Raw genomic sequence first — 56898 nt, 5'->3', positions numbered from 1 at the left:
GAGCATCGGCAGCGGAGTCGCGCCATCGCCGTACGTCGGCCACGGGGGAAGCGCCGACTGCTGCACGGGCGGGGAGACCGGTCGCGGAGCCTTCGGCGCGAAGAGCGCGTTCATCAGCGGGATCAGTGCCGTACCGACAGCGGCGAGGATGGTGATCGCCACCACGATCCGCCAGTACAGATCGCGGAAGTCGATGAACTCGTGGAAGGTCAGCGGCAGGATCAGCATGACGGTGAGGACGATCACGAGCCCGACGGTGATACCGGCGAGCGTGCGCGTGAAAGCGGTCAGGTGACGGCTGAGTGACTTCAGGTAGAGGCGCACGTGCAGCAGCGCCAGCTGCAGGATGAGCACGACGAGCAAGAACGACACGAAGCGCGTGAAGCCCTCGAAGCCGTATTCCTCCGTCGGCATCCAAATGAGCAACGCTCCCACCAGGAGCGCCACCACCCACGTGATCATGCTGGTCAGCTGGAACCACGGCGGCCGACGCGCGGAGAGGTGCACGTCGAGGATCGCGGCGCCGGCGAAGGCGGCCAGCAGCAGGATCGTCAGGAACGCGCGTCCGATGATGTCGTTCTCCGGGCCGATCAGCACCCAGACGACGCAGACGATGGCAGCAGCGATGAGCGCGCCGATGGCGACCCAGATGGCCAGACGCAGAAGATTGCGACCGGCCTGAGCCGGTGCCTGCTGGGGCGGATGCTGGGGGGTGGTCATGGTGGTACCTCTCCTCGGGAGTCGCTCCATCCTGGCACGCGGTCTCTCAGGGTCGCGGCGCGCCCGCCGTACTGGGGATGATCCGGTCCATCCCCCGCACGGTTATCGCCCACCCCCGGATGCTGCCGGCACCGGGTAGCGACGGGGGGTGCCGAAGCGGTGCGCGGTGATCGACACCGCCTGCTCGCGCAGGTACGGCAGCATCTCGATCCGCCCCGCGGTCACGGCCGGTCCGGTGTACAGGGCGACCGCGGGCGATCCGTCCGTCGCTTCCGCGAACTCCCGCGCCGAACCCCCGAGCAGCCGCACGCGTCCGCCGCGGAGGCCGAGGGAGGCCGCACGGCGGCACCAGGATGCGGTGTCCTCCACCCGCGCGGAGACCCCGGCGCCCTCGAGCCAGGCGCGCACCGCCGGCGAGAGGCCGGCCGCGGTGCTCACCGTGAGTGCAGCACCGGCGCGGATCCCGGCGGCGGCGGTCCGTACGAGCGCAACTTCGTCGGCCTGCTCGAACCGGATCGTCACCGGAACCGGCGCGTAGCGGAAGACGTTCTGCTCCGATGCCAGCGCCGACACGTCGCGGGCTGTGCCGAATTCGTCCGCCCATGCGAGGGCGTCGCTGGCGAGCGCGGCCGACAGCCAGCCGCGGTCGCTGGCGGGCACGGCAGCCAGGGCCGCAGACACGAACCCGTCAGGGCGCACGTGCGCCTGCACGGCTGGGGGCGCGGCATCCGTCCACGCCCCGAAGCCGGTGAGGTAGTTGGGACCGCCCGCTTTCGTCCCCGCGCCCACGACGGACTTCTTCCAGCCGCCGAACGGCTGGCGCCGCACGATCGCGCCGGTGGTGCCGCGGTTGATGTACGCGTTGCCCGCCTCGATCCGCCCCATCCACGTCTGGATCTCGGCGTCATCGAGGGAGTGCAGCCCCGAGGTGAGCCCGTAGTCGATCTGATTGACCAGATCGATCGCCTCGTCGAGCGTGGCGGCGGTCATGACTCCCAGGACCGGCCCGAAGTACTCGGTGAGGTGGAACTCCGACCCCGCCTGCACGCCATCGCGGATCCCTGGGCGCCACAACGCGCCGTCGGCATCGAGCTTCTTCGGCTCCACCAGCCACCGCTGGCCGGGCTCCAGCGTCGTGAGCGCCCGCAGGAGCTTGCCGTCGGCGGGCCCGATGAGGGGCCCGACGCGGCTCGCGGGCTCCCACGGCATCCCCACCTCGAGTGAGGTGACCGCGTCCACGAGCTGCCCGCGGAAGCGGTCGGAGGTGGCGACGGATCCCACGAGGATGACGAGGGATGCGGCGGAGCACTTCTGACCCGCGTGCCCGAAGGCGGAGAACGCCACGTCCTTGGCCGCCAGGTCGAGGTCGGCGCTGGGGGTGACGATGATCGCGTTCTTGCCGCTCGTCTCAGCAAGGAGCGGGAGGTCGGGTCGGAACGAGCGGAAGAGCTGGGCGGTCTCGTACGACCCGGTGAGGACCACCCGCTCGACCGAAGGGTGCGACACGAGCCGTCGCCCCAACTCCCGACCGTCGAGTTGCAGGTAGGTCAGCACATCGCGGGGCACACCGGCCTCCCAGAGCGCCTCGACCATGACGGCGCCCGAACGTCGTGCCTGGCGTGCGGGCTTGATGATCACGGGGCTGCCGGCAGCGAGCGCGGCGAGGGTGGAACCGGCGGGGATGGCGACGGGGAAGTTCCACGGCGGCGTCACGACGGTCAGCCGCGCCGGAGTGAACGTCGCGCCGTCGACCTGTCCGAGCCGGCGACCCTGTTCGGCGTAGTAGTGCGCGAAGTCGATCGCCTCCGACACTTCCGGATCGCTCTGCTCGACGACCTTGCCGCACTCCGACCCCATGACTTCGATGAGGTCTGCGCGGCGGCGCTCGAGGATGTCGCCGGCGCGGTGGAGGATCTCGGCACGACCATCGGCGCCCAGCGCCCGCCAGCGTTCGCCCGCCGTCACGGCCGCATCGATCGCGGCATCCACGGCGGCCTCGTCGGCGAGAACGTGGCCATCCGCCGTCTCGGTGCCGAGGGTCGAGGTCTGCATGCGGGCGAGGATGCCGTCGGCCCAGCCGCGGTTCGCCGCGATCGCCGGATCGGAGTCGGCGGCGTTGTCGAATCCGGGTGCCCGCGCGGGCAGGGCCGGGGCGGTGCGATCCTGCACGCGGTGCGGCGCGGGGACCCCATCGGGCATGGCCGCGATAGCGGCGAGGAACCGGTCGCGTTCACGGGCGAACAGACCCGCGTCGCTATCGAGATCGAACACGGCCGACATGAAGTTCTCCGCCGACGCGCCCTCCTCGAGCCGGCGGATGAGGTACGCGATCGCGACGTCGAACTCCTTCGGGTGCACGACCGGCGTGTAGAGGAGGATCGACCCGACAGTGCGGCGCACGACCGCGGCCTGGGCGGTGGCCATGCCGAGCAACATCTCGACGTCGATGCCGGAAGCGACGCCCCGGCGTTCGGCGAGCAGCCACGCCAGCGCGATGTCGAACAGGTTGTGGCCGGCGACGCCGACGCGGATGTTCGCGGTGCGTTCCGGGCGGAGCGCGTAGTCGAGGACGGCCTTGTACGACGCATCCGATGCCTGCTTGGACTCCCATGTCGCCAGGGGCCAGTCGTGAATGTCGGCGTCGACCCGCTCCATCGGGAGGTTCGCGCCCTTCACCACGCGGACCTTGATCGCCGCCCCGCCAGAGGCCACGCGGTCCGCCGCCCACTCCTGAAGGCGCATCATCGCGCCAAGGGCGTCGGGGAGATAGGCCTGCAGGACGATCCCGGCCTCCAGGTCGCGGAACTCCGGCTCATCGAGGATCCGCATGAACACCGCGAGCGTGAGGTCGAGGTCCTTGTACTCCTCCATGTCGAGGTTGAGGAACTTCCGTCCCTCCTGAGCGTCACGGTAGAGCGGGCGGAGAGCGGCGGCCGCATCCGCCACCGCCTCCTCGAACGCCCACGGGGTGTGCGGCGCGACAGTCGAGGAGACCTTGATGGAGACGTAGTCCACATCATCCCGGGACAGCAGGCGGCGCGTGCCCGCAAGACGGCGTGCGGCCTCCTTCTTACCGAGGATGGCTTCACCGAGGAGGTTGACATTGAGTCGGGTTCCTTCGCCCGCGCTCCGGATGCGTTCGATGGCCGGGCCGAGCTTCCGATCCGTCGCGTCGACGATGAGGTGACGCACCATTGCGCGCAGGACGGTGCGGGCGATCGGCACGACGATGCGCGGGGCGATCGGGGCCGCCAGCGCGCCGAGGCGGATGGCGGCCTTCAGCGGGAGGGGCAGGAATCCCGGAATCAGCGGCGTCAGCGCCGTGAGGTTGCGAGCGGCGACGCGGGTGTCGTCCGGCCGCACCACCCCGTCGACGAATCCCACGGTGAAGGCGAGACCGTTCGGGTCGCGGAGCACCCCGGCCAGGCGCTGGGCCGACGCATCGACCGGTTCGGCACGGCTGGCCTCCAGCCAACGGCGGACGAGCGCGATCGCGTCGTCGGCGAGGTCGATGGGCCGAATGTCGGCCGGGTCGGCGGCAGGGGCGCCGGCGGGGGCTTCGCTGAGGGTCATGAGGGAACCTTCCGTCGTGGGCCCAGTCTGCGCCGCGCACACCAATCGGGAAAAGCGACCATTTATGATGGATACCGTTCGGCTGTGTCGACGAATGGATGCTTCGTGTTCGATCTCCGCCGCTTGCGTCTGCTCCACGAACTGTCGGTGCGCGGCACACTCGCCGCCGTGGCCGAGGCCCTCTCCTACAGCCCGTCGACCATCTCTCAGCAACTGGCGCAGCTGGAACGCGAGGCCGGGGTCGCGCTGCTCGAACCAGACGGGCGACGCGTGCGGCTGACAGCCCAGGGCGAGGCCCTCGCCGCCCACGCCGCCCACATGCTGGATGCCGACGAGGGGGTGCGCAGCGAGCTGGAACGCATGCAGCCGACGCTCGCGCCGGTGCGGGTAGCCGTCATGCAGTCGGCCGCGCACGGGCTCGTCCCGCGGGCGCTCACCCTCCTCGCCCGTGACGAGCCGGAACTGCGCATGGAGGTGGCCGAACTCGCCCCGGAGGACGGGCTGTTCGAACTCGCCGCACGCGGCTTCGACCTCGTCGTCGCCGAGCAGTATCCCGGGCATACGCGCGAGCATCGCGACGGCGTGGAGCGCGTGCTCCTGGGGCATGACGCGATCCGCCTCGCCCTCGCGCCGGGCGACACCTCGGCGGCATTGACGGCGCTGCGCGACCGACCCTGGGTGATGGAGCCGATCGGCACGGCAGCGCGCCAGTGGGCGACGCAGCAGTGCCGCGCCGCGGGGTTCGAGCCCGATGTTCGATTCGAGCTCGCCGACCTCACCGCCCACGTGCGGCTCATCACATCCGGACTCGCCGTCGGCATGCTCCCCGACCTCGTGTTCGCCGGGGACGATCCGCCCGTACGCCTCGTGTCTCTTCCGGGCGACCCGAGGCGCGACGTCTTCACCGCCATTCGGAGCGGATCGGCCGGACGTCCGGGGATCCGTGCGGTCCAAGCCGCCCTGCAAGACGCCTTCGACGACGTCGCCCGGTCCGCCTGAGCCGACCGCCCCATGCCCCCGCGCGCCGCCCGTCGCGCTTGCCGCGTTGATCCGCGCTGCGGCGTTAGAATCGTGGTCTGTTCGACCGCGTCGGTCGGAGTAGGCCGTCCGCACATCGTGCCGCGACGGTCCGAGGCTTGAAACCTCCAGCACTTCGTTCGCCAGAAGCCTGGAGGGCCTTCTCATGTCCATCACTCTGTCCAGATCCCGTGCATGGTGGTCACTCGGCGTACTCGCGCTGACCCAGCTGGTCGTCGTCCTTGACGCCACAATCGTCACCATCGCCCTGCCCGAGGCCCAGCGGGAACTCGGTCTCACGGACGTCGAACGCCAGTGGGTCGTCACCGCCTACGTTCTCGTCTTCGGTGCTCTGCTCCTCCTCGGCGGCCGGATCGCCGATTACTGGGGTCGCAGGCGTGCCTTCATGGTCGGCATGTTGGGCTTCGGCGTGGCATCCGCGTACGGTGGGTTCGCTCAGACGGGCACCGAGTTGATCATCGCCCGGGGCGCCCAGGGACTGTTCGCGGCGCTGCTCGCCCCCGCCGCGCTCGCCCTGCTGACGGTGACCTTCCCGTCCGGCCGCGAGCGGAACACGGCCTTCGCCGTGTTCGGCATCATCGGCGGAAGCGGTGCCGCGGTGGGCCTGTTGCTCGGCGGCGCACTCACGGAATTCGCCGGCTGGCGGTGGTGCCTGCTGGTGAACGTGATCTTCGTCGTCGTCGGCATCATCGGGGGATTCCTCTTCCTCACGGAGAGCACGGCGGAGGGCGACAACCGTTACGACGTCTGGGGAACGATCACGGTGGCGTTGGGCCTCGGCTCGCTCGTCTACGGCTTCAGCCTCGCCGAAGAGAGCTGGAGTTCGATCGGCACGATCGGCTTCCTCGCTCTCGGCGCCGGCCTGCTCGCCCTCTTCGTGCTCATCGAGTCACGCGTCGCGCAGCCGCTTCTGCCGTTGCGGGTCATCCTCAACCGTGTGCGCGGCGGCGCCTTCCTCATTCAGGCGATCGTGGGGAGTGTCCTCATCGGCGCGACGCTCTACCTGACCTTCCACTTTCAGATCGTGCTGGGCATGAAGCCGCTCCTCGCGGGTCTCGCCAACGTCGCGATGACTGTCGTCATCCTCATCGTCGTTCCGGCACTCACCAAGGTGTTGCCGGCTATCGGCCCTCGCCCTCTGCTGGTTGTGGGTCCGTTGTTCGCCGCTGCCGGCCTGTTCTACCTGAGCTTCATCACGCCCGACGGGAGCTACGTCACCCAGGTTCTGCCCGCGCTCGTTCTGCTCGGCGCCGGTCTCGCGGCCCTGTTCGTTCCGTTGCAGAACGTCGCCCTCACAGGAGTCGCGCCGCACGACGCCGGAGCCGCCTCCGCCACGGTGAATGCCGCGATGCAGATCGGCGGCTCGGTCGGAGTATCGGTGTTCACGGCGATCTACGCCCGGGCAGCCGGGGGCTCTGCAGCATCCGGAAACGACCAGTTCGCAGCGTTCACCGACGGCTACTCGTCGGTCTTCATCGCTGCCGCGGTCGTCATGGTGGCGGCGTCGCTCATCGCGGTCTTCCTGATCCGCGGCGACAAGAACGACCTCCTTCCCCAGCGTGACGATGGCTCGGCCGTGCACGTGGGGTAATCCGCCGCCGCCGGCGTAGGCATGTGGGACTTATACCCGGATTTTCGACCCTGGTCCGATGTCGGCGGTGTACTCCTAAAGTCGTGGCCGGCCGGAGATTGGGGACCGGCATGGGGGCAAACCGCCGCTACGCATCTCCGTGTGGCACAACGCGGCCACGCATCGCAAGGCTTGACACTCCCCCCGCTCGCGCGTGCAATCCGATCAGGTGAGGGCACCGAATAATCAACGCTGGCACACACTGGGGGGGACGCCAGCTCGGGTGCCTTCCGCTCCTTTGCGGGCGGAAGGCACTCGAGGCGGGGAAACTACGCAGAGGCTTCTGCCGGGGGGGGAGTAGCCACGAAACCGCCACCGACGACGAAAGCCGCCCTGCCTGTCCGAGGACTGGCAGAGCGGCTTTCGTTGTTTACATGCGGTTAAAAGGGTGGTGGTGGCGAGTGAGGGATTCGAACCCCCGAATGCTGAGCAGTCTGATTTACAGTCAGATCCCTTTGGCCGCTTGGGTAACTCGCCAGGTGCGCACCTGCCCGGCTTTGGCAGTCGGACAGAGGCGCGATCACCGATATTACTCCCCTGTCCGGCTCAACTCGAACCAGACGGCACGCTGCGACGGCCGAAGTCGTCAGAGCGCGGCGGCGCCTGCGTCCGCGACCCGGTGGTCGTCCTCGACCGTGCTCCCCGAGACACCCACGGCGCCGATGATCACACCGTCGACCCTGAGCGGTATCCCACCGGGGAAGGTGATGAGCCCGCCGTTGGAGTGTTCGATCTGGTAGAGCGGGCCACCGGGCTGGGACAGCTCGCCGATCGCTCCGGTGTGCATGTCGAAAAGGCGCGCGGTACGCGCCTTCTTCACGGCGATGTCGATGGAACCGAGCCACGCGCCATCCTGACGCGCGAACGCCTTCAGGTTTCCGCCAGCGTCGACGACCGCGACGTTCATCGGCGTGCCGATCACTTTCGATTCCGCCAGCGCGGCGGCGACGACGGATTGTGCTTGCTCAAGCGTGATGTCTGACACGGAGGTCCTCCAGGGTAGGTTCCCCCACCCTAGACACTTGTGCGCGTCAGGTGCCCAGGTGGTCCAGCTCGCGCCCCTCGAGCTCACGGGGCAGGCGCAGCAACGCCCCCTCGAAGCGGCACGTCGCGGCCGCCACATCCATCGCCCGCTCGAGGACCGCGGCCCACTCTCCCGCAGTGGCGGGCACGCCGTCGCGCAGCAGCGCCACGGTGGCTGCGAGCACGGCGTCGCCGGCGCCCATCGTGTCGATGATCCGCCCGGGCATGGTCGAGACGGGCCGGACGACCGTGTCCCTTCCCGCGTCGATCGCCGCGCCGCCTGCACCATATGTCGCGAGAACCGCAGCAGGACCCAGGGCAGTCATCCGCGGGCGCACGCGGTCGAGTGACTCGCGATACAGCAGTCGCGCATCGTCCTCGCCGATCTTCACCAGCATCGCCCCCGCGGCCAGACGCTCGAAGCCGCGGACGAACTCGTCACGGTCGTGCAGCATCCCCGCCCGCGGGTTCGGGTCGACGGCGAGCGCGACGGATGCGGCGGACACAGCATCGGCGAACTCTTGCGTCTGCGCCCGGTCGTCGAAGGGGAAGCAGCTGACCACGACCATTTCGGCGTCGCGGAGCGCTGCGCGTTCGTTCTCCCCGAACCGGATGCGGCGATGCTGCGCCGCATCGTTGAACACGTACTCGGGCTCACCCGAGCGGGACCGCGTACTCACGGCGCGGGAGGTTCCGTACTCCGAGGGCGACGCGATCAGATCCACGCCGTAGTCCTCGAGATACGTGCGGATGCGCGAGCCGGGCTCGTCGTCGCCGACCATCGCCAGGAGCGTGGCCGGCACGCCCAGCCGTGACAGCCCCACCGCGACGTTGAGCGCGGCTCCCCCGACGAACTCGCGCACCCCCTCGCTGTCGCGGAGCTCATCGATGAGCGCGTCGCCGACCACCACGACACGTCGATTCATACGTCTGCCGTTTCGAGCACCCGCTCGACGAAGGCCTCGGTGCGGCGGCGCGTGCCGTCGATCTTCAGGTCGACGCTCGCTCGGACTTCGCTCGGCGCCAGCGGCATGGCAAGGCGGACGGTCTCGTGGCATGAGAGGTCGGCGCACATGTACGTCCCGACGCTGTCCCCGGCCTTGCCGGCCGTACCCGCCTTGCGCGCGGTGAACAGGGCCACCTGGTCGGCGGGCTGCATGGTGTGGCACAGATTGCACATGGCCGCCCGCGCACTCGAGGAGCCTTCCGCCGCACGCACCACGACGCCGCGCGGTACGCCGTCCCGCTCGATGACGACGTATCCGCGACCGCGGTTGCGGGGGTCACGCCACGCGAGGAAGTCGAGGTGATCCCAGTCGGCCAGGAGGAAGTCCACCGGCATCCCCGCAACCCGTCGTTCGTCGTCGCCCGCGTTCACGAACGACTCCCGCACTTCGTCCTCGGTCAGAGCATGCATGCCGAACAGTCTACGAACGCCCCTCCCCCGCGGGGCCGGGCGCCGGGAGATCGTATCGGTGAGGGAGGGACAGCCGGGTTACTTCACGCTTCCGGCCGTCAGACCACCGACGATGTACCGCTGCAGGGCGAGGAACAGCACCATCGGCAGGATGGCGGCGATCACGGCGCCGGCGGCGAACACGCTCCAGTTCGTCGCCGTCTCCTGCGACACGAACTGGTACAGCCCGACCGCCAGGGTCTGCTTGTCCGGGTCGACGAGGACGACGGAAGCGATGACGAAGTCGTTCATCGTCGCGATGAACGACAGCAGCCCCACGACAGCGAGGATCGGCGCCACCAGGCGCAGGATGATCGTGAAGAAGATCCGCGCGTGACCGGCCCCGTCGATCTTGGCGGCCTCGTCGATCGATGCCGGCACGGTGTTGAAGAACCCGTACATGAGGTACGTGTTCACCCCCAGCGCGCCCCCGAGGTACACCATGATCAGGCCGACCTGGGTGTTCAAGCCGATGGCGGGGAAGATGTCGGCGATCGTCGACATGAGCAGGAAGATGGCCACGAACGCCAGCAGCTGCGGGAACATCTGCACGAGCAGGAGGCTCAGGAGCCCGAAGCGACGCCCGGTGAACCGCATCCGCGAGAACGTGTACGCCGCCAAGGCGCCCAGGAGGACCGTGCCGATCGCGGTCGAAATCCCGATCACCAGGGAGTTCACGAACCACGCGCCGAACGGCTGCGTCGGGTTGGTGAACAGCCGCACGAAGCTCTCGCCGCTGAACGTCTGGAACAACCCGTTCGCCGTCAGCAGGGTGCCGCCGGGGTTCAGCGCTGCCGACAGGACGTACAGAAGGGGGAACGCGGCGAACACCAGCATGACGATGCCGACGATGTGGCGCCATCCGGTCTGCCGGAACCACACGCCGAAGGGTCGGCGCGGCGGGCGGGCGCCGGCGAGAGGAGTCGAATCCAGCGCCATGTCAGTTCAGCTCCTCAAGGGCCTTGGTCTGTCGGAATCCGATGTACGAGATGACACCCACGAGCAGGAAGATGATGATCGAGAATGCGCTGGCCAGCCCGAAGTCACGCATCTGTCCGACGAAGGCCACCTTGTAGACCATCGAGATCAGGATGTCGCTTGCTCCGGCGTTGATGGATGCGTCCGCGAAGCGCGGTCCGCCGCCGGTGAGCATGTAGATCAGGTTGAAGTTGTTGAAGTTGAAGGCGAACGAAGAGATCAGCAGAGGCGCCACCGAGACGAGCAGCAGCGGGAACTTGATGTAGCGGAAGATCTGCCACACGCTCGCGCCGTCCACCCTGCCCGCCTCTGTCACGTCGTCGGGGATGGACTGCAGCGCGCCGGTGGTGACGAGGAACATGTACGGGAAGCCCAGCCAGAGGTTCACGATGAGGATCGCGATCTTGGCGAGCAACGGGTCCTGCAGCCACGGGATGGAGGCGCCGCCGAGGAGAACCTGGTTGATGAACCCGAAGTCCTGGTTGAACAGGCCCGCCCACACCAGCGCCGAGAGGAATGCAGGGAAGGCGTACGGGAGGATCATGATGATCCGGTAGTACTTCCGGCTCTTCATCCGCGGATCGTTGAACACGATGGCGAGGAAGAGCCCGAGGACGAACGTCGTCGCCACCGAGAGGAAGGCGAAGACGAAGGTCCAGATGGCCACCGCGATGAACGGACCGCGGATGGACTCCTCGGTGAACGCACGCACGAAGTTGTCGACGCCGACGGTCACCACCCAGCCGGGCAGGAGCTCCGTGCCGTCGTCCGCGGTGAAGGCACCGGTGCCGATGTCGCGGTACACCGTGCCGGTGCTCGTGTCGGTCATGGTGTCCGCGTCCGGATCCCACTGCAGACTCGACGTGAACAGGTACGCGCTCGAGCCGTCGGTGGTGCGCAGGTACCCGTCGTTCGGGTCATCCGAGATCGGCACGGCGATCGCACCGATCTCGCCCTGGTTCGCGATGACCTGGGCGAACTCGAGGGTGTTGTACCCCTCGGCGGAAACGGCCTTGCCGCCGCTGAACTCCGCCTCGACCGGCTCGAGCGGAGCCTCGCTGTTGCCGACCTCGGCGTCGCCGCTCTCGGGGTCGGTCACCAGTAGGGAGAACACGCCATTCTGTTCGACGACCGTGATGGGGTAGGTCGCAGAATCCTCGACGCGGGCCTGCGACTGCAGGAGGAGCGCGTTGACGGCGTCGTCCTTGGACGAGTTGTGGCCCGAGCCGTAGTTCGTGAAGGCGATGTAGACCGTGTAGCCGATCACGAAGATCTGGAAGACGAGCAGGAAGATCAGCCCGGGTGTGAGGTACTTGGCCGGGAGAAGTCCCGGGGTCAGATAGACGACGTTGACGCCGACGGTGACGAGCGCCACGACCGCCGCGATGATCCACTGGTCGGACACCGCGAGCACCATGATCGCGTAGACCGCGGCGGCGTCGACGATCGCCAGCGCGGCGATCTTGACCAGCCACACCTTCCACCCGAGCGACGCGGCCTCGGCGTAGCGTTCGGCGCGGCGGCGGCGCTTTTCGAGTGCCGGATCTCGACGATCGGCGGGTGTGTCGGTCTCGACCGGGGGGAGGGTCATCCTCGGTGCTTTCTTGTTCGTGCGGATAGTGCTCAGAGAGTGAGGTGGGGCGGCCCGGAGGCCGCCCCACCTGCTTCAGCGGTGACGAAGGGCGTCAGCCGCCGATGTTGCCCTGGATGTCTTCGGCCATCTTGGTCCAGGTGGCGGCGGGATCTTCGCCCTTGAGGATGGCGACCTCCGCCACGCCCCAGAACTCCCAGACCGCACCCATCTCGGGGATGCTGGGCATCGGAGCACCCGTGGCGCCCACGGCGCCGAAGCCGGCGATGATGGGGTCGGCCGCGGCCTTCTCATACGCAGCGGTCAGTGCCGGCGGGCGGTCGCCCGCCTCGTACAGCGCGGTCTGCACCGGCTCGGTAGCCAGGTAGTTCACGAGGAACTCGTTGGCGGCGAGCGCGTTGTCGGACTTTGCGTTGAGGTAGAAGCCCTGGACGCCCACGAACGGCTTGGCCGTCTGCCCACCCGCGGAGGGGATGGGGTCGATGGCGAGGTTGATGCCCTTGGCCTCAGCGTCGGCCACGTTCCACGGGCCGGTCAGGATGAACGGCGTCTGTCCCGAGTTGAAGGCCTCTTTGGAGAGGTCCTGCGTGAGGTTGAGGTTGATCGTCCCGGCGGCCCCCTGCTGGCCCAGCCAGGTGGCGAACGCCTGGCCGGCGGCGTCGCCGATCGTCAGCTGCGATCCGTCGTAGCTGCCGTCGGCGTTCTGAGCGAAGACCGAGTTACCGAACGAGGTCTCGAACGGGTACAGGTGGTACGGGTCGGCGTTGGCCGGGTCGAGGCCGACGACGAACGGGTACTGCACGCCCGCGGCGGTTCCCTTGGCGATCATGTCGTCGAAGGACGTGGGCGCCTCGGGGACGAGGTCGACGTTGCGCATGAGCGCGAGGTTCTCCGTGGCGTAGGGAAGCCCGTAGACGTTGCCCTCGTTCGTGAAGGCCTGAATCGCGACCTGCTGGAACTCTGCGGCCTTGTCGCCGAGTTCAATGGGAGCGACGAGTCCGTCCTGCACGAAGCCGCCGAGCCAGTCGTGCGCGCCGACGGTGATGTCGGGGCCCTTGCCGGTGGGGACCTGCGCGGCGAAGTCGGCCTGGATCTTGGTGAAGTCGCGCTGAACGAGGTCGACCTCGATGCCCTTCTCCTCCTCGAACGCCGCGGCGACGTCCTTCAGGGCATCGGCGCGGTTCGCGTCGACCCATACGGTCAGCTTCGCGGATGCATCCCCGTCGCCCGAACCGCCGTTGTCTCCCCCGCCGCCGGCGCAGCCGGCGAGGAGCAGGGCGCTCGTGGCGATGAGGGCGCCGAATCCGAGCGCGCCCTTGGTGTTCACCTTCATCGGTGTGTGCCTCTCTGTCAGAAGGGGCCGCTGTCAGCGCAGTACTGGCGGACATCGTCGGCCCCGGGCTTGTTATGCAAGCGCTTCCAGTCTGCGTCCGCCTCCCACGCCATGCAAAGTGCACCCGGTTTCGATACGAAGACGTGATCCGGGGTTCCGCCGGAGGCGTTCGCCGATCCGCGGCCCCGTTCCCCGTGCGCTCCGACGGTCGCGGCTACACTCGCGTCATGGCCGACAGCTCATTCGACATCGTTTCCAAGATCGATCGCCAGGAAGCGGACAACGCGCTCAACCAGGCCCGCAAGGAGGTCGAGCAGCGCTACGACTTCAAGGGCACCGGCGCCTCCATCGAGTGGAGCGGCGAGTCCATCCTGATCAAGGCGAACTCGGAGGAGCGAGCCAAGGCCGTTCTCGACGTCTTCCAGACGAAGCTCATCAAGCGCAGCATTTCGCTGAAGAGCCTCGACTCGGGCGAACCGACCCCGAGCGGCAAGGAGTTCCGGATCGTCTCGACGCTCAAGGAGGGCATCTCGCAGGAGGATGCCAAGAAGATCGGCAAGATCATCCGCGACGAGGGGCCCAAGACGGTGAAGTCCCAGATCCAGGGCGACGAACTGCGCGTGCAGTCGAAGAACCGGGACGACCTTCAAGAGGTCATCCGGCTCCTGAAGGCCGCCGACCTCGACGTCGACCTCCAGTTCACCAACTACCGGTAGCGCGCGGGCCGCCTTCACCGCCCCGCGCGGATACCCTGCCTGAACCGCGGGGGTCCGCCTATCCGATCTCCCTCCAGAAGGCGAGAATCGCGTCCGCCAGCGCCGCCGGCTGCTCCAGAGGCACGAGTGTCCGCGCTCCCGAGATCGTGAGGGCACGGGCATTCGGGGCAAGCGCGGCCGCACGCTGCGCGTCCTCGGGGCTCCAGTCGCCGCGATCGTCGGAGGCGACGAACAGGCTCGGCGCCGTGATGCGCGCGAGCCGCTCCGTGACATCGCGGCGGTCGATGATGAACGAGCGCAGCGCATAGCTCATGCTCTTGCGCGTCGGTCTCGCGAGGCTCTCCGTCACCACACGCAGGATGCGCGTGTCTGTGGCCGAGGCATCCGTCAGCATCGCCGCGATGACGGCCTTCTGCACAGGCCGAACGGGTCCGGCGAGGCGGAGGAGGGGATGAAGGAGAGCGATCTGACGCCGGAGCGCCGCCGGGACGGGTTGGGTGGGCGCGCTGATCGCGACGAAGCTGCGCATCACGGACGAGTCTGTCGCCAACTCGTAACCGACGTGGCCTCCGAACGCGTTGCCGATCCAGTCGACCGGACCGCTCAGGCCGAGCCCCCGCAGGGCATCGCGTGCCGCCCCTGCGGCCTCGACCATGTTGGTGCGCCGCGAAAGAGGCTCGCTGCGCCCCAAGCCGGGCGGATCGATCAGCACGTACTCCCGCCCGGGGTCACCGTCCAGCAGAAGCGGCAGCAGGGGATCCCACGTGTGGCTGTCGACGAACATCGACGACCAGAGCACGGTCGGCGCACCTCGCCCGATGCGCCGCACGGACAGGGAACCAAGGCAGGTTTCGACGCGCCCGATGTGCCCGATGAAGGTATCCATATTTTGATGTTAGCGTGCTTAACATGAATAAGCGAGAGTATCGCATGTCGGCACGTGCGGATGCGGCAGAGCGGACGGCGGAGCGCATCGTGGACGCAATGCTCGCGCTGCTGCGCACCACGCCCTACGAGCGCGTCCGCCTCGAGGACGTGGCCGCGGATGCCGATGTCACCGTGCAGACGGTGATCCGCAGGTTCGGCAGCAAGGCCGCGCTCATGACCACGACGGTGGAGCGCGAGCTCAGCCGCATCGCCGCGAAGCGCGAAGCGGCGTCGCGGTCGACTGCGGCAGACACGATCGCCGCGCTCGTCGAGCACTACGAGGACTACGGCTTGCTCATCCTCAAGACGTACGCCGAGGCGCCACTCGTCGCGGGGCTCCCCGAGATCGTCGCGCGAGGACGCGCCTACCACGTCGACTGGTGCCGCCGCACGTTCGCGGAGCACCTGGACCCGGCGCTCGATGCGCCGACGCTCGTTCGCCGCTCCGCTCAGATCGTGGCATTGTGCGATGCCACGACGTGGCGGGTACTGCGCGTCGACGGGGGCCTCGATGCATCCGGTACCGAAAGAGCGATCGCCGAGTTACTCATCCCGCTTCTGCGTCACCCGGGGGCGCTGGCCCCCTGAGCTGGACGCCGGCAGCCTCGTTCACGGCACGGGCACGGGCACGTCGAGCGCCGCATCTCCCCCGAGCCTCGACTCCGCGCCGGCTGGATCAGTCCTCGGCGACATCCACTTCGGGCTGCGGCGGCTCGGGTGGATCGACGATCTGCTGCTCCTCGAAGACGTCGTCGTGACGGTCGTCGGGGGCGCTGTCTGCGGTGTGGGACATGTCTCGACCATACGAGTGGCACTCCGGGCGCCGCGGGGGCTTGACGCTCGACCGTAACGGCGGGAGGCCCCGGGCGCAGTATGGTGCGACCGGAGGAACTCATGAGACGCGGGTCCAACCTGCCGGCGGTCGGCACCTACAATCAGACGCTCGTGCTCGACCTCATCCGGCGAGCACCCGAGGGCATCAGCCGCATCGAGCTCGCGGCGCGCACCGGATTATCCGCCCAGACGCTCAGCAACGTCGCTCGGCGGCTGGTGAACGAAGGCTGGATCGTGGAGGGGACGCCCATCGCGGCGGGCCCGGGCAAGCCGCGCACGCCGCTGCGGCTGGATCCTGCGGCGCGCTGCGCCGTCGGCATCCATCTCGACCCCGCCGTCGACACGTTCGTGGCGGTCGACCTCACCGGCGCGGTGATCGCCCACGCCGAGCACACTCCCCGGCAGACAGGCACGGCCGAAGATCTGGTCGCGGATCTCACCCGCGCCGTGGAGGAGCTGCTCGCCGCCGCAGGGCTGCCGCGCGACCGTGTGCTGGGGATCGGCGTCGCCGCCCCCGGACCCCTCGACTCCGCGCGCGGCGTTCTCTTCGAACCGCCGCTCCTGGTGCCGGCGTGGCGTCACGTGCATCTGCGCGAGCGGCTGCAGGAGGCAACGGGCCTGGCCGTGACGGTCGAGAAGGATGTCGTGGCCGCGATGGTCGGCGAGCTGTGGACCGACGCGAATCAGGACCTCGACGATGCGATCTTCGTCTACTACGGAGCCGGGGTCGGGGTGGGACTCGCGATGGATGGCACGCCACTTCGCGGGCGCACGGGCAACGCGGGCGACGTGGCCCACCTCGTCGTCGAGCTCGAGGGACCATCGTGTGCCTGTGGGCAACGGGGATGCCTCGGTGCGGCCATCGCCCCGGAGCGCCTGCTCGTCGACGGCGGCGTGCTCGCCCCCGGGGCCTCCCCCACCGCCCCTGAGCTGCGCGCTCACCTCGCCACGCTCACCCAGCGCGCGATGCACGGCGATCCTGCCGCCGTCGCGGCGGTAGAGCGCGCCGGCGAGAATCTCGCTCGGGCGGTCGTACAGGTCAACAACCTTCTCGATGCCGACGTGGTGGTCGTCGGCGGACCGCTGTGGAGCCTGCTCGCCGCAGCCGGCCGCCCCGTGCTGCAAAGCGCGGTGGCCGCGAGCCGCGCCACCGCGACGGTGCGCGGCATCCGACTGCTCGAGAGCTCCCTCGGCACGGACGTCGCGGCCGTGGGCGCCGCCTGCCTGGTGCTCGATTCGGCTCTCACCGCACGACCCACCGATCTGATGATCGCGTCCCGCTGAGGGCGACTCCGACCCGGAGAACCCTTGTCTATTTAATCCATTTGGTTTAGAAAAGACGTGCGCACCCCAACGTGCGTCTGGAAAAGCGAAGGAGCTTTGACCGTGAAGAGATCGAAGGCGGTTCTCGCGATCGCGGGGACGACCGCGTTCGCACTGGCGCTCGGGGGCTGCGGGGCGAGCGGCGAGGGCGGCGGGTCTGACGACACCATCCGGGTGGCGTACCAGAAGACCACGTCGTTTACGGCGATGGACGAACTCATGAAGCTCACGAAGGAGGAGTACGAGGAGGCTCACCCCGGGGCGACGGTCGAGCTCGTCCCGATCGAAGCCGAGCAGGACCAGTACTTCACCAAGCTCGCCCTCATGAATGGCTCGCCCGACACCGCTCCCGACGTGATCTACGAAGACACCTTCCAGATCCGCTCCGATGCCGCGGCCGGCTACCTGCAGCCCATCGACGACTTCGTGGCCGACTGGGACCAGTGGGATCAGTACGACGACGGCGCCCGCCAGGCGGGTCTGGGCGACGACGGCAAGACCTACGGCATCTCCCTCGGCACCGATACCCGTGGCCTCTACTTCAACAAGCAGATCCTCACGGACGCAGGCCTCCCCGAGGACTGGGCACCGACGAGCTGGGAGGACGTCCTCGATGCCGCCCGTGCTGTGAAGGAGAGCGACCCCGACGTCATCCCGTTCAACGTCTACGCATCGCAGGCGCTCGGCGAGGCGACCTCGATGCAGGGCTTCGAGATGTTGCTGTACGGCACGGAGGACGAACTGATGGACACCGATTCGAACAGGTGGCTGACCGGGTCACAAGGTTTCCTCGATGCGCTGCAGTTCTACCAGACGGTCGCCGATGAAGAACTCGGCCCCGACCCTGCGCAGGCGCTCGACGCGGGCTGGGGGACGAAGGTCAGCACCGAGCTGCTCCCCCAAGGCGGCATCGCGATCGCGCTCGACGGCTCCTGGCTGCCCAGCAACTGGATCAACGGCGAGAACGCCTGGCCGGAGTGGGAGGAGACGCTCGGATTCGCCGCCATGCCCACCCAGGACGGCGGCGGCGACGGCTTCACCTCCATGTCGGGGGGATGGACGCTCGCGATGGGTGCGAACGCGTCCGACCCGCAGGCGGCCTTCGACTTCATGGCACAGGCCCTCACCTTCGACAATGCACTGACGTACCACCAGGAAGCGGGCCAGATCGCCGTGCGGAAGGACGTCGCGGAGAGCCAGGAGTACCTCGACTTCAATCCCTCGTTCGAGTTCTTCTCCTCGCTGGTGCCTTACACGCACTTCCGCCCCGCGACGCCGGACTACTCACAGATCTCGTCCAACATCCCGGTCGCGACGGAGGCCGTCTTCACGGGGCAGGCCACTCCCGAGGAGGCCCAATCGGCATATGACTCGGCTCTGCTGGGCATCGTCGGCGAAGACAACACGCAGGCGGGATGACGTCGGGATGACCGCCACCGCCACACTCACCACAGGTGGCCGGCACCGCCCGGACCGGGGGGCCTCCTCCCGGCCCGGGCGTCCCGCCCGCACGGCCGCTCGGCTGCTGCCGCTGTTGCCTGCGACGCTGCTCCTGCTGGCGTTCATGTTGGGGCCGATCGTGTACTCGCTGTACGGCTCCCTCACCGACCGCGCCCTCACCGGACCGCGGGCCGCGGACCCGCAGTTCATCGGCCTGGCCAACTACGCCGAACTCATCGGGTCGCCGGAGTTCTGGCTCTCCCTCGGGCTCACCGTCATCTTCGTGCTCGCCTCGGCCGTGATCGGACAGAACGTGCTGGGCATGCTGCTGGCCGTCCTCATCAGGAGCTCGGTGAAACCGCTGCGCTCCCTCGTCGGCGGGCTCGTCGTGCTGGCCTGGGTGCTGCCCGAGATCGTCGCGGCCTTCGCGCTGTATGCCTTCTTCCAGACGGACGGGACGCTCAACACCTTCCTCGGCTGGTTCGGACTCGAAGGCACCAGCTGGCTGTACTACTTCCCGATGCTCTCGGTCATCCTCGCCAACATCTGGCGAGGCACCGCGTTCTCGATGATGGTCTACAACGCCGCGCTCTCGGAGGTGCCGCCCGAGCTGACAGAGGCGGCGACGATCGACGGGGCCGGCGCCTGGCAGCGATTCACCCATGTGACGCTCCCCGTCATTCGACGGTCGATCTCGACCAACCTCCTGCTGACCACCCTGCAGACCCTCGGCGTTTTCACCCTCATCTGGGTGATGACCGGCGGCGGCCCCGGCACCCAGTCCTCGACCCTGCCGGTCCTCGCCTACCAGGAGGCCTTCAAGTTCGCGCAGGTCGGATACGGCACCGCCGTCGCCACGGTCACCCTCCTGATCGGTGCCGTCTTCTCGGTGATGTACATCAAGATCCTCAAGCCGGAGGTGGACTGATGGCGGGCACCGCAGCGATCTCGGCGCCGCGCAAGGGACCGCAGACCATCCTGTCGTCGGTGATCCTGGCCGTGATCGGCGTCATCTTCCTCATCCCCCTGCTGTGGGTCGTCTTCGCGTCCTTCGACGGTGAGGCGAAGGTCACCATGAAGGTGCCCGTGACGTGGACGCTCGAGAACTACACCCAGGTCATGACCTGGGAACTGACATGGCAGCCGTTACTGAACTCGATCGTCATCTCCTTGGGCACGGCCGTGATCACCGTCGTCGCCGGCGTGCTCGCGGCATACCCGCTCTCGCGCTACGCGATGCGTTTCCAGAAGACCTTCATGTACGGGATCCTGTTCGGCACAGGTCTCCCCATCACCGCGATGATGGTGCCGGTCTACGCCCTGTTCGTGTCGTTCGGGCTGCTCGACTCGGTGTGGGGGGTCATCGTCTTCATGGCGGCGACGTCGCTGCCGATGGCGATCTGGATGCTGAAGAACTTCATGGATTCGGTGCCCATCTCGCTCGAAGAAGCGGCGTGGGTCGACGGCGCGGGATCGATGCAGGCGCTCGCGCGCATCGTCATCCCGCTCATGAGGCCCGGCATCGGCGTGGTGTTCATCTTCGTGTTCACCACGGCGTGGGGCAACTTCTTCGTCCCGTTCGTCTTGCTCTTCACCTCCTCGAAGGTCCCGGCTGCGGTGTCGATCTTCAACTTCTTCGGTCAATACGGCTCGGTCGCGTACGGGCAACTCGCCGCGTACTCCGTGATCTACGCCGCGCCGATGGTCGTGCTCTACGTTCTGGTCCAAAGGCTCTCCGGCGGCGCGTTCGCCCTTGCCGGCTCCGTCAAGGGCTGAATCGACCTCCCCTGTCATCCCGTAGAAAGGAACGCGATGCACGACCGCTCCGCCCTGGCCGCTCTCCGAGTCGAACGATTCATCCGCGAGCGACTCCTGCCCGCCGTGCACCGCGATGCACGACCGCTGCAGCTGGTGTGCTGGGACGCGCCCGGCGAACCCGTGACCATCGCCGAGGCCGCCGCCGGCGCCTACCGGCCGATTTCCGCCGGAGATCTCTGGGGGCGCCCCTGGGGGACGACGTGGTTCCGGGTGAGTGGTGGGGTACCGGACGACTGGCGGACGGACGACGGCGCACTGCCCGACGGCACGCGGGCCGAGCTCGTCGCCGACCTCGGATTCACCATGGGCCAGCCCGGCTTCCAATGCGAGGCGATGGTGTGGTCGGCCGGCGGAGAGCCGGTGCGCGCCATCGCGCCCCTCAACAACGCGGTCGTCGAGGCGGTCGCTCCCGACGGCACCATCGACGTGTACATCGAGGGGGCATCGAACCCGGATGTGGGGAGCCTCTTCAGCTTCGCGCCGACGCCTGTAGGTGACCCGCGCACCGCGGGTACCGACCCGGTCTACCGGTTGCGACACGTGGATGTGCGCCTGCGTGATCTGGAGGTGACGGCCCTCCTGGCCGACACCGTCACGCTGCACGGTCTCGCCGCGCAGCTGGACGCGGGCTCTCCGCGACGCGCCGACATCATCGTGGCGCTCGAGCGGATGATCGACACGGTCGACCCGACCGACGTCGCCGGGACCGCCGCCGCCGGCCGCGCCGCGCTCGCGCCCGTGCTCGCCAGCCCCGCCACCGCCAGTGCGCACACGCTCCACGCCGTCGGTCACGCGCACATCGACTCGGCCTGGCTCTGGCCGGTGCGCGAGACCGTGCGCAAGGTGGCCAGAACCTTCTCGAACGCACTGTCCCTGATGGACGAGAACCCCGACTTCGTCTTCGCCGCGTCGTCCGCGCAGCAGTATGCGTGGATGAAGGAGTACTACCCCGACCTGTTCGCGCGTATCCGCGCCCGTGTCGCCGAGGGCCGGTTCGTCCCGGTCGGCGGGATGTGGGTCGAGGCGGACACGAACATGCCCGGCAGCGAAGCACTCGCCCGACAATTCGTCGCCGGCAAGGGCTTCTTCCTTCGCGAGTTCGGCATCGATACTCCCGAGGTATGGCTGCCCGACTCGTTCGGCTTCACCGCCGCCCTGCCTCAGGTGGCCCGGGCAGCGGGCGCGCAGTGGTTCCTCACCCAGAAGATCTCGTGGAACGAGACCAACCGCATGCCGCATCACACGTTCCAGTGGGAGGGCATCGATGGCACCCGCTTGTTCACGCACTTCCCGCCCGTGGACACCTACAACTCGATCGTGTCGGCCGCGGAGCTGGCGCGCGCCGAGCGTAACTACGCGGACAAGGGACGCGGTACCGTCTCGCTCCTGCCCTACGGCTTCGGCGACGGTGGGGGCGGGCCCACGAGGGAGATGACGGAGGCCATCGCGCGGGCCGGCTCGCTCGAAGGATCCCCCCGCGTCGTCCACTCCACTCCGCGCCGGTTCTTCGAGGCCGCCGAGGCGGAGTATCCCGACCCGGAGGTGTGGGTGGGCGAGTTGTATCTCGAGTTCCACCGCGGAACCTACACGAGCCAGCTCGAGACGAAGAAGGGCAACCGCCGGAGCGAGCATCTCCTGCGCGAGGCCGAACTCTGGGCGACGACGGCCACGGTTCGGGTCGGCGCCGAGTATCCGACCGACCGTCTGGCGCGCGCCTGGGAGATCGTGCTGCTGCAGCAGTTCCACGACATCCTGCCTGGATCGTCGATCGCCTGGGTTCACCAGGACGCGGAGCGCAATTACGCCCACGTCGCGCGGGAGCTGGAGGACGTCATTGCGACCAGTCTCCGTCAGCTGGCCGGCGAGGGCACGCACACCCTGACCGTGAACGCCGCCCCGCACGCACGTGCCGGTGTGCCCGCCCTGGGCGTGGCACTCAGCACGCCACCCGCCCGCGTGACCCCGAGCGCGAGCGGGTCGCAGTGGATCCTCGACAACGGCGTCGTGCGAGTGGTCATCGACGAACGGGGGCTCGTGACATCCGCGGTCGATCTCGCCTCCGGGCGCGAAAGCGTCCCGCCCGGGACGGCCGGCGGGCTGCTGCAACTGCACCGCGACACCCCGACCCAGTGGGATGCATGGGATGTCGACGTGCATTACCGCTCGACCGTCACCGACCTCACGGGGACGGACCGCGTCTCAGTCGTGGACGACGAGGTCGTCGTCGAACGCTCGTTCGGCGCATCCCGTGTCGTCCAGCGCATCGCGCTGGACGCCGGATCGCGCACCGTGGACTTCACTTTCGACGTCGACTGGAACGAAACGCAGAAACTGCTCAAGCTCGCGTTCCCCGTCGACGTGCACACCGATCGCGCGACGTCCGAGATCCAGTTCGGCCACATCGATCGCGCCACGCATACGAACACGTCGTGGGATGCCGCGCGGTTCGAGACGGTGGCGCACCGGTGGGTCCGCGTCGCGGAACCGGGCTTCGGAGTGGCCGTCGTGAACGACTCCACCTATGGGCATGACGTCACGCGCGCGGCTCGCGCGGCCGGCGGTGGCACGATCTCGACGGTGCGCTTGTCGTTGATCCGAGCCGCGCTCTTCCCCGACCCGACACAGGATCAGGGCACCCACACCCTGCGCGTGGGTCTCGTGATCGGCGCCGACGTCGCGGATGCGGTGGTCGAGGGCTACCGCATCAATCTCCCGGAACGGGTACTGCCCGGAGCCGCCGCCACCGAGATCGCACCGCTCATCTCCGTCTCGGTCGCGCACTCGGACTCTCACGCCGACGAGGGCTCGGGGGTCGTCGTCGAAGCGGTCAAGCCGGCCGAAGACGGCAGCGGCGATGTCGTGGTGCGTTTGTACGAGGCGCTCGGACGCCGGATTGCGGCCACGGTCTCGACGGGATTCGCCGCGCACGGGGTGGCGGAGACCGATCTGCTCGAGCGCGTGACCACCGCATCCGCTCTGGTCGACGTGACCGCCGGCGAGGAACTCATCGCGACCCTGCACCTGCGACCCTTCCAGATCGTCACCCTGCGCTTCGCCCGCTGATCAGACACGGGTGATCGTCGACGACCTGCTCACGTTCGTCGCGGGCCTAGCGAGCTGATCGAGGGGGCAGGAGGTCAACGCACTCAGGTCGGAGCGGTGTGAGAATCGCTTCGGCAATGTCCTCCAGCTGCTCGAGCTGCCGATTCTCGAGAAGTGCGAACACGCGGGCGCGGACCTCCGCGACGTAGCCGGGTTCCACCTCCGCGAGAAGGCGCGCTCCCGATGGCGTCAGCCTCGCGAGGGTCTTCCGCGCGTCCGTGGGATCCGCGCTGCGCGCCAGGAGACTTCGTTTCTCCAATCGGCCGACGATCCGCGACAGATGCGACGGCGTCACGCTGGCGGTGGCAGCCAGGCGGCTCATGTGGATTTCGCGGTCCTCGCTGAGCGACAGACAGCGCAATACCCCGTACTCGGCGTGGCTGAGATCCGCGAACCGCTCCAGGTAGGTATCCAGTTCGGCGGGGAGCCACATCATGACGCCCACCAGTAGGGACCAGGTTCGATCCTCCTGCGGCGAGAGGCGATCTGCTGCGGACATGGTCACATCGTAGCGTTGCTTGCCGCGGAAAGTAATTCGGGATAGTGTTCCTTTCCGCAGCAAGTACTTGCTGCCTCATGCTCACCAGAAAGTTGAACTGTTATGCGCGCTGCCCGTTTCCACTCGTACGGTGCCCCCGATGTTCTCGTCGTCGAGGACGTGCCGGAACCTCATGCCGGTGCGGGTTCGGTTCGGATCAAGGTGCGCGCGACGAGCGTGAATCCGATCGACGTCGTCCTGCGCGCCGGCCACCTCGCGCAGGTCCTCCCCGTGACCCTGCCCGCCATCCCTGGCCGGGACGCCGTCGGTGTCGTCGACGAAGTCGGTCCGGGTGTGACGGACACGCGGGTGGGCGACCTCGTGTTCGGCCTGGGCGGGGTCACCGACGCCACCGCGGAGTTCGCGGTCCTGACTGCATGGAGCACCGTTCCTGAGAGCTGGTCGACGGCGCAGGCCGCCGCAGCAGGGCTCGCGTCCGCCACCGCCGCGGCCGTCATCGACGCTCTGGGTGACCTGAACGGCAAGACGTTGCTCATCGAGGGCGCTTCCGGTGCCGTCGGCACCGCTGCGGCAGCGTTCGCCCTCGCCGCCGGCGCCACCGTCATCGGCACGGGCCGCGAGAGCAACCATCCGCACCTGGAGTCGCTCGGTGTTCTTCCCACGGCATACGGCCCGGGGCTGGCGGAGCGCGTGGCCGTCCTCGCGCCGAGCGGCGTGGACGCAGCCCTGCATTCGGCCCCGTCCGACTCCCTGCCGGATCTGGTGAGCATCGTGGGGGTGGCCTCCCAGGTCGTCACCGTCATCGACCACCAGGGGGCCGCGCAGCTCGGCGCCACCTCGGTCAGCTCGCGCAACGACTCGGCGCTCCTGCGGTACGCCGCCGCGCTCGGGCGGGACGGGCTCTACACGCCCCGCGTCGACCACGAGTTCTCCTTGGCCGACATCGCCGAGGCTCACGCCCTGGCCGAAAACGGCGGCGGCAAGGTCGTCATCACACAGCCCTGATCCCCATGCCGTAGATCGAGCGCCCTCGCCCTCACCCTCGCACTCGCACTCGCACTCGCACTCGCGCTCGCACTCGCACTCGCACTGCCCGAGGTCTCGGTCAGATCGGGGTGTCCTGCACCCCGTCCTCTTCCGCGAGCGGTCGGTTGTCTTCCGGATCCGTGTCCGGTCCCGGCTCCAGGTCCGGCTCACCGGCGGAGGAGGTGTCGGGGTCCGGTCCGGATTCGATCGGCGCCCTCTCTCGGTCATCCATGCGGGAATTCCACCAGGCCGGATGTGCCGAGCGCTTCGGGCTTGACAGCGCAGCCGAGCCGCAGCATCCAGGCCCCTCCGCGCCGGAGTGTCAGCGCAGCGCCTTCGGCCACCGGTCGAGGGCCGCGTAGGCGGCGGTGCGCGGACCCGCTCTGGAGAGGAAGACGTCGTGGATGGCACCCTCGATCCGGGCGATCGTGACGAGCTCCCCGATGCGGGTCGCCGCGCGCGCGATGTCGTCGACGACGAGCACCGAGTCGGTGTCGGTCATCTCCTCCGTCCATCGGATCGGCGGCGTCGAGCGCGCGGACAGCAACACGAGGGCGGGGCATCCCACATCCACCCCTTCCGCGATGCGGCGGTGGCCCGCGAGGACGGCGGCCAGCCAGCGCGGATGAGTCGGGAACCCCCGCTCCGGACGCCATCCGTCCGCCGGGATCGGCAGCGAGCCGATCTCGCGCTGGGCCCGCGTGTAGAACCCGAGATCGACGACGGGCTGCGGGCCGAGCGGATCTATGCGGGCTCGCGCGTTGACGAGGGGGGTGAGCGCCTGCCGACCGATGGGGCCGATCTGGAGCTCGAGCCACGGGCTGTTCAGGACGAGCGCGGCGGCACGGTCGGGGTGTCGCGCGGCCCACAGGGTGAGCGTGAGGCCGCCGGTGGAGTGGCCGAGGAGGACCAGCCGACGCGTGCCGCGCTCCCCCTCCCCCATGACGCGAAGGGCCGCATCGATGTCGGCGTCGTAGTCGTCGAGCGAGTGGATATCACCCGGACGCTGACCCTCGCGAAGGCTTCTTCCGTACCGGCGCAGGTCGAGGGCGAAGAACCGGGCGCCCCGGTCTGCCCAGAAGCGGGCGAGCTCGACCTGGAAGAAGTAATCCGACCACCCGTGCACGTACAGCACGTCGATGTCGCGCAGTGCCCCCAACAGGCGAGCCGGTGGCGACGGGATGCTGCGCACAAGCGTCGCGGTGATCTCCTCGCCGTCCTCCCGGCCGAGGGGCAGGGTGCGTTGCTCGAAACCCGGCCCGAGCAGGTCGGGCACCCACCCTGCGTTCATGCCGCCAGCCTAGGGCTGGGCCGGCGGGACGTGTCCGGTCCGGGACTTGGTGCCTGGGGGTGGGCAGGTGCGGTGCGGTTCTCCCGGGGCGGTCAGGTTCTCCGGGGGCGGGGGCGGCCCCGGGGGTCTCGGGGCCCGGTGCCGCCCGCGGGCAACCCGGGAGGAGATGTGCCTTCGGGAGGCGGAGTCCCCAACATCCGCCCCTCCCCACACGCCATCTCCTCCCGAACCGCCCGGCTCCCGGCGCGACAGCTCCCCCGCGGCGGGGCGGGAGTGTGCCCGCGGGCAACCCGGGAGGAGATGTGCCATCGGGAGGCGGAGCCCCCAACATCCGCCCCTCCCCACACGCCATCTCCTCCCGAACCGCCCGCTTCCCGGCGCGACGGCGCCGCCGCGGCGGGGGCTTGCACACCGAGACACCCGCCATCTCGGTGTCAGTCATGCCGCGAGATGCAGACCCTGAGCGACGGCTCGCATGATGCGGTCCTGCACCGCCGCCCAGTCATCGATGACGGCGGCATATCCGACGCGGATGACGTGGTACCCCCTCAACGTCAGCTCAGCGTCGTGGGCGATGTCGGATTCGCGCTGGGCTCCGACGTGGTGGCCACCGTCGATCTGCAGAACGAGGCAATCACCGATGAGGAGATCTACCGGGCGGCCTGCGATCCACACTTGTCGGCGCAGTGGAAGCCGCATCCATCGCAGACGGGGTACGACGAACGTCTCCAGTCCAGAGTCGGCGAACGGTGTTGCCTCTTCGCAGAGCCGTCTCGCGTCCGGTCGAAGGGTAAGGCGCTGAAGCGCCCGTTTGTCGGCCATCCCCTGGCGCAGCGCCGACTCCCAGATCGCCAGCGCGACCTCGTGCGGCTGGCACGATGCCACCGCCGCGAGGAGGTTCTCGATGCCGTCGACGAGGGCACCGGGATGCCGAGGCACGACCGGCGCGGCCCAGTGCACGACCGTGTCCCGCGCGACGTCGATGTGGCCCGCGTGTGCCGGAGCAGCCACGTGCGGCCGGTCATCCCCGAACACCCATAAGCCGAGCCGCCGGGCCTGCGTGACGCAGGTGAGGACGACGCCCGCTCGAGCGGCGGACACCAGGTAGGGATCGGCATCCGGGGTCGCCACCCATCCGCGCCGCACCCGCACGATCTCCCCGCGTGCCAGGGCGGCCTCCACGCGGCGGCGGGAGAACCCACTGTCGCGCAACGTGGATACGCGCGAAACGCCGCCTTGGCTTCTGATCGATTCCGCAAGTGAGAGCATCCCGCCATCGTCGCGGCCGTGGGATGCCCGCGGACGCTCGATGGGGCAGCCCGTGTAAGAAACCCGTCAGCGGCCGACTGGGGAGGACGAGTGGGGGGTTCGGGTTCGGGTTCGGGTGCGCCGGGCGCCGGCTCGGGCTCGGGCTCGGGTTCGCCGGGGCGAGCGCCTAGGGAGGAGAAGTGCATTACGGAGGACCAAAAATCCCCAGATCCACCCTCCCCCAAGCGCCATCTCCTCCCGAAGAGCACGGGTGGGGACCAGGCGGACTCCGGTGCGGCGCCGGGGCGAGCACCCAGGGAGGAGAAGTGCAATACGGAGGACCCAAATCCCCAGACCCACCCTCCCCAAGCGCCATCCCCTCCCGAAGAGCACGGGAGCGGGCCAGGCGGGGTCCGATGCGGGCGCCGGGGCGAGCACCCAGGGAGGAGAAGTGCACTACGGAGGACCCAAACCCGCAGATCCACCCTCCCCAAGCGCCATCCCCTCCCGAAGAGCACGGGAGCGGGCCAGGCGGGGTCCGGTGTGGCGCCGGGGCGAGCGCCCAGGGAGGAGAAGTGCACTACGGAGGACGAAAACCCCCTGTCCCGCCCTCCCGAAGCGCCATCTCCTCCCGGGCCGCTCAAACCGAGCCCGTCAAGCTCAAGCCGCTCAAGCCCGAGCCCGTCACGCCCGAGCCGCCCAAGCCCAACCCCACACTCGAGCCGCCCAAGCCCAAGCCCAAACCCAAGCCCAAGCCCAAGCCCGAGCAGCCCAAGCCCGAACCGGCTCAAGCCCCGAACGGGCTACTCGCCGCGGGAGATCGCGACCATCTCGTCCCGCGGGACGACCTTGATGCGGGCGCGCTCGTGCGGGAGGCCCAGGGCGACCTCGTGCTCGTCGAGGCGGTGCCATCCGGTGAGGTCGGTCCAGCGGACCCCGCGCGAGGCCAGGAGAGCGGGGATCGCACCCTCCGACGGATCCTCCGGCTGCCACCACGATCCCTGGTCGTTGATGAGGTGACGCACGGTCTCCATCGCGTCCGACTTCGTGTGACCGATGAGCCCGACCGGCCCGCGCTTGATCCAGCCCGTCGCGTAGACGCCGGGAACCGGCTCGTTGGAGTCGCCGTGCAGCACCTGGCCCTCGCGGTTCGGGATGACCCCGTGCCGCGTGTCGAAGGGCACACCAGGCAGCGGCGACCCGAAGTACCCCACGGCGCGGTACAGCGCCTGGATCGGAACCTCGCGCAGCTCGCCGGTGCCGGCGACTCCGCCCTCGCCGTCCGGCCGCGTGCGCTCATAGACGAACGCCGACACGTGGCCGGACTCATCCGTCTTGATCTCGACCGGCTTGGCCCAGAAGTGCAGGTGCAGGCGTCGCGACGCCCCGCCGCCTGCCGCGGCGGCGGCATTGTTCGCGCTCGGGCGCTTTCGCCACGACTGGAGTATGCGGTCGATCACCATGACCTGCTTGTTGCTGGCGATCGCCGCCTTCGATGCCTCGTCGTAGTCGAAGTCCTCGTCGTAGACGACCATGTCCACGTCGCGCAGCTCGCCGAGCTCGCGCAGTTCCAGCGGCGTGAACTTCACCTGGGCGGGGCCGCGGCGTCCGAAGACATGCACGTCCGTCACCGGCGAAGCCTTCAGGCCCTCATACACGTTCGCCGGGACCTCGGTGGAGAGGAGATCGTCGGCGTGCTTGGCGAGCATCCGGGAGACATCGAGCGCGACGTTGCCGTTTCCGATCACGGCGACCGACTGCGCATCCAGCGGCCACGTGCGCGGCACGTCGGGGTGCCCGTCGAACCAGCTCACGAAGTCGGCCGCGCCATACGAACCTTCCGCGTCGATGCCGGGGATGTCGAGGCTCGTGTCGCGGATGGCGCCGGTCGCGAAGATGACCGCGTGATAATGCCGCTTGAGGTCGTCGAGGGTGATGTCCTCCCCGAAGCGCACATTGCCGAAAAGGCGGATGTCCCCGCTGTCGAGCACCCCACGAAGCGCGGTGATGATCCCCTTGATGCGGGGATGATCGGGGGCCACACCGTAACGGACCAGGCCGTAGGGCGCGGGAAGCTGCTCGAACAGGTCGATCGACACGTCGAACTTCCGCTCGGCCTTGAGGAGGATGTCGGCGGCGTAGATGCCCGCGGGTCCCGCGCCGACGATGGCCAGCCTGAGCTGAGTCATGAGGATCCTTTCGGATTCGGATGCGGCGGAAGCCGCGAGGTATCGCGCTGTGTCGGATGCGACATCAGCTGGAGCGGTCGGCCACAGCCTGCGCGAACCGGCTCAACGCTTCGCGCACGGCTCCATCTGGAAGCGGGTCCAGGGCAGCGATGGCCTCGGCCGACCAGGCGCGGGCGAGGTCGAGGGTCGCGCGGGTGGCCTGGTGCTCGCGCAACTCGGCGAGGGGACTGTCGAGCAGGGCCGCGTCCGAGCCGTCGGCGATACGGGCCACGCCGTCATCGATGCGCGCCACCAGGTCGCGGGATGCCGCATCCTCGCGCTGTCCGAGGAGCAGGTAGGGCATCGTCGGCACGCCCGCGCGCAGGTCGGTGCCGGGCACTTTCCCGGTCTCGTCCGGAGCGTCGGAGAGGTCGAGCACGTCGTCGAGGAGCTGGAACGCGACGCCGGCCTTCTCGCCGAAGACGCGGAGGGGTTGTTCGAACTCCTCCGGGCCGTGGGAGAAGATCACGCCGGCCTGGGCGGCGGCGGCGATGAGCGACCCGGTCTTGTCCAAGAGCACCTGCAGATAGAACTCGACCGGGTCGTCGTCGGGGTGCGGTCCGACGGTTTCGTGCATCTGCCCGAGGACGAGGCGTTCGAAGGTGTCTGACTGCAGCCGAATGGCGCGGTCGCCGTGGCGTGCCATGATCCGGCTCGCGCGGGAGAAGAGGAGGTCGCCGGTGAGGATGGCGACGTTGTTGCCCCACACCGTCTGCGCGCTCGGGATGCCGCGGCGGACGTCTGCGCCGTCCATGACGTCGTCGTGGTACAGCGAACCGAGGTGAGTCATCTCCAGCGCGGTCGCGCCGTCGACGACATCATCGGTCACACCGTCACCCAGCTGAGAGGTGAGGATCGCGAGCATCGGACGGAGGCGCTTGCCGCCGGCTTCGTAGAGGTAGCGGCTCGTCGCATCCGCCAGGGAATCGGCGATGCGAAGCTCTTCGGCGAGGTTCCGGTCGACGCGCTCGAGACCCGCCTCGACGGTGGCGAGGAGCCTGCGGGAGCGGACGCCCGCGAAGATGCGGTCGGTGAGGCCCAGTTTGCCCGCCATCTGCGAGCCCGCAGCGGAAGGTCTGGGGGTCACCATCCCAGCCTACCCCGCCGCGCTGGGGGCTTCCGAAGCGGGAGCGGTGCCTCGGTGCAGCGCAACGATGCCGAACGAGAGATTGCGGTAGGCCACGTCGGTCCATCCCGCCTCGCGAAGCCAAGCGGAGAGGGTGCGCTGGTCGGGCCAGTCGCGGATGGACTCGTTGAGGTACTCGTACGCCTCCGCGTTGGAGCTGACGGTCTTCGCGATCACGGGCAGCACCCGCCCGTTGTAGAAGCGGTACAGGCCCGCAAAGGGTCGCGACGGGGGGTGGGAGAACTCGCACACCACGATCCGGCCGCCCGGCTTGGTCACGCGACGCAGTTCACGCAGCGCCTTCCGAGGGTCGTTCACGTTGCGCAGCCCGAACGACATCGTGACCGCGTCGAACTCCGCGTCCTCGAACGGCAGTGCGGTGGCATCGGCCTGCACGAACGACAGGTTCGGGATGCCGCCGTACCGACGCCGGCCCTCCGCGATCATCCCCGGGGAGAAGTCGGCGGCGACGACCTCGGCGCCGCTCCGGGCGAGCGACACCGAGCTTGCGCCCGTGCCCGCCGCGAGGTCGAGGATGCGCTGACCGGGGCGCGGCCCGATCGCCCGGGTCGTCGCGACCCGCCAGAACCGGTCGTTCCCCAGACTCAGCACGGTGTTCGTGCGGTCATAGGCCGGCGCGACCTGATCGAACATGCCCGCCACGCGGGCCGGGTCTTTGCCGAGGTCGGCACGGTTCGGCTCGGAGGTCACCCGACGAGTCTAGGCCGGGTCCGCGGACTCCACGGCTCAGGCGAACGAGGCGAGCCGGCTCAGCCAGCGGGCGATCGTGGCGTCGTCGAAGGGGGCGTCGCGACGTCGCACGCGCTGCTCCAGATCGACGGCGACGGACTCGAGTCGCTCGACGATGTCGAGCGGGTATCCGTACTGAACGCGATGCTCGTCCCACTCGTCGCGATCGTCGATCCAGATGCCCCGGCCCTCGTGCTCCACGACGTCGAGGTCCATGTCGATGCCGGTCGGCTCCCCGCTTTCGCCCCACCGGACGTCCCACGCCAGGTCGATGTAGACCCGGGTGGGATGCGGCGCAGCATTCGCCGTGAACGCCCACTGCCCGCCGGGCGGAATCAGCGTGACGTTCGGCTGGGGAGCGGGCATCTCCCGCCCCGGCCGGGCGCTGCGCCATCCGGCCTGCTGCCCCACCCAGTCGCCGTGCTCGTCGCGACCCAGGAAGACGCAGTCGTGCTCCCAGTGCGGCGCACCATCCCATTTCCGCCAGCGGAAGAGCAGGCGCGTGCCGGGTTCGGGCGGTGCAGTCATCCCCGCAGTCTAGGGACAGGCCCTCGCGAGCGGGCGCTTCTCGGACGCTTCGACGGCCCCGCGACGGGGACGCCCCGCGAACCGAGGGTACGGGGCGCGAACTAGGCTGGCACCGTGCAGTCCCCCGCGTCGTCCGAGGTTCCACGGCTCCGCGTCGTGACCCGTGAGGTCGATGACGTCGAGGATGTCCTGGTCTACGCCGACGCCGAAGATCCCCTCTTCTGGAGCCGCCGCGGCGATGCTCTGGCCGCCTTCGGGGTGGCCCTGCGTCTGGAGGCTGTGCCGGGGACCCCGGTGCCCGCGGCGGACCTCGCAGCGCGCTGGCGCGCCGTCGCCGCCGCCGCCGACGTCGACGATCCCGTGGACGTGCCCGGTACGGGTCTCGTCGCACTCGGCTCGTTCGCTTTCGACCCGGACTCGCCGCGCGGCAGCATCCTCACCGTCCCCGCCACCCTCGTCGGCCGGCGCGGCGGGCGGACCTGGGTCACGCAGGTCTCCGTCGACGACCGCTCCCCGGCCGCTGCCGCCGCGGAACTCCCCTCCCCCACGCCGTTCGGCCCGCACTGGTCTGCCACCGTGGGCCCCGGCCGGATGACCGCGGAGGGGTACCAGGACGCCGTGCGGCACGCTCTCGGTGCCATCGCCCGCCACGAGGTCGACAAGGTCGTGCTCGCCCGCGACGTGGTCGGAACGGTGCCGTCCGGCGCCGACCTCCGCCGCTTGGTCCGGGCTCTCCTCATCGGGTACCCGGACTGCTGGGTCTTCGCCGTCGACGGCCTCATCGGCGCGAGTCCGGAGACCCTCGTGACGGTGTCCGGCGGCACCGTCACCGCGCGCGTGCTCGCCGGCACGATCGCCCGCGGCGCGGAAGCCGACGCCGACGCCGCGGCATCCCTCGCCCTGACCGACAGCACGAAAGACCAGGACGAGCACCGCTTCGCCGTGCACAGCGTCCTCGCCTCGCTCCGCCCGCACACCAGCGCCCTGGCCGCGGGCGAGCAGCCCTTCACGCTGCGCCTTCCGAACGTGTGGCACCTGGCGACCGACGTCGAAGGCGTGCTGGATGACGGGTCCTCCTCGCTCGACCTGGTCGCGGCGCTGCATCCCACGGCGGCGGTGGCGGGAACCCCCACCTCCGTGGCCATGGATCTGATCCGCCGGCTGGAGCCGTTCGACCGCGGACGCTACGCCGGCGCGGTGGGGTGGATCGGTGCCTCCGGCGACGGCGAGTGGGCGATCGCGTTGCGCTGTGCGCAGTTCGACCTGCCGCTGGCCAACGGCGCCCTCCCCATCACCGCCTATGCCGGTGCCGGGATCGTGGCCGGCAGCGACCCCGAATCAGAACTCCTGGAGACGCGCGTGAAGTTCCGTCCCATCGTCGAAGCCCTCGCCTGACCCCTCCCGGCAGTGGGTTTCGCCGCGTGGCCCGGCCATGGTCAGGATGCGGCGAGGCGCGCCCTTTCGGCATCGACGTCGTAATCGGCCGACGGCCATCGGGGATTCAGGTCGGTGAGAGCATCCAGGAGCAGCTGCTGCACCGCCAGGCGGGCGTACCACTTACGGTCAGCGGGCACGACATGCCATGGAGCCCCGGCTGTCGAGGTCCGCTCGATCGCGAGCTGATAGGCCGCCATGTATTCGTCCCACAGCAGCCGCTCGTCGACGTCTCCCGAGTTGTATTTCCAGTGCTTGTCGGGCCGGTCGAGGCGTTCGGTCAGGCGCTCCTTCTGCTCCTCCTTGGAGATGTGGAGCAGAACCTTCACCCAGCGGATGCCGCGTGCCGCCGCATCCGCCTCGAACTGCACGATCGCGTCGTATCGCCCTTCGATCTCCTCGGGCGCCGCCAGGGCCCGCACCCGCCCGATGAGCACGTCTTCGTAGTGGGAGCGGTCGAACACGCCGATGCGGCCGGGCACAGGAAGGCGGCGCTCGACGCGCCACAGGAAGTCGTGGGCGAGTTCTTCGTCGGTGGGCTTTTTGAACGACGCGAGCTCGACTCCCTGCGGGTCGACGGCGCCCACGACGTGGCGCACGACGCCGCCCTTGCCTGCGGTGTCCATCGCCTGCAGCACCAGCAGCACCGACCCTTCGGCGGTGCCCGCGACACTCTGCGCGAAGAGGCGCTCCTGCAGCTCACCGAGCCGGGATCCTCCCGCCTTCAGCTCCCGCGTACCCGCGGACTTCCCGCCGGTGTAGCCGGGCGTGGACCGCGGATCGACGTCGGCGAGACGGAATCCAGGATCTGCGCGAAGGACATCTGCGGCGGGGGTGGTCCACGGTGGCGAGGAGCTCATGGAGTCATGCTGCCGCCGGGCGGCACGCCGGCGCATCCTTTTCCTCAGCGGGGTAGCGGCACCTCGAAGAGCTGACGCCCGCCCACGGGAGAGGTGAGCAGCTGATCCAGGGCGCTGCGGGTGGTCGGCCGGTGGTACTCCCACCCGTACGCCAGGGCGAGGTGCTCGAGCCGAACCCCCTGCGGGGTGTACAGCACGCGGTCCATCGCCTGAGCTCCGGCGAGCTCCGCCACCTCGAGTCCGTCGAAGATCGTTCCCCCGCCGTCGTTTCCCACGACCACCTGGATGCGCGGCTCGTGCTCGGCACCCGGGAGGAGGAGCGATCCGACGTCATGCAGGAAGGCAAGGTCGCCGAGGACCACGCGTGTCACGCCGGCGCGCCCGTCGGTCTGGCTTGCCAGCGCGATTCCCATCGCCGTGGCGAGGGTGCCGTCGATGCCCGCGAGTCCGCGGTTGGCGTGCACCGGCACCTTCTTGCCACCCAGCACCGCGTCGGCCACCCGCACCAAACGCGAGGAGCCGAAGACGAGGCGGTCGTGCGGCCAGGTCGCGCGCCACACCGCGTCGACGAGCCCGGCGCGATCCAGCGGCGTGCGCAGGACCGCCATCTCCGCCGCGATCGCCCCCAGACGCTCGTGGGGCTCGGCCGAAGAAAGCCCGTCGGCGTCCGGAGCGGGCGGCGACAGGTCGGTGGATGCGGCGGCGGATGCCCGCATCCACCGTCCGAGCCATTCACGGTCGGCGGGTCCGTCGGCGACACGCACCTCGTCCACCCCCAGCGTCGAGCCGTTGAGGTTCAGGGGTTCGCCCGGTCGGCGTACGGCGATCACCTCGACGTCGTCGCGGGACAGCAGCCTCGCGACCTCGCGGCTGAGGGTCGGGTGGCCGAACACCACGGCGCGCTGGACCGCGCCACCCAGCTCGGGGTTCGACAGCAGGTCGCGGTACCCGTGCACGAGGTTCCGCCCATATCGTGCGCCGCTGACGATCTCCGCGACCAGCGGCCAGCCGCCCGCATGCGCGAGCTCTTCGGCCGCCGGACCGGCATCGGCCCCGGCGACCACGATCGTGCGCGGGCCTCGGGCGAGCAGATGCGGCGCTGTCTCCCCGGGCGCGACGTCGGCTCCGCCGATGCCGCCACCGCCCTGGTACAGCGCTCCCGATTCCGTGCCGGCGGGATCGCCGGGATCGCCGGCGGCCGGCCGGGTCGCGGGCGCACCGGTCAGCCAGGCAGGTGTCGGGCCGGCGAGGGGTTCGCGGTAGGGGAGGTTCAGGTGCACGGGTCCGGCGGGGCGCCCGGTGCCGCCGCGGGCGGCGGCGAGCGCGTCGGCGGCGACGCCCCGCAACATCACCGTCTGGTCCGAGGTGCCGTCGGGGTCGACGGCATCCGGAACCGGCAGGTCGGTGTCGTACCGCGCGTGCGGCGCGAACAACCCCGGCTGGCGTGTGGTCTGATTCGCACCGACGCCGCGCAGCTCGGGCGGGCGATCGGCGGTGAGGAGCAGCAGCGGCACGCCGGCATGGTGCGACTCGAGCACCGCCGGAAGGAGGTTGGCCACGGCCGTACCGGAGGTGCAGATGACGGCGGCCGGGGTACCGGTCTCACGCCCGATGCCGAGCGCCGTGAATCCCGCGACGCGCTCGTCGATCCGGACGTGAAGGTGGATGCGGCCGGCCCGTTCCAGCTCGGCGGCCACCAGGGCCAGCGCCTGCGAGCGCGAACCCGGGCTGAGGACCACGTGCCGGACGCCACCCGCCACCAGCGCTCCGAGGAGAGCGGCGGCGGCGTCCGTGGCGGGAGAGGCGCCTCGGCGCGGGTCGGGGCTGGTCACGCTCAGCCGACGGCGCCGCGCTGACCGCGGGCGTCGTCGTCGCCTTCGTTTCCGGTCGGCGGGGCGGTGCCGGGCTCGTCGCCCGGGAGTTCGGTGGGCGGCGCCGAGCGGAACCGTTCGTCGTCGTCCTCAGCGTCGAGCTGGGCGAGCTCCTCTTCGAGGCGACGGATGCGTTCGTCCTGGTCGGCGATCGTGCCGATGCTGCCGAGGAACTCGGGGTCATCGTCGGGAGCACGGCGGGCGGCAGCGGTGGCGGTGCGGCCGCGGCCGACGACGAACCACAGCAGGCCGCCGAGGACCGGAAGGAGCACGACGATCGCGATCCATGCGCCCTTGCTGACGCCGCGGGCGCGCTGGGCCGGCTGCAGCGCACAGTCGACGATCGAGTACACCCAGAACGCGGTGCCCACGAGCGCCAGAATCAGCAACAGCCTCGCCATGGTCTCATCCTAGGCGCGATGTCTGTGCGTCGGCCGGGCAGTGGGCACGATGATCGCGGCGGCTTAGACTGGCCCGATGATCGCGCGCTCGGCCCTGGTGTACACGGTGCTGCGGCTGCTGGCGTTCCTGGTTCCCTTCGGTGCACTTCTGCTGCTCCCGGTGTTCCGCGACCTGCCATGGCTCGCCGCCATCTTCGCGGCCTTCATCGGCCTGGCCCTGTCGCTGTTGTTCCTCCGCCGCCCGCTGGAAGATGTCACCTCCGGCCTCGCCGAGCGCCGTGCCCAGGCGCGCGGAGCCGCGCGCCGCGGCGCCGCGGCTCGGGCCGACGCCGACGCCGAGGATGCGGCGAGCGACGCAGCATCCCGTCGCCCCGGCACCGACCGCTGAATCCGGCGCTCTTCTCCGAATCCGCGAGTCGGACGGGGGTTCAGCTGACGAAGGCCCAGAAGAGGAAGGCCGCGTAGGCGAGGGATGTGAGCGACGTCAGCGCGAGCGCGATGACGAGTTCGCGCGGCACCCGGTAGGTCCAGACGATGAGGATGGCGGGGAGCCCGGCGAGCAGAGCCATCAGCGACAGCCACGCGATCGGATAGAACAGCGCGAGGAACGCGGCGATGCCGAACGGGGCCAGCACGAGCACCGTGTACAGCACCTGCGTCCACCGCTTGCCGATGCGCACCGTCAGAGTGCGCTTGCCGGCAAGGCGATCCTGATCGATGTCGCGGAGGTTGTTCGCGAGCAGCACCGCGCACGCGAGGAACCCCACACCCACCGCGCCGAACCACGCCTCTTGAGGGAGCGCGAAGGCCTGCACCCACGTCGTGCCGAGGGTGGCCACCAGCCCGAAGAAGACGAAGACGAACACCTCGCCCAGACCCGCGTAGCCGTAGGGGCGTTTTCCGCCCGTGTAGAACCACGCCGCGACGATGCACGCGGCACCGACCGCCAGCAACCACCACTGCTGCGTGCGGATCACCACTGCGAGTCCGGCGAGCGCGGCGAGGGCGAAGAAGACCAGGGCGACGATGAGGACCGTGCGCGGCTTCGCCTTGCGCGCCGCGGTCAGTCGGGCAGGGCCGACCCGGTGGTCGTCGGTGCCGCGGATGCCGTCGCTGTAGTCATTGGCGAAGTTCACGCCGATCTGGAGGCTCACGGTCACCAGCAGGCAGAACAGGGCAATGACCCAGTGGAAGGGCTCCGCCCCGAGGTTGGCAGCGCCCGTGCCCACGAGCACCGGGCTCACGGCGAGGGGCAGGGTGCGCAGCCGCGCTGCGCCGATCCAGTCCGCCGCCGTGGCCTTCCGGGGCGCGGCGGCCGGAGCGGGTCGCTTCTGCGGATTGCCGCCCGGGCGGCGGCGCGCGGAACTGGTGCGAGCGGAAGGTTTACGAGAAGATGCGGCCACGGAGTGCCATCCTAGGCGCGCGTGCAACCCCCTCCCCTCAGCGGGGGTGACTCGGCAGGGTGGAGACATGCTCACCATGGCCACCATCGTGATGACCGTCGAGGACATAACCCGGGCCGGGGACTTCTGGCGCGCCGCGCTGGGGTTCGTCAACCGCGCCGAACCCAGCGACGACTGGGTCATGCTCGATCCGCCCGACAAAGGCGGCTGGGATGGTCCCGGAACGAGCCTCGCACTCTCGGTGACGGGGTACCCGCAGCACTATCCGCCGCGCATCCACCTCGATCTCTACGCCGACGACCACGCCGCGGAAGTGCAACGGCTCCTCGACCTCGGCGCACGAGAGGTCGACTGGCACGGGTATCCCCGGGACGCCGACTGGATCGTGCTCGAAGACACCGAGGGCAACCGCTTCTGCGTCGTCGACACCGGAGAGCGCCCCGCCACCTGACGTCAGCGCAGCGACGTCACCAGGCGGCGGATCGCCTCGCGGTCGGGTTTGCCCGACGCCAGGTGTGCGATCTCGTCCACCAGGACCAGTCGCGACGGGCGGGCAGGCGTGCCGAGGGCGTCGGCCACCGCAGTGCGGGCGTGGTCCAGCTGCTCGGATTCGCTCCTGCGCAACGCCTCGCCCCGGGGTGCGACGATGACCGACGCCTCCCCCCACGTCGCGTCCGGCACGCCCACTACGACGGCCGCCTCCAGGCCGGGGATGCTCCGCACGACGCGCTCCACGCGGTCGAGCGAGATGTTCACGCCGCCGGAGACGATGACGTTGTCCATGCGCCCGTGGATGCGGAGCATCCCGCCGTCATCGACGAGGCCCGTATCCCCGGTGCGGAACCAGCGGGTGCCGTCCGCGTCACGCGGGAAGGCTGCCTCCGTCCGTTCCGGGTCGCCGAGATACCCGTCTGCGAGCACCGGGCCGGCGACCCGCACCTCCCCGTCGACGATGCGGAGGCGGACACCGTCCAGAGGGACGCCGTCGTAGACGCATCCGCCGCTGGTCTCGGTCGAGCCGTACGTGCGGACCACCCGCGCCCCCGCGTCCGCGGCGCGCTCACGGAGGACATCGGGCAGCGACTGCCCACCCACGAGGATCGCCTCGAACGAGCGCAGCGCCGCGGCGACGTCGCTGTCGGTGGCCGCCGCATCCACGATCCGCTGCAGCTGCACGGGAACCAGCGACGTGTACGTGGGAATCCGCTCGCCGTTCTCGCTCGACGCCATGAGCCGCGCGGCGGCGGTGAACGACTCGGGCGAGAACGAGCCCGCGAGGATCGCCGGCTCACGCCCGGCCACGAGGGAGCGGACGAGCACCTGGATGCCGGCGACGTAGGCGGGCGGGAGCGCGAGGAGCCAGGAACCCTCCCCGATCCGGGCGGCGGTGGCCAGGGCGCTGGAGGTGAGGGCGTTGCGGCTGAGCGCGACCGCCTTGGGAACCCCGGTGGACCCAGAGGTGGTGACGACCACGGCGGTTCCGGCGGGAACCTCCGCCGGAAGCGTGCCACGCGTGGATCCGAGCCCGACGGCGGGGCCGGCGCCGAGCGCCGCGCGGAGCGCGCGTAACACGTCGCGCGGCTGATCCCCGTCGATCTCCTCGAGTCTCACGCCGGCCTCACCCTCCGGTCGGGCGGAGCGGCGTCAGAAGTGCCACGGGAACCCGGTCCAGTCCGGCTCGCGCTTCTCCAGGAACGCGTCGCGACCCTCGACGGCCTCGTCCGTGCCGTAAGCGAGGCGCGTCGCCTCGCCGGCGAACACCTGCTGCCCCACCAGCCCGTCATCGACCGCGTTGAACGCGAATTTCAGCATCCGGATCGCCGTCGGCGACTTGCCCAGGATGACGCGGGCCATCGCGATCGCCTCACGCTCGAGGTCGACGTGCGGGACGACGCGGTTGACCGCGCCGATCTCGTACGCGCGCTGAGCCGAGTACTCCTCGGCGAGGAAGAACACCTCGCGGGCGAGCTTCTGCCCGATCTGCCGGGCGAAGTACGCCGACCCGTACCCGGCGTCGAACGAACCCACATCGGCGTCGGTCTGCTTGAAGCGACCGTGCTCGGCGGAGGCGATCGACAGGTCGCAGACGACATTGAGCGAGTGCCCCCCGCCGGCCGCCCACCCCGGGACCACGGCGATGACGACCTTGGGCATGAACCGGATGAGGCGCTGCACCTCGAGGATGTGCAGGCGGCCGGCGCGGGCGGGATCCGGGGCGGTCGCGGCGTCATCGGCGTACGTGTACCCGTCGCGTCCGCGGATGCGCTGGTCGCCGCCGGAGCAGAACGCCCACCCCCCGTCCTTCGGGCTCGGGCCGTTTCCCGTCAGCAGCACGACGCCGATGCGCGGATCCTGGCGGGCGATGTCGAGCGCGGTGTAGAGCTCGTCCACGGTGTGGGGGCGGAAGGCGTTGCGCACCTCGGGGCGGTCGAATGCGACCCGGGCGATGCGGCCGTCGGAGGAGACATGCGCGGTGATGTCGGTGTAGCGCTCGCTCGCCGGCGCCGGCATCCATTCGGCGGGGTCGAAGAGTTCGGAGACCATCACGACCCGTTCTTCCCGTCGCGCCACCGCAACCATGCACCGACCGTGTCGTAGTCCGGGGTTCCCGGCGGCCACCCGAGCGTGTACAGCCGCACGCCGGCATCGAAGAGGGCGTCGGCGTCGCGGCTGTCGCGCTGCTTCAATTCATTGGAGACGATCACGTCCGAGACGTCGCGCCCCTCGGTCTCCCCCCAGCGCTCGATCACGCCGATCTTGTGCGCGAGCTGGTCGGGGCCGACGAAGCTGTGCCAGATATCGGCATGGCGGGCCACGAGCCGGAGCGTCTTCTGCTCCCCCTTGCCGCCGATCAGGATCGGGATGCGGCGGCTCGGCGCCGGGTTGAGCTTTCCCCACCGCGCCACCACGCGGTCCAGCCCCTCGGCGAGGTCTTTGAGGCGGCTTCCCGGCGTGCCGAACTCGTAGCCGTACTCGTCGTAGTCGCGCGCGAACCAGCCGGCCCCCGTGCCGAAGATGAACCGTCCCCCGCTCATGTGATCGATCGTCCGCGCCATGTCGGCCTGCAGGTCGGGGTTGCGGTAGCTGTTGCAGTTCACCAGTGCGCCGAACTCCACGCGCTCGGTCTGCTCCGCCCACGCCCCGAGCATCGTCCACGACTCGAAGTGCGCACCATCCGGGTCGCCGTGCAGCGGAAAGAAGTGATCCCAGTTGAAGATGATGTCCACGCCCATGTCCTCCAGCCGCCGTACCGCGTCGCGGATCTGCGGATAGGTGGCGTGCTGCGGTTCGATCTGCACGCCGATGCGCACAGGGGTGTCGAGGAGCATGCGTTCAGCCTAGAGCGCCGGGCCGGCGCGCCCGCCGGGCCTTGCGGAAACCGTCGATGCTGTCCCAGGCGGCGATGGCGACGATCCCGAACCCGATGATGGTGGAGAGGATGACCGTGACCGGGCGAGCTGGAGCGGCCGGTCGATGTACTCGGCGGCGAGCTTGTCCGGATCGCCGAGCAAGGTCAGCACGCTTCGCTTGGCCGCGTGCCGGCCGCCGGCGTCCGACTTCCCCGGGCGCCAGACGCGGATCAGCGGGAGGATGGGGTGGTGACCTCCCCGCTTCCCTCCCTCGACGAGCTCCTCGAGGATGCGCACGTCGTCGCGCTGCCCATGGCGACACGCTTCCGTGGAGTGGAAGTCCGCGAAGCGCTGCTCCTGCGGGGACCCGCGGGCTGGACGGAGTTCTCACCGTTCGTGGAGTATGACGACCGCGAAGCATCCACCTGGCTGGCGGGGGCGATCGACTTCGGCTGGACCCCGCATCCACCGGCCCTGCGCCAGAGCGTCGGGGTCAACGCCACGATTCCCGCCGTGGCGCCCGCCGACGTCCCCGGCGTGCTGGCTCGTTTCGATGGATGCCGGACCGCGAAGGTCAAGGTCGCCGAGCCCGGCCAGCTCCTCGCCGACGATGTGGCGCGGGTGCGCGCGGTCCGCGACGTTCTGGGCGCGGAGGGCCGTATCCGCGTCGACGCGAACGGCGGGTGGAACGTCGACGAGGCTGAGCACGCCATCCATGCCCTCGCGCCCTTCGACCTCGAATACGTCGAACAGCCCTGCATGCAGCTGGACGAGCTCGCACAGGTCCGCGACCGGATCCGCTACCTCGACATCCCCGTCGCCGCCGACGAGAGCGTGCGCAAGGCGGACGATCCCCTCCGCGTGGCGCGCGCCGGCGCGGCCGATCTTCTCGTGATCAAAGCCCAGCCCCTCGGCGGCGTGCATCGGGCACTCGAGATCGTCGCCGCCTCCGGTCTCCCCGCCGTTGTCTCCAGCGCCCTGGACACCTCGATCGGCCTCGCGATGGGCGTCGCGCTGGCGGCGTCCCTTCCCGAGTTGGACTACGACTGCGGCCTGGGCACCTCGGCGTTGTTCCTCAGCGACGTCGCCGATCCTCCCCTGGCACCACGCGACGGGATGCTGCCGGTGCAGGCTCTCGCGCCCTCGCCGGAGCGTCTACGATCCCTCGCCGCGCCCCGGGACCGTCGCGACTGGTGGGTCGCGCGGCTGGCCCGGTGCCACGCGATGCTCGCGTCGTCCTGAGAGGTCAGTCCTCTTTGGCGATCAGCAGCGGAACGACGACCGCGATGCTGTTCTGCACCTCGCGCTGAGCGCCGAGGCGGTCACGGCCGGCGATCACGGCGCGCGTCATCGTGCCCTCCCACACGAGGAAGAGCACCCGGGCGGCATCGTCCGCCGGCACGGCCAGTCGCAGGCCGGTCGCCCGCGCGATCTCGCCGATGGTGCGGGCGATGCTGCCTCGCATCGACGCGTCCTGCGCGAGGAACGCCTCCGCCATGGCCGGCGTGCGCAGGGCGCGCATGCGGATCTCACTCATGAGGAGGACTCCGAGCCGATCGTCGCCGGGGAGGTCGAGCACGCGCTCGACCAGTCCCAGCGCCGTCTCCGGGGTGGCCGCGAGCGATCCCTCGCCCTCCAATTGCGCCACCCGCGCCTCGAACTCGGCGATCCGCTCTTCGGCGACGGCAGCAGCCAGTTCGAGGAACATCTCCTCCTTGGAGGCGAAATTGGAGTAGAAGGCCCCGCGGGTGAAACCGGCGCGTTCGCAGACGGCTTCGACGGACGTGGCATCGAGCCCGACTTCGGCGAAGACCTCGGTGGCCGCATCCAGCAACCGCTGGCGGGTGGCTTCCCGACGGCGGGGCCCAGTGACGGGGGTGTCGGACATCTCGTTCCTCCGTTTCACACGAATCGTCCAGCCTAACCAGACGTTCGGTTATTACGATACATCTGTGTATCGGGTACAGCGTTGTATCGGACCTTGACCGATCGGAGCCTTCGTTGTCCACTCTCCTCGCCTCGCTGGGACGCTGGTCGTACCGCCATGGCTGGCGCGTCCTCGTCGCCTGGATCGTCGTCCTGCTCGCCGCCGGCGGCGGCGCGCTCGTCCTGAATCAGGGCACCGACAACTCGTTCTCGATCCCGGGCACGGAGTCGCAAGAGGGTCTCCAGCAGCTGTCCCGCACCTTCCCGCAGGTGTCGGGCACCAGCGCCCAGATCGTGCTCGTCGCCGCTGACGGCGACCGCGTCGATGAAGACCCCTACGCCGCAGGCATCGCATCGCTCGTCTCCGAGCTGGAGGACATCGACGGCGTGCTCGCCGTCACCGATCCATTCGACGAGGCCGTGTCGGGTCTCGTCACCGATGAGGCGGATGCGGCGATCGTGCGCCTGCAGTTCGACGGCCAGGCCACGAGCGTCTCTGCCGAGTCGAAGGACGCCCTGCGAGCGGCCACCGACGCCTTCGCCGCTGACCTGCCCGACGGTGCCCAGATCGCGCTCGGCGGCGATCTGTTCGCCACCTCCATCCCCGGCGTCACCATCACCGAGGCGGTCGGCCTGATCATCGCGTTGCTGGTGCTGATCGTCACGTTCCGCTCCTTCGTGATGGCCGGGCTCCCCCTGCTCACCGCGATTCTCGGCGTGGGGTTGTCCATGGCGCTGATCCTGCTCGCGACGGCCTTCGCCACGATCTCCTCCACCACGCCGCTGCTCGCACTCATGCTCGGCCTGGCCGTCGGCATCGACTACGCCCTGTTCATCGCCGCGAGACATCAGGACCAGGTGCGCGACGGCATGGACCCGGAGGAGTCGGCCGCACGGGCGACGGGAACGGCCGGATCTGCCGTGACCTTCGCCGGCATCACCGTGCTCATCGCCCTCATCGGGCTCTCGTTCGCGAACATCCCGTTCCTCACGACGATGGGGATCGCCGCATCCGTCGCCGTCGCCATCGCCGTCGTCGTCTCCCTGACGCTCACCCCTGCCCTTCTCGGCTTCGTCGGCCGGCGTGCCGCGGGGCGCGTCGGCGGGCGCCGGTCGCGGAGGTCAGCGGCGGCGACCTCGCACGCTGACGCGCCCGTGGAGAAGCCCGGCGAGGCCGTCCTCCCGCGCACGACCCCCGCGACTCGCGCAACGCCCGTATCGGCGCCGAAGCGCACCAACGGCTGGGTCGCGCTGGTGTCGCGGCATCCGCTGGTCACCGCCGTCGCCGTCGTGGTGGGCCTCGGGACGATGGCGATCCCCGCCGGGAGCCTCGCGCTCGCGCTGCCGAACGCCGGCGTTCTGCCCCAGGACAACTCGGCGCGGCAGAGCTACGACCTGGCCGCCGAGCACTTCGGGCCAGGGTTCAACGGTCCGCTCGTGCTCACCGGCACCATCGTGACCTCGACCGATCCGCTCGGCCTCATGGAAGACCTCGCGGCCGAGGTGGAAGCCCTGCCGGGCGTGAAGGAGGTCGCGCTGGCGACGCCGAACGAGACCGCCGACACCGGCATCGTGCAGATCGTCCCGGAGACGGCACCCGACGACCCCGCGACCGCAGACCTCGTGCGCGAGCTGCGCTCGCACCACGACGAGTGGCTCGACGAATACGGGATCGACCTGAAAGTCACCGGCTTCACCGCCGTCGCGATCGACATCTCCGATCGCCTGGGAGCGGCGCTGGTGCCCTTCGGGATCTTCGTGGTCGGACTGTCCTTCCTCCTCTTGATGGTCGTGTTCCGCTCCATCGCGGTGCCGCTGACCGCGGCCCTGGGGTACCTGCTGTCGGTGGCTGCCGCCTTCGGCGCCGTGGCGGCGGTGTTCGAGTGGGGATGGTTCGCCGATCTCCTCCACGTCACCCGGGTCGGCCCGGTCATCAGCTTCATGCCGATCGTGCTCATGGGGGTGCTCTTCGGCCTCGCGATGGATTACCAGGTCTTCCTCGTCACCCGGATGCGCGAGGACTACGTGCATGCGCGCGCTCGCGGCGCGGCGGGTGCCGACGCCCGAGCGATCGCCGTGGAGGCGGTGCGATCCGGGTTCTCCGCCACGGCGCGCGTGGTCACCGCCGCAGCGCTCATCATGTTCGCCGTCTTCGCCGCGTTCGTGCCCGAAGGAGACTCCTCCATCAAGCCCATCGCACTGGGCCTGGCCGTCGGCATCGCCGTCGACGCGTTCCTGGTCCGCATGACGCTCATCCCCGCCCTCATGACTCTCCTGGGTGACAAGGCGTGGTGGATGCCACGGTGGCTCGAGCGTGTCCTGCCGAAGCTCGATGTCGAGGGCGAAGCCGTCGAACGGGAGATCGCGCTGCAGGATTGGCCGGGGCCGCAGTCTCGCGCGGTCGTCGTGGCCGACGGCCTCGCGCTCGGGGCCGGGGATATCGAGCTGTTCGGGGGGCTCTCCCTCGAGGTCGACCCGGGATCGGCCGCCATCCTCACGTCGGACGACCCCCGTCGGGCGCGGGCGGCGCTGTACGCACTGGCCGGTCGCGTCTCGCTCACCGAGGGGCGACTGCGGGTCGCGGGCCACCTCCTCCCCGGACGGGAGGCGTGGGTGCGTAGCCATGTCGGCATGGCGCAGCTGGATGAGGCCGAGGATCCTCTCGCCGAGCTGCGGGATGCGCTCACCGGCCGCCCCGGACTTCTGGCGATCCACGGCATCGACGTCGTCGCGCACGGGGCCCTCCGAGATCAGGCCGCCGCCACCCTCCGGGATGCTGCCGCCACCGGCGATTGGACCCTGCTCATCACTGCGGCCGACGCCGACGCCGCCCGGCGCCTGCTCGCCGACGGCGGATGGGCGACCGCATCCGTCACCCAGGTCCGCGCCCCCTCTCCCCGCTCCACTGATTTGTCCGAGGTGACCGCATGACCCGTTCTGGCTCTCCACTCGCGCTTCCGCTGGAACGCGCCGGTACCCGCCGACCCGTGACCTGGGTCACGATCATCGGTGCACTGCTGCTGCCGGTTCTCCTGGGCGGCGTGCTCGTGGCTGCGCTGTACAACCCCGTCGAGCGCCTCGACGCGATGAGCGCCGCGATCGTGAACAACGACGAGCCGGTCACGATCGACGGCCAGACCGTCCCGCTCGGACGCCAGCTGACCGCGGGCCTCGTCGAGGGGTCTGACGACCTCCCCAGCAACCTCGACTGGACGATCACCAACGAGGAAGACGCCCAGGACGGCCTGGCTGACGGCTCGTACGCCGCCGTCATCACGATCCCGGAGAACTTCTCCGCCGCGGCGACGTCCACCTCGCCCGGCAGCGGCACACCCGAGCAGGCGACGATCGAGGTTTCCACTCCGCCGGACAGCCTCGTGGTCGACGACGCGATCTCCGCGCAGGTCACACAGGCCGCCGCATCCCTGCTCGGCACGTCGCTGTCGCAGGTGTACCTCGAGAACGTCTTCCTCGGCTTCACGACCCTCGGTGACCAGCTCGGCACCGCCGCGGACGGCGCGGCTCAGCTGGCCGACGGCGCCGGGCAGGCCGCAGAGGGCGCCGCGCAGCTGCCGGCCGGTGCCACGCAGCTCGGTGACGGCGCCGGGCAGTTGTCGGCCGGCGCCGGTGAACTGGCGTCGGGTCTCGACACCATCGCCGGCGGCATCGGACAGTCCGCTTCCGGTGTGGGCCAGCTCATCGCGGGCCTCAACACGGCAGCCGACCAGATCGCCGCGCCCGAACTCGTCGCCGGCTCCCAGGCCGCGGCCGACTACACCCAGCAGTCGACGGACCAGGCAACAGCCCTCGCGCAGACACTGGGCGCCCTGGCGCAGCAGTGCGCCGCGGGAACCCTCGACCCGGTCCTCTGCGGGCAGGTCGGCGCGGCGGCGCAGTCTGCCGCGGACCTGGCGTACACGGCCGGCGCCGCCGACTACGCCACCGACCAGGTGTCGGCGGGGGTCTCGCAGCTGACGTCGCAATCGTCCAGCGGACTCCGCTCCGCCGCCGCGCAGGCGCAGGCGTTGCAGTCGGGCCTCACACAGCTCGCCGATGGGACCGCGCAGTCCGCAGCGGGCGCGCGTTCTCTGGGTGCGGGCGCGGGCGAGTTGCAGACGGGAGCCGGAGCGCTCGCGGCCGGGGCGCAGAGCCTCGCCGATGGCGTCGCACAACTGCAGACCGGGACGTCCGACCTGGCCTCGGGCCTGTCGACCGCGGTCGAGGAAGTGCCCTCCTACACCGACACCGAGGCCCAGGACCTCGCCTCCGTCGTCGCCGACCCGGTCGCAGCGGAGGGCATCGGCACGAACCTCTTCGGAGAGTCCGCGGTGCCCCTCGTCGTGATGGTGGCTCTGTGGTTCGGCGGGCTCGGAACCTTCGTGGTGCTGCGGGCCGTCACCGCCCGGACACTGGCCTCCCGCCGGCCGTCGGCGGTGCTTGCCCTCCGCGGATTGGCACCGGCCGCCGCGATCGGCGCTGTGCAGGGCGTGCTCGTGGCGCTCGTCGTGCAGGCCGCCGCCGGCTACGACTGGGCCGATTGGTCGCTGTTCGCGGTGGTCGCCGCCGTCGCCGGCATCGCGTTCGCCGCCGTGAACCAGGCGCTGGTGGCCGTCTTCGGTGGCGTGGGTCGCTGGATCTCCGCCGTGATCGGCGTGCTGGCCGTGGCGACCGGGGTCGTCTCGACCGTGCCCGGCGTGATCTTGAGTGTCGCGGGTCTCCTGCCCACGGCCCCGGCGTACCAGGGGATGCTCGCGGCCCTCACCGCCGCCGATGGTCTGGGCGCGGCCATCGTCGGGCTCGTGGTGTGGGCGCTGCTGGCGTTCGTCGCGACGACGGTCGCGGTCGCGCGGCGCCGATCACTCCCCGCTCGCGCGCTGCTCGCCGCATCCCCCGCCTGACCCGCTCCCCCGCTCCCCCGTCGCGCCGCTCCGCCAGCGAGAAACCACATTCTCGGCGAGACACTACGCGACGCGTCGTGTCTCAGCCGGAATGTCGTTTCTCGCGGGAGCGCGGGGGGGACGGGACGGGACGGTCGGGTCAGGTGGTCAGGCCGGAGTAGGCGTGCAGGCCCTTAAAGAACATGTTCACGATCGTGAAGTTGAACATCACCGCGGTGAAGCCGATGATCGACAGCCACGCCGAACGGGTGCCGCGCCAACCGCGGGTCGCACGGGCGTGGATGTAGCCGGCGTAGAGCACCCAGACGACGAAGGTCCAGACCTCTTTGGTGTCGAAGCCCCAGTACCGGCCCCAGGCGTCGTTCGCCCAGATCGAGCCGGCGATGAGCGTGAAGGTCCAGAAGATGAAGCCGACGATCGCGAACCGGTACGCGAGCGACTCGAGCGTCTCCGATGACGGGATGGTGCGAAGGAACCGGAGCCCGGTCTTCCCGGAAGCGTCTCCGGATGCGGCGGCCGCCGCCACGCGCTGCTCACGGCGCGACTGCATCAGCTGCAGCACCGAGAGCCCGAACGCCAGGGCGAACAGGGCCGTCGCCAGCGACGCGACGAAGACGTGGATGACGAGCCACACCGACTTCAGCGGGTCGGCCAGCGGCACCACCTCGACGAAGAAGGCCAGTGTGGCGCCGCCCAGGAGGACGACGGTGAGCCCGGTGATGAACGAGCCGAGGAACCGCAGGTCGTAGCGGAAGAGCACGACCAGGTACACCGCCACGATGAGCATCGTGCCGGTGAGGGCGAACTCGTACATGTTCGACCACGGCACCCGTTCGGCCGCGATGCCGCGTGTGACGTCGCCGGCCACGTGGAAGAGGAACGCGAGCACGGTCAACGACGTGCCGATGCGTCCCCATACGAACCGCGGCTTCGCGTCGGCCGGGTCTGCCCCGCCGCCGCGGGTGGTCGAGGGCGAGGCAACGGCTCCGGATGCGGCGCCGGCGGTCACGAGCTCGCGCTCGCGCGCAGCATCCTGAGCCTTGACGGCGACATCGGAGCGTCGGGCGAGGTCGACGGCGTAGGCGATGAAGGCGAGAACGTAGATCGCGATGGCGGTCCACACCAGCAGCACGGAGACCGCGTCGAGCGTGAGCGTTTCGGTTCCGGGCATGGTTTCAGTCTACGTCGGGGGTGCGGCGCGATCCCTCGAGGAAGTCGCCGTGACGGGCCGCGAACTGCTCCACCGCGGCGGCGAGCGTCGGGTCTTCGCCCCGCGCCAGGCCGGCGTACTCCACGTGCACCGAGGAACCCTGCGGTGTGGCCTTCACCCACATCCGTCGACGCGGGATGAAGAGGGCTGCGAGCAATCCGAAGGTGGCCAGCAGCGCGAACGAGAGCACCCAGGGCGCGGCGATATCGCGGTGGATCGAGAGCGAGGCGAAACGCTTCACGGACTCGTCGTAACCGGTCGCGCCCTCGGGCGCCTCGTTCTCGAAGGTGATCGTGCCGAGGCCCCCCGGAAGGTCGGTGGTCTGACCGGGGACCAGCTCGATCGAGTCGACGCCGGTGTCACCGCCGCTCAGCTGCTCCATGTCGGTGGTGTTCAGCGTGTACACCGAACGCGCTGTGCCGTCGTCGATGCCCAGGTCGCCGACGAAGACGTTGAAGGTCAGCACCGGGCTGACCAGCGCCGGGTACGCCGACGTGAAGGCGCCCGAACCGAGCGCTGCCTGCGTGGGGTAGAAGAACCCGACGAGTCCCATCTGCTCGGGGAGCCCGTCCGGCACCTTCACCACGCCGAGCGACGTCATGTTGGTGTCCTGCGGAAGGAACGGGACGGAGTCATGGAAGATCTCGACGCCCTCTGCGTCCCGGATGGTGAGGGTGGGGGCGTATCCGTTGCCCATCAAGTAGACCCGGTCGCCGGCCACATCCAGCGGGTGGTTCACCCGCACCTCCCCCTGGCTCTCCGTTCCGCCGACGCGCGTGGTGAGGTTCGCGGAGAAGCTCCCCGCTTGCCCTGCGCCTTGCTCACCGAGCGGGACGTACGCGACCTCGAACTCGTCCAGTGTCAGCGCGTAGGGGGTCAGGTTCTCGGGGCTGACGAAGCGTCCGGGGTTGAACGAGGAGTAGTCCAGCAGCGAGTTGACGAAGGTGGTGCCCTCCACGATCACCCGCTGTCCCGTGTAGGTGAACCCGCCGCCGACGCCGACCGCGATCAGCACGCCGACCAGCGCGCTGTGGAAGACGAGGTTGCCCGTCTCTCGCAGGTAGCCGCGCTCGGCCGACACGGAGAAGGAGCCACGGCCGTCATAGCGTTCGACCCGGTATCCCGCCTTGCGCAGCTGCTCGGTTGCGGAGGCGACCGCCTCGGCGGCACGCTGCTCCGCCTGCTCCGGCGACGCGGCCTCCAGATGGCGTTCGCGGACGTCGTCGAGCCGCGCGAGGCGTGCCGGCGTGCGCGGCGGACGGGAGCGCAGCGCCTTCCAGTGATGCTTCGTGCGCGGGATGACGCAGCCGATGAGCGAGACGAACAGCAGGAGGTAGATCGCCGAGAACCACGGCGACGAGTACACGTCGAAGAGGCTGAGGTTGTCGAGGATCGGCGCGAGGTCGGGGTTGTCGGTGAAGTACTGCGATACGCCGTTGGGGTCGGCGCTGCGCTGAGGCACGATCGATCCCGGCACGGCCGCGATGGCGAGGAGGAGGAGCAGCACGAGCGCGGTGCGCATGCTGGTCAGCTGGCGCCATCCCCAGCGGAGCCACCCGACGAACCCGAGCGCGGGCGAGGTGACGTCGCCGCTCGATCCGTCGGCGGGATCCGGAGCCGACGCGTGATCCGCGGGGCGGAGCGTCCCTTCGACGATCTCGGGAACGGGTGCCTCAGCGGGTGGCGAGTCAGAGCGGGAGCGGGACACTTCGGAACACCCCCTGCAGTTGCGACATCCACGCGCCCCACACGCCGGTCACCATCAGCAGGCCGAGCAGGATGAGGAGCACCCCGCCGGCGATGTTGACGACGCGGATGTGGCGGCGGACGAACGCGACGGAGCGGGTGGCCCAGCCGAAGCCCAGCGCGAGTAGGAGGAACGGGATGCCGAGGCCCAGGGAGTACGCGAGGCCGAGCGCTGCCGCACGGCCGGGGTCGCCCAGGTTCCACGAGATCGAGAGGATCGCGGTGAGCGTCGGGCCGATGCAGGGTGCCCAGCCGATGCCGAGAGCGATCCCGAGCAGCGGTGCGCCGATGAGTCCGACACTGCTGCGGGTCCGGGGCCGGAAGGTGCGTTGCGCAAGGCCGAACAGGCCGATGAAGACCAGGCCCATCAGGATGACGACCACCCCGAGGACGCGCGTGATGGGGTCGGCGTACTCCAGGAAGAATTGCCCGACGGTGCCGCCGAGGACGGTCATCGTCATGAACACGAGCGTGAACCCGGCGATGAACAGCAGCACGCCCCCCACGAGCCGTCCGCGCCCGGGAGCAGCGCCGGAGCCGCCCCGGCGCGGGGCGACGGTGCCGCCGATGAAGCCGAGGTATCCCGGCACGAGCGGCAGGACGCAGGGCGACAGGAACGACACCAGGCCCGCCGCCAGCGCGATGGGAAGCGCGAGCCACAGCGCACCGTCGAAGACGATGGCCCCGGGATTCACGCCGCCTCCGCGAGCGTGTCGCGCACGATCGCCTCGAGGATCGATGCATCCGGCAGCTCGCCGATGATGCGGGCGGCGACGCGTCCCTCGGTGTCGAGGACGAGGGTGACGGGCGTCGCGCTCAGCGGGGCGTGCTCGGCGAAGGCGAGTTTGACGGCGCCGCCGTTGACGTCGATGACGCTGGGGTAACTCACGCCGTTGTCACGGGCGAAGGATGCGGCGGTCGCTGCCTGGTCGTAGGTGTTGACGCCGAGGAACTCCACATCCTGACCCTCGAAGGCCTCGTACGCCGCCTCCAGGCGCGGGGCCTCGACGATGCAGGGGCCGCAGGCGGCGTACCAGAAGTTGACGACGAGCACCTGGCCGGCGAAGTCGGCGGAGGACACCTCGTCGCCGGACTCGGTGACCCCCGAGAATTCGACCGCCTCGCCGCGATCGGCGGCGGCGATCTCCTCGGTCGCGAACCCGTTCGCGGCGATGTAGCCCTTGTTGTCACCCGCCCGGTACTGGTCGGCGAGCGGATCCGCGGCGCATCCGGCGAGCCCGAGCGACAGCGCGGCGGCGAGCGCGAGGGCGGCCCCGCGACGGCGCCCGCGCCCCGGTCGCTGAGCGAGCCCGAAGGGCGAGACGAAGCGACGCATCACACCGCTCCCACGTCGACGGCACCATCCGTGGAAGCCGGCTCGGCGTAGGCGACCTCGACCCAGCGTTCCGAGGTCGACGACTCGCCTCGACGTTCGAAGCTGGTGACGCTCGACAGCGCGCACCGCCGGCGGCGGGGGTCGTGGCGCAGGGCGCCGCCCGCGATGGAGAGATGGGCCACCCAGATCGGCAGTTGGTGCGACACGATCACGACGTCGCCGCCCTCCGAGCGGTCCCACGCGTCATCCATCGCCTCGCGCATGCGCGCCACGATGTACTCGTACGGCTCGCCCCAGCTCGGAAGGGCCGGCTTGGCGAGATGACGCCAGTTGAGCGGGTTGTAGAAGACCCGCTGCATCCGCCTGCCCTCGAAGACATTCGTCGGCTCGATGACGCGTTCGTCGATGAACGGTTCGAGGCCGAGCAGCTCTTGGAACGGCTCCGCCGACTCGCGGGTACGCTGCAGGGGCGAGACGACGAGGGCGGTGACGGGGCGCTCCAGCGACTCGACGTATTCCGCCGCCTGACGCGCCATCCGCCGGCCGTCGGCGCTCAGTCCGAAGCCCGGGAGCCGGCCGTACAGCACGCGTCCGGGGTTATGGACCTCGCCATGGCGCACGAGGTGGAGGCGATCGGCGGGCACGCTCCCAGTGTAAGCCGGGGGCTTCTGTGGGCGGGCTGAGCGGATGCTGCCGCCGCGGCCCCGCTGCACCCCTAGGCGCCGTCGGCCTGCTCCTGCCGGGGCTGCCTGCCTGAGCGCACCCGAGTGAAGACGAACCAGGCGGCGGCGAGCACGAGCCCAGCGATCACGACGTACTGCAGGAAGTCGGCGTACTGCTCGACGATGTGCCACTGCGCACCGAGGAAGAAGCCGGCGAGCACGAAGATCGTGTTCCAGATCAGGCTCCCCGCCGCGGTCAGCAGCACGAACTTCCAGATGGGCATCTTCGAGACGCCCGCGGGAATGGAGATGAGGCTTCGGAAGATCGGGAGCATCCGCCCGAAGAACACCGCCTTGCCGCCGTGCCGGTGGAACCATGCGACGGTCTTGTCGACGTCTTCCGCTTTGACGAGTGGGATCTTGTCGGCGAACCTGCGGAGCCGGTCCGCCCCGAGCAGGCGTCCCAACCCGTAGAGGACGAGCGCCCCGACGATGGATCCGGCGGTGGTCCAGATCAGCGCCTCGGCGAGCGTGAACGACCCGCGGCTCGCCGTGAGGCCGGCCACGGGCAGCACCACCTCGCTCGGGATGGGCGGGAAGAGGTTCTCCAGCGCGATGGCGACGCCGGCCCCGACCGGGCCGATCACCTCCATGAGCGAGACCGTCCAGTCGACGAGGGCCGTGAGCCACGAGCCGTCCCCGCCAGGGGAGGTCACTGCAAGGGTGAGGTCGGTCATCCGGGCCTTCGTCTCGGCGATCGGCACCCGTGGGGATGCCTCGTCCCAGCGTAGGCGGGGCAGGTTACGAGTTCCTGGGGGCTCCCCTGCGTCCTTCCTCCGGCTATCCGGGGGTGGTCCCTCGGGCTATCCGGGCGTGGTTCCTCGGGCTATCCGGAAGGGCCCGCGCGCTACGTGCCGACGGCGGCGCCCACGACCAGCAGCGCCACGAAGAAGGCCGTGATCGTGAGTGCGGCCCCGGCCAGGGGGACCCAGAAAGCCAGTCGCCTCCGGATGAGCAGGATGACGGCAGCGGCGAGCGTCAAGACCAGCACCACCCACGGCGAAATCACCGCGAACCACACGCCGAAGCTGAGCAGATCGTAGTTGCAGTTGTCGTCGAAGCATCCATCGGAGGCCATCGCGAAGAAGAGGCCGAAATACGACGCCAGCATCGCCAAGACGCCCAACAGCAGCACCAGGAGGACGGTGAGGACGATGTCCCACACCCGCACAGGCCGACGGGTGGTCGCCGGCGGGACGGCGAGGGGCGCGCTCGGAGGCGTCGGGTAGGTCACGCGCTCATCTTAGAGACCGGGTGGGGGCGGGCACGGTACCGGACATGCCCGGATCGCGCCCGGGCATGCGCCAGCCGGGGCGGCGGGGGGCGAGGTGGCGGTGGCTGGCGCGAGGTGGGCCGCCGGCGAGCACCCCCGGAGGAGGCGAGCATTTCGGGAGGAGATGTGCACTGGGGAGGGCGGAATAGGGCGGATTGATCCTCCCGAAGCGCCATCTCCTCCCCAGGTGGCGCGGTTCCGTCGCCAGCACCGGAATGAACGCTGACCAGGGAAATATCGCAGGTTCAATGTCGGTGGCCCTCGGCAGAATGGGGGTATGGAAGCACTCGTCGACACCCTCCGCGACCTCGCCGGCCGCGTGGATGCGGTGATCGCCGAGGTGCTCGCGACCGACGCCGTAGGCGCAGCCGAAGACGATGCGCTGCTGGAAGCCCTCGCCCTCACCGGTCGGATCGAGCGCCGCACCGAGTCGGTCCTCGTCGAGCTCGCCGGAGAGGTCGCCGCGCGCTCCGCCTCGCCCGATCGCGACGCGAGGCTCACGTCACGAGCCGGATGCCACGACGTCTCCGAACTTCTCCAGCGCACCACGCGCGTCGCACCGCAGACCGCCACGAAATGGCAGCGGGCGGCTCGCGCGGTGCGCGGACGGATCGCCCCCTCCTCCGGTGAAGTGCTGCCGCCGTTTCTTCCCGCCCTTCGCTGTGCCATGGCAGACGGCGACGTGGGCGTCGACGGCATCCTCGCGGTGAGCGCGCCGCTGTCGGAGTTGGACCGGCGTGTCGCCCGCGATGCCGTCCTGCTGGCCGATGAGGTGCTGGCCGCCGAGGCGCGGGGCACCGGACCGGATGAGGCGCCGGCTGCCTGCGCGGAGCTGCTTCGCATCCAGGCTCTCGCGTGGTCGGCTGCCCTCGACCAGGACGGCGCGGAGCCGCGCGAGCGCGACGCGATGCACCGCCGGTGGCTGACGCTGGGCGCAGCGCAGGACGGCATGGTTCCCCTCCGCGGTCGCCTGATGCCCGAGGTCGCCGCTCAGCTGCAGCGCATCCTCGACGCGATCATGTCCCCGCGCGTCGACGACAACGGGGTCGTCTTTCGCGAGCCTCCGCCGCCCGGTTCCTCCGACGAATCCGAGGAGCTCTGCCCCGTGGACGACCGGCGACCCGCCCAGCGGCGGCACGACGCGCTCGCGACCGCTCTGATGGCGGCCGCAGCCAGCGGCGACCTGCCGACGATCGGCGGCGCGGCGCCCACCCTGGTGGTATCGATTCGCGAAGAGGATCTGCGCACCGGCCGCGGGTGGGCCTACGCCGAGGGCACCGACGAGCCGCTATCGCCTGCCTTCGCCCGGCATGTGGCGTGCAGCGGCAGCATCCAGCGCATCACGCTCGATGCCACGGGCCGCATCACGCGGCTCGGCACCGAGGAGCGCGTGTTCAACCGGCACCAGCGACGCGCGACGGCGCTCCGGGACGGTGGCTGCATCATCCCGGGATGCGGCGTCCCCGCGGGATGGTGCGAGATCCATCACGTCACCGAGCACGCCCGAGGCGGCCCCACCCACACCGACAACGGGGTCCTCCTGTGCTGGTTCCATCACCGCTTCCTCGACCGGAGCGGCTGGGATATCCGCATGAACCGGGGTGTCCCGGAGGTCCGCGCACCGGGTTGGCACGATGCCCATCGCCGATGGCGACCGGTCACCCGCTCGAAGACCCGCCTCCTGGAGAAGGTGGTTCGCCGGACGTAGGCCGCGACGCCGGGATCATCCGGTAGGTCTACGCCCCATCGAGGCTTGAAAGCGGACGAGGTAGCCGTCCGGGTCGGTGACAAGGAACTGTCGCACACCCGCCTCCTGGTGGTCGCCGACGCGGTACCACTTGATCTCCGGGGGCATGAAGAGCGGGTAGTCGGCGTCGCGGAGCGCCGCGAGAATCGGATCCAGCTCCGGGATGCTGATCTGAAAGTTGATTCCCCGCCCGAAAGGCGGGTCGAGCGGCCCCGTGACCCAGTCACGACCGATCCCTCGCTGCTGGAGCATCAGGTGCGCGCCTCCGCAGGAGAGGTAGGCGAAGCCTTCGTCGGGGCGTTCGTAGTCGATCTCGAACCCGGAGAGTCCGCACCAGAACCCGATGCTCTTCCGCACGTCGGTGACCAGGAGCTCGGGGACGAGCGCGGGGTCGACCGTCGCTGCACTCACGTCCCCATGCTGTCAGAGCTGTCCGACCCCGCCGTGCGCAGACCTGGCCTCGCGAACGGGCGGACGATGACTCACGGTCGGGAGCACGCGCACCGCAGGCTCCGGTCGGGCG

At 69.8% G+C, this 56898-nt stretch carries 50 protein-coding genes and 1 tRNA gene (1 of these 51 only partly in view); 17 read left to right on the top strand and 34 right to left on the bottom strand.

From position 1 onward, the window contains the following. Positions 1 to 720: the 5' portion of a hypothetical protein gene (locus AC4FS1_RS16365; RefSeq protein WP_491156764.1), read on the bottom strand. Its footprint begins 201 nt before the window's first position; only the first 720 of its 921 coding nucleotides appear in the window; its start codon is at positions 718 to 720; its stop codon lies beyond the left edge, outside the window. A gap of 102 nt (positions 721 to 822) precedes the next feature. Beyond that, positions 823 to 4293: a bifunctional proline dehydrogenase/L-glutamate gamma-semialdehyde dehydrogenase gene (locus tag AC4FS1_RS16360; protein WP_491156763.1), complete on the bottom strand. Its 3471-nt coding sequence runs from the start codon at positions 4291 to 4293 to the stop codon at positions 823 to 825. A gap of 105 nt (positions 4294 to 4398) precedes the next feature. On the opposite strand from AC4FS1_RS16360, the gene AC4FS1_RS16355 reads away from it, so the two are divergent. Both AC4FS1_RS16355 and AC4FS1_RS16350 read left to right on the top strand, forming a co-directional pair. Next, complete coding sequence (locus tag AC4FS1_RS16355) at positions 4399 to 5292, top strand: LysR family transcriptional regulator (protein WP_491156787.1); 894 nt, start codon at positions 4399 to 4401, stop codon at positions 5290 to 5292. A gap of 184 nt (positions 5293 to 5476) precedes the next feature. Further along, positions 5477 to 6922 carry an MFS transporter gene (locus tag AC4FS1_RS16350; protein ID WP_491156762.1) on the top strand — a complete coding sequence of 482 codons (1446 nt, stop codon included), beginning with the start codon at positions 5477 to 5479 and terminating at the stop codon, positions 6920 to 6922. A gap of 431 nt (positions 6923 to 7353) precedes the next feature. On the opposite strand, the gene AC4FS1_RS16345 is transcribed toward AC4FS1_RS16350, so the two are convergent. From AC4FS1_RS16345 to AC4FS1_RS16315, 7 genes are all read right to left on the bottom strand, one after another. Further along, positions 7354 to 7438: transfer RNA gene (locus AC4FS1_RS16345), tRNA-Tyr, on the bottom strand. 109 nt (positions 7439 to 7547) lie between these two features. Then, positions 7548 to 7946 (bottom strand): GlcG/HbpS family heme-binding protein, encoded by a 399-nt coding sequence (locus AC4FS1_RS16340; protein ID WP_491156761.1) that lies wholly within the window; start codon positions 7944 to 7946, stop codon positions 7548 to 7550. A gap of 46 nt (positions 7947 to 7992) precedes the next feature. Beyond that, on the bottom strand, positions 7993 to 8910 hold the full coding sequence (locus AC4FS1_RS16335) for a PfkB family carbohydrate kinase (protein WP_491156760.1): 918 nt from the start codon (positions 8908 to 8910) through the stop codon (positions 7993 to 7995). Continuing rightward, the gene (locus AC4FS1_RS16330; protein WP_491156759.1) at positions 8907 to 9401 is read right to left on the bottom strand and encodes an FBP domain-containing protein; all 495 of its coding nucleotides are present in this window, start codon (positions 9399 to 9401) and stop codon (positions 8907 to 8909) included. Before AC4FS1_RS16330 ends, AC4FS1_RS16335 begins: the two co-directional genes overlap by 4 nt. 78 nt (positions 9402 to 9479) lie before the next feature. Next, positions 9480 to 10379, bottom strand: coding sequence for a sugar ABC transporter permease (locus AC4FS1_RS16325; protein WP_491156758.1), 900 nt, complete (start codon positions 10377 to 10379; stop codon positions 9480 to 9482). A 1-nt stretch (position 10380) separates the two neighbouring features. Beyond that, positions 10381 to 12009 carry an ABC transporter permease subunit gene (locus tag AC4FS1_RS16320; protein ID WP_491156757.1) on the bottom strand — a complete coding sequence of 543 codons (1629 nt, stop codon included), beginning with the start codon at positions 12007 to 12009 and terminating at the stop codon, positions 10381 to 10383. Between the two features lie 94 nt (positions 12010 to 12103). Beyond that, positions 12104 to 13342: a sugar ABC transporter substrate-binding protein gene (locus AC4FS1_RS16315; RefSeq protein ID WP_491156756.1), complete on the bottom strand. Its 1239-nt coding sequence runs from the start codon at positions 13340 to 13342 to the stop codon at positions 12104 to 12106. 227 nt (positions 13343 to 13569) lie between these two features. On the opposite strand from AC4FS1_RS16315, the gene AC4FS1_RS16310 reads away from it, so the two are divergent. Further along, a complete protein-coding gene (locus AC4FS1_RS16310) occupies positions 13570 to 14058 on the top strand; it encodes a YajQ family cyclic di-GMP-binding protein (protein ID WP_491156755.1) in 489 nt (162 codons plus the stop codon). Between the two features lie 58 nt (positions 14059 to 14116). Here the strand turns inward: AC4FS1_RS16310 and AC4FS1_RS16305 are convergent, their stop codons facing one another. Further along, positions 14117 to 14944, bottom strand: a complete 828-nt coding sequence (locus AC4FS1_RS16305) for an alpha/beta fold hydrolase (RefSeq protein ID WP_491156754.1) — start codon at positions 14942 to 14944, stop codon at positions 14117 to 14119. 23 nt (positions 14945 to 14967) lie between these two features. Here AC4FS1_RS16305 and AC4FS1_RS16300 point away from each other — a divergent pair, with 23 nt between their 5' ends. From AC4FS1_RS16300 to AC4FS1_RS16275, 6 genes are all read left to right on the top strand, one after another. After that, positions 14968 to 15573 carry a TetR/AcrR family transcriptional regulator gene (locus AC4FS1_RS16300; RefSeq protein WP_491156753.1) on the top strand — a complete coding sequence of 202 codons (606 nt, stop codon included), beginning with the start codon at positions 14968 to 14970 and terminating at the stop codon, positions 15571 to 15573. Positions 15574 to 15879: 306 nt separating this feature from the next. Next, positions 15880 to 17103 carry an ROK family transcriptional regulator gene (locus AC4FS1_RS16295; RefSeq protein WP_491156752.1) on the top strand — a complete coding sequence of 408 codons (1224 nt, stop codon included), beginning with the start codon at positions 15880 to 15882 and terminating at the stop codon, positions 17101 to 17103. Positions 17104 to 17205: 102 nt separating this feature from the next. Further along, positions 17206 to 18561: an extracellular solute-binding protein gene (locus AC4FS1_RS16290; RefSeq protein ID WP_491156751.1), complete on the top strand. Its 1356-nt coding sequence runs from the start codon at positions 17206 to 17208 to the stop codon at positions 18559 to 18561. A gap of 7 nt (positions 18562 to 18568) precedes the next feature. Beyond that, complete coding sequence (locus tag AC4FS1_RS16285; protein WP_491156750.1) at positions 18569 to 19510, top strand: carbohydrate ABC transporter permease; 942 nt, start codon at positions 18569 to 18571, stop codon at positions 19508 to 19510. Continuing rightward, a complete protein-coding gene (locus tag AC4FS1_RS16280; RefSeq protein WP_491156749.1) occupies positions 19510 to 20358 on the top strand; it encodes a carbohydrate ABC transporter permease in 849 nt (282 codons plus the stop codon). Before AC4FS1_RS16285 ends, AC4FS1_RS16280 begins: the two co-directional genes overlap by 1 nt. A gap of 36 nt (positions 20359 to 20394) precedes the next feature. Further along, positions 20395 to 23463: an alpha-mannosidase gene (locus AC4FS1_RS16275; protein ID WP_491156748.1), complete on the top strand. Its 3069-nt coding sequence runs from the start codon at positions 20395 to 20397 to the stop codon at positions 23461 to 23463. Between the two features lie 46 nt (positions 23464 to 23509). On the opposite strand, the gene AC4FS1_RS16270 is transcribed toward AC4FS1_RS16275, so the two are convergent. Then, positions 23510 to 24001 (bottom strand): MarR family winged helix-turn-helix transcriptional regulator, encoded by a 492-nt coding sequence (locus AC4FS1_RS16270; RefSeq protein WP_491156747.1) that lies wholly within the window; start codon positions 23999 to 24001, stop codon positions 23510 to 23512. Positions 24002 to 24103: 102 nt separating this feature from the next. Here AC4FS1_RS16270 and AC4FS1_RS16265 point away from each other — a divergent pair, with 102 nt between their 5' ends. Then, entirely contained in the window at positions 24104 to 25006 is a 903-nt protein-coding gene (locus tag AC4FS1_RS16265) for an NADP-dependent oxidoreductase (RefSeq protein ID WP_491156746.1), read from the top strand. Positions 25007 to 25106: 100 nt separating this feature from the next. Here the strand turns inward: AC4FS1_RS16265 and AC4FS1_RS16260 are convergent, their stop codons facing one another. The 7 genes from AC4FS1_RS16260 to AC4FS1_RS16230 all read right to left on the bottom strand — a co-directional run bounded on the left by AC4FS1_RS16260 (position 25107) and on the right by AC4FS1_RS16230 (position 32198). Beyond that, positions 25107 to 25259: a hypothetical protein gene (locus AC4FS1_RS16260; protein WP_491156745.1), complete on the bottom strand. Its 153-nt coding sequence runs from the start codon at positions 25257 to 25259 to the stop codon at positions 25107 to 25109. 90 nt (positions 25260 to 25349) lie between these two features. Next, positions 25350 to 26318 (bottom strand): alpha/beta hydrolase, encoded by a 969-nt coding sequence (locus AC4FS1_RS16255; RefSeq protein ID WP_491156744.1) that lies wholly within the window; start codon positions 26316 to 26318, stop codon positions 25350 to 25352. 438 nt (positions 26319 to 26756) lie between these two features. Then, a complete protein-coding gene (locus AC4FS1_RS16250; protein WP_491156743.1) occupies positions 26757 to 27587 on the bottom strand; it encodes a DUF559 domain-containing protein in 831 nt (276 codons plus the stop codon). 782 nt (positions 27588 to 28369) lie between these two features. After that, complete coding sequence (locus tag AC4FS1_RS16245; protein WP_491156742.1) at positions 28370 to 29755, bottom strand: FAD-dependent oxidoreductase; 1386 nt, start codon at positions 29753 to 29755, stop codon at positions 28370 to 28372. A gap of 64 nt (positions 29756 to 29819) precedes the next feature. Next, positions 29820 to 30881 (bottom strand): polyprenyl synthetase family protein, encoded by a 1062-nt coding sequence (locus AC4FS1_RS16240; RefSeq protein ID WP_491156741.1) that lies wholly within the window; start codon positions 30879 to 30881, stop codon positions 29820 to 29822. A 9-nt stretch (positions 30882 to 30890) separates the two neighbouring features. Then, on the bottom strand, positions 30891 to 31574 hold the full coding sequence (gene ubiE / locus AC4FS1_RS16235) for a bifunctional demethylmenaquinone methyltransferase/2-methoxy-6-polyprenyl-1,4-benzoquinol methylase UbiE (RefSeq protein WP_491156786.1): 684 nt from the start codon (positions 31572 to 31574) through the stop codon (positions 30891 to 30893). 93 nt (positions 31575 to 31667) lie between these two features. Beyond that, positions 31668 to 32198: a DUF402 domain-containing protein gene (locus AC4FS1_RS16230; RefSeq protein WP_491156740.1), complete on the bottom strand. Its 531-nt coding sequence runs from the start codon at positions 32196 to 32198 to the stop codon at positions 31668 to 31670. 114 nt (positions 32199 to 32312) lie between these two features. On the opposite strand from AC4FS1_RS16230, the gene AC4FS1_RS16225 reads away from it, so the two are divergent. After that, positions 32313 to 33593 (top strand): isochorismate synthase, encoded by a 1281-nt coding sequence (locus AC4FS1_RS16225; RefSeq protein ID WP_491156739.1) that lies wholly within the window; start codon positions 32313 to 32315, stop codon positions 33591 to 33593. Positions 33594 to 33634: 41 nt separating this feature from the next. On the opposite strand, the gene AC4FS1_RS16220 is transcribed toward AC4FS1_RS16225, so the two are convergent. From AC4FS1_RS16220 to AC4FS1_RS16210, 3 genes are read right to left on the bottom strand one after another with little or no spacing between them, the layout of a single operon-like run. Beyond that, entirely contained in the window at positions 33635 to 34492 is an 858-nt protein-coding gene (locus tag AC4FS1_RS16220; protein WP_491156738.1) for a PPK2 family polyphosphate kinase, read from the bottom strand. Positions 34493 to 34536: 44 nt separating this feature from the next. Further along, a complete protein-coding gene (gene menD, locus AC4FS1_RS16215; protein WP_491156737.1) occupies positions 34537 to 36324 on the bottom strand; it encodes a 2-succinyl-5-enolpyruvyl-6-hydroxy-3-cyclohexene-1-carboxylic-acid synthase in 1788 nt (595 codons plus the stop codon). A 2-nt stretch (positions 36325 to 36326) separates the two neighbouring features. Beyond that, complete coding sequence (locus AC4FS1_RS16210; RefSeq protein ID WP_491156736.1) at positions 36327 to 36764, bottom strand: PLDc N-terminal domain-containing protein; 438 nt, start codon at positions 36762 to 36764, stop codon at positions 36327 to 36329. Between the two features lie 76 nt (positions 36765 to 36840). Here AC4FS1_RS16210 and AC4FS1_RS16205 point away from each other — a divergent pair, with 76 nt between their 5' ends. Then, positions 36841 to 37152, top strand: a complete 312-nt coding sequence (locus tag AC4FS1_RS16205; RefSeq protein WP_491156735.1) for a DUF4229 domain-containing protein — start codon at positions 36841 to 36843, stop codon at positions 37150 to 37152. Between the two features lie 40 nt (positions 37153 to 37192). Here the strand turns inward: AC4FS1_RS16205 and AC4FS1_RS16200 are convergent, their stop codons facing one another. Next, positions 37193 to 38167, bottom strand: a complete 975-nt coding sequence (locus AC4FS1_RS16200; RefSeq protein WP_491156734.1) for a 1,4-dihydroxy-2-naphthoate polyprenyltransferase — start codon at positions 38165 to 38167, stop codon at positions 37193 to 37195. 67 nt (positions 38168 to 38234) lie between these two features. Between AC4FS1_RS16200 and AC4FS1_RS16195 the strand changes: the two genes are divergently transcribed. Continuing rightward, entirely contained in the window at positions 38235 to 38618 is a 384-nt protein-coding gene (locus tag AC4FS1_RS16195; protein ID WP_491156733.1) for a VOC family protein, read from the top strand. 2 nt (positions 38619 to 38620) lie between these two features. Here AC4FS1_RS16195 and AC4FS1_RS16190 read toward each other — a convergent pair whose 3' ends face one another. The 3 genes from AC4FS1_RS16190 to AC4FS1_RS16180 are packed head-to-tail and all read right to left on the bottom strand — an operon-like array spanning position 38621 to position 41496. Further along, positions 38621 to 39778 (bottom strand): AMP-binding protein, encoded by a 1158-nt coding sequence (locus AC4FS1_RS16190; protein ID WP_491156732.1) that lies wholly within the window; start codon positions 39776 to 39778, stop codon positions 38621 to 38623. A 33-nt stretch (positions 39779 to 39811) separates the two neighbouring features. Further along, positions 39812 to 40711: a 1,4-dihydroxy-2-naphthoyl-CoA synthase gene (locus tag AC4FS1_RS16185; RefSeq protein ID WP_491156785.1), complete on the bottom strand. Its 900-nt coding sequence runs from the start codon at positions 40709 to 40711 to the stop codon at positions 39812 to 39814. Continuing rightward, positions 40711 to 41496, bottom strand: a complete 786-nt coding sequence (locus AC4FS1_RS16180; protein ID WP_491156731.1) for an LLM class F420-dependent oxidoreductase — start codon at positions 41494 to 41496, stop codon at positions 40711 to 40713. The genes AC4FS1_RS16185 and AC4FS1_RS16180 overlap by 1 nt, the downstream gene beginning before the upstream one ends. A 267-nt stretch (positions 41497 to 41763) precedes the next feature. On the opposite strand from AC4FS1_RS16180, the gene AC4FS1_RS16175 reads away from it, so the two are divergent. Then, a complete protein-coding gene (locus tag AC4FS1_RS16175; protein WP_491156730.1) occupies positions 41764 to 42759 on the top strand; it encodes an o-succinylbenzoate synthase in 996 nt (331 codons plus the stop codon). Between the two features lie 4 nt (positions 42760 to 42763). Here AC4FS1_RS16175 and AC4FS1_RS16170 read toward each other — a convergent pair whose 3' ends face one another. Continuing rightward, a complete protein-coding gene (locus AC4FS1_RS16170; protein WP_491156729.1) occupies positions 42764 to 43405 on the bottom strand; it encodes a TetR/AcrR family transcriptional regulator in 642 nt (213 codons plus the stop codon). Between the two features lie 113 nt (positions 43406 to 43518). On the opposite strand from AC4FS1_RS16170, the gene AC4FS1_RS16165 reads away from it, so the two are divergent. Together AC4FS1_RS16165 and AC4FS1_RS16160 are read left to right on the top strand one after the other, a co-directional pair. After that, positions 43519 to 46374: an MMPL family transporter gene (locus AC4FS1_RS16165; RefSeq protein WP_491156728.1), complete on the top strand. Its 2856-nt coding sequence runs from the start codon at positions 43519 to 43521 to the stop codon at positions 46372 to 46374. Beyond that, positions 46371 to 48341, top strand: a complete 1971-nt coding sequence (locus AC4FS1_RS16160) for a YhgE/Pip domain-containing protein (protein WP_491156727.1) — start codon at positions 46371 to 46373, stop codon at positions 48339 to 48341. The genes AC4FS1_RS16165 and AC4FS1_RS16160 overlap by 4 nt, the downstream gene beginning before the upstream one ends. 139 nt (positions 48342 to 48480) lie before the next feature. Here AC4FS1_RS16160 and ccsB read toward each other — a convergent pair whose 3' ends face one another. The 7 genes from ccsB to AC4FS1_RS16125 all read right to left on the bottom strand — a co-directional run bounded on the left by ccsB (position 48481) and on the right by AC4FS1_RS16125 (position 54589). After that, positions 48481 to 49512: a c-type cytochrome biogenesis protein CcsB gene (gene ccsB, locus AC4FS1_RS16155; RefSeq protein ID WP_491156726.1), complete on the bottom strand. Its 1032-nt coding sequence runs from the start codon at positions 49510 to 49512 to the stop codon at positions 48481 to 48483. Between the two features lie 4 nt (positions 49513 to 49516). Further along, the gene (gene resB, locus AC4FS1_RS16150) at positions 49517 to 51259 is read right to left on the bottom strand and encodes a cytochrome c biogenesis protein ResB (RefSeq protein ID WP_491156725.1); all 1743 of its coding nucleotides are present in this window, start codon (positions 51257 to 51259) and stop codon (positions 49517 to 49519) included. Continuing rightward, positions 51240 to 51992, bottom strand: coding sequence for a cytochrome c biogenesis CcdA family protein (locus AC4FS1_RS16145; RefSeq protein ID WP_491156724.1), 753 nt, complete (start codon positions 51990 to 51992; stop codon positions 51240 to 51242). The genes resB and AC4FS1_RS16145 overlap by 20 nt, the downstream gene beginning before the upstream one ends. Further along, positions 51989 to 52633: a TlpA family protein disulfide reductase gene (locus AC4FS1_RS16140; RefSeq protein WP_491156723.1), complete on the bottom strand. Its 645-nt coding sequence runs from the start codon at positions 52631 to 52633 to the stop codon at positions 51989 to 51991. Before AC4FS1_RS16140 ends, AC4FS1_RS16145 begins: the two co-directional genes overlap by 4 nt. After that, positions 52633 to 53277: a histidine phosphatase family protein gene (locus AC4FS1_RS16135; protein WP_491156722.1), complete on the bottom strand. Its 645-nt coding sequence runs from the start codon at positions 53275 to 53277 to the stop codon at positions 52633 to 52635. Before AC4FS1_RS16135 ends, AC4FS1_RS16140 begins: the two co-directional genes overlap by 1 nt. 71 nt (positions 53278 to 53348) lie before the next feature. After that, positions 53349 to 54032 (bottom strand): DedA family protein, encoded by a 684-nt coding sequence (locus AC4FS1_RS16130; protein ID WP_491156721.1) that lies wholly within the window; start codon positions 54030 to 54032, stop codon positions 53349 to 53351. A gap of 170 nt (positions 54033 to 54202) precedes the next feature. Continuing rightward, positions 54203 to 54589 (bottom strand): DUF6264 family protein, encoded by a 387-nt coding sequence (locus AC4FS1_RS16125; RefSeq protein ID WP_491156720.1) that lies wholly within the window; start codon positions 54587 to 54589, stop codon positions 54203 to 54205. 316 nt (positions 54590 to 54905) lie between these two features. Between AC4FS1_RS16125 and AC4FS1_RS16120 the strand changes: the two genes are divergently transcribed. Then, entirely contained in the window at positions 54906 to 56336 is a 1431-nt protein-coding gene (locus AC4FS1_RS16120; protein ID WP_491156719.1) for an HNH endonuclease signature motif containing protein, read from the top strand. 15 nt (positions 56337 to 56351) lie between these two features. On the opposite strand, the gene AC4FS1_RS16115 is transcribed toward AC4FS1_RS16120, so the two are convergent. Beyond that, positions 56352 to 56786: a bleomycin resistance protein gene (locus tag AC4FS1_RS16115; protein ID WP_491156718.1), complete on the bottom strand. Its 435-nt coding sequence runs from the start codon at positions 56784 to 56786 to the stop codon at positions 56352 to 56354. Between the last annotated feature and the right edge of the window lie 112 nt (positions 56787 to 56898).

This window comes from Microbacterium sp. Z12_35, assembly GCF_058310475.1.
This window is presented reverse-complemented; position numbering and strand designations above follow the sequence as displayed.

Coding starts and splice junctions, on each gene's coding strand:
- AC4FS1_RS16250 (WP_491156743.1), bottom strand. CDS start 27,587: ATGCTCTCACTTGCGGAATCGATCAGAAGCCAAGGCGGCGTTTCGCGC.
- AC4FS1_RS16255 (WP_491156744.1), bottom strand. CDS start 26,318: ATGAACGCAGGGTGGGTGCCCGACCTGCTCGGGCCGGGTTTCGAGCAA.
- AC4FS1_RS16140 (WP_491156723.1), bottom strand. CDS start 52,633: ATGCGTCGCTTCGTCTCGCCCTTCGGGCTCGCTCAGCGACCGGGGCGC.
- AC4FS1_RS16230 (WP_491156740.1), bottom strand. CDS start 32,198: ATGACTGCACCGCCCGAACCCGGCACGCGCCTGCTCTTCCGCTGGCGG.
- AC4FS1_RS16185 (WP_491156785.1), bottom strand. CDS start 40,711: ATGGTCTCCGAACTCTTCGACCCCGCCGAATGGATGCCGGCGCCGGCG.
- ccsB (WP_491156726.1), bottom strand. CDS start 49,512: ATGCCCGGAACCGAAACGCTCACGCTCGACGCGGTCTCCGTGCTGCTG.
- AC4FS1_RS16325 (WP_491156758.1), bottom strand. CDS start 10,379: ATGGCGCTGGATTCGACTCCTCTCGCCGGCGCCCGCCCGCCGCGCCGA.
- AC4FS1_RS16330 (WP_491156759.1), bottom strand. CDS start 9,401: ATGCATGCTCTGACCGAGGACGAAGTGCGGGAGTCGTTCGTGAACGCG.
- AC4FS1_RS16265 (WP_491156746.1), top strand. CDS start 24,104: ATGCGCGCTGCCCGTTTCCACTCGTACGGTGCCCCCGATGTTCTCGTC.
- AC4FS1_RS16210 (WP_491156736.1), bottom strand. CDS start 36,764: ATGGCGAGGCTGTTGCTGATTCTGGCGCTCGTGGGCACCGCGTTCTGG.
- AC4FS1_RS16120 (WP_491156719.1), top strand. CDS start 54,906: ATGGAAGCACTCGTCGACACCCTCCGCGACCTCGCCGGCCGCGTGGAT.
- AC4FS1_RS16130 (WP_491156721.1), bottom strand. CDS start 54,032: ATGACCGACCTCACCCTTGCAGTGACCTCCCCTGGCGGGGACGGCTCG.
- AC4FS1_RS16360 (WP_491156763.1), bottom strand. CDS start 4,293: ATGACCCTCAGCGAAGCCCCCGCCGGCGCCCCTGCCGCCGACCCGGCC.
- AC4FS1_RS16205 (WP_491156735.1), top strand. CDS start 36,841: ATGATCGCGCGCTCGGCCCTGGTGTACACGGTGCTGCGGCTGCTGGCG.
- AC4FS1_RS16300 (WP_491156753.1), top strand. CDS start 14,968: ATGAATAAGCGAGAGTATCGCATGTCGGCACGTGCGGATGCGGCAGAG.
- AC4FS1_RS16350 (WP_491156762.1), top strand. CDS start 5,477: ATGTCCATCACTCTGTCCAGATCCCGTGCATGGTGGTCACTCGGCGTA.
- AC4FS1_RS16285 (WP_491156750.1), top strand. CDS start 18,569: ATGACCGCCACCGCCACACTCACCACAGGTGGCCGGCACCGCCCGGAC.
- AC4FS1_RS16335 (WP_491156760.1), bottom strand. CDS start 8,910: ATGAATCGACGTGTCGTGGTGGTCGGCGACGCGCTCATCGATGAGCTC.
- AC4FS1_RS16310 (WP_491156755.1), top strand. CDS start 13,570: ATGGCCGACAGCTCATTCGACATCGTTTCCAAGATCGATCGCCAGGAA.
- AC4FS1_RS16245 (WP_491156742.1), bottom strand. CDS start 29,755: ATGACTCAGCTCAGGCTGGCCATCGTCGGCGCGGGACCCGCGGGCATC.
- AC4FS1_RS16275 (WP_491156748.1), top strand. CDS start 20,395: ATGCACGACCGCTCCGCCCTGGCCGCTCTCCGAGTCGAACGATTCATC.
- AC4FS1_RS16170 (WP_491156729.1), bottom strand. CDS start 43,405: ATGTCCGACACCCCCGTCACTGGGCCCCGCCGTCGGGAAGCCACCCGC.
- AC4FS1_RS16295 (WP_491156752.1), top strand. CDS start 15,880: ATGAGACGCGGGTCCAACCTGCCGGCGGTCGGCACCTACAATCAGACG.
- AC4FS1_RS16195 (WP_491156733.1), top strand. CDS start 38,235: ATGCTCACCATGGCCACCATCGTGATGACCGTCGAGGACATAACCCGG.
- AC4FS1_RS16280 (WP_491156749.1), top strand. CDS start 19,510: ATGGCGGGCACCGCAGCGATCTCGGCGCCGCGCAAGGGACCGCAGACC.
- ubiE (WP_491156786.1), bottom strand. CDS start 31,574: ATGTTCGATCAGGTCGCGCCGGCCTATGACCGCACGAACACCGTGCTG.
- AC4FS1_RS16320 (WP_491156757.1), bottom strand. CDS start 12,009: ATGACCCTCCCCCCGGTCGAGACCGACACACCCGCCGATCGTCGAGAT.
- AC4FS1_RS16220 (WP_491156738.1), bottom strand. CDS start 34,492: ATGAGCTCCTCGCCACCGTGGACCACCCCCGCCGCAGATGTCCTTCGC.
- AC4FS1_RS16315 (WP_491156756.1), bottom strand. CDS start 13,342: ATGAAGGTGAACACCAAGGGCGCGCTCGGATTCGGCGCCCTCATCGCC.
- AC4FS1_RS16160 (WP_491156727.1), top strand. CDS start 46,371: ATGACCCGTTCTGGCTCTCCACTCGCGCTTCCGCTGGAACGCGCCGGT.
- AC4FS1_RS16270 (WP_491156747.1), bottom strand. CDS start 24,001: ATGTCCGCAGCAGATCGCCTCTCGCCGCAGGAGGATCGAACCTGGTCC.
- AC4FS1_RS16180 (WP_491156731.1), bottom strand. CDS start 41,496: ATGCTCCTCGACACCCCTGTGCGCATCGGCGTGCAGATCGAACCGCAG.
- AC4FS1_RS16305 (WP_491156754.1), bottom strand. CDS start 14,944: ATGGATACCTTCATCGGGCACATCGGGCGCGTCGAAACCTGCCTTGGT.
- AC4FS1_RS16260 (WP_491156745.1), bottom strand. CDS start 25,259: ATGGATGACCGAGAGAGGGCGCCGATCGAATCCGGACCGGACCCCGAC.